A 57,671-nucleotide genomic window follows, 5' to 3' on the forward strand; every position below is an offset into this window, starting at 1 on the left:
AACAGTTGCAGCAAGCGCCTTCTTACAATCCATCATTCCTGCACCTGTCATCTCTCGTAACTCTTTTACCATTGCTGCTGTTACTGCTGCCATTGTAAAACCTCCTAAACTTTTTATGATATGACAAGTTGCAAAGCGGAAAACCCGGCTTTGCAACCTGCCTATAAGTTAATGTTTATATTAGAACTGTCTATCGTCCAAACTTTCCTTCTCAGGAGCGAACTCATTGCCCTCAAGTGAATCATCAGCTGCAGCCTCCGATACTGCAAGCAACTCACCCTGCTCACCCTGGTTTGCTTCGATAACCGCATCCGCCATCTTAGCTACGATAAGCTTTACTGCACGGATTGCATCATCGTTACCCGGGATAAGGTAATCAAGTTCATCAGGATCACAGTTTGTATCACAGATACCGATAAGCGGAATACCTAAAGTATGAGCCTCCTGAACACAGATTCTCTCCTTCTTAGGATCTACGATAAAGATTGCGTCAGGGATGTTCTTCATATCCTTGATACCGCCAAGGTTCTTCTCAAGCTTCTCCCATTCTTTCTTCAACTTTATAACTTCCTTCTTTGGAAGTAAATCAAATGTACCGTCTTCACTCATCTCTTCCAACTGGTGAAGTCTCTTGATTCTTGACTGGATTGTCTTGAAGTTTGTAAGCATTCCGCCAAGCCATCTCTCGTTAACATAGTACATTCCGCAACGCTCAGCTTCTTCCTTGATAGCATCCTGTGCCTGCTTCTTTGTACCTACGAAAAGAATCTTTCCGCCGTCCTTAGCTACGTCAGACATAGCATTGTACGCTGTATCTACCATACCTACGCTCTGCTGAAGATCGATGATATGGATACCGTTTCTCTCTGTGTAGATGTATGGAGCCATCTTAGGGTTCCATCTTCTTGTCTGATGTCCGAAGTGAACACCTGCCTCAAGTAATTGCTTCATTGAAATAACACTCATTGTTTTTCTCCTTTGGTTTTTCTTCCATCAGGCCTAAGAAAAGGACCTATGGCACCACCTTTCTCATTCACCTGATGTGCTTATTTAGCTATAAGATTTTATCATAATATTCGTCCGATTGCAACTCCGACTTTTTATTTTCTCTGTAAAGTATAAGGCCTATAAAGACACCGCTTACTGCGCCTCCCACATGTGCGATATTGTCAACACCTGTGGTCTTGAACCCGGCATACAGCATAAGCCCCAAAGATACCACTATCTGATACAAACTGAGATTCTTTATCTTGCCCCTACTTAAAACCAGTGATGCAAGCAAAGCTCCTACAACTCCGAATATCGCACCCGAGGCTCCCGCACTGACTGCAAAATCTCCCGTCATTGTCTGAGCCCAGTCCGATGCAAGATTTGCAAGTATGCCTGAAAGCATATATATAATAAAGAATTTAAAATGCCCCATTATATCTTCAAGCTTGCCGCCAAGTAACACCAATATAAGCATGTTGTTGGCGATATGCTCTATTCCGAAATGCATAAACATGGAAGTTATCAGTCTATAGTACTCTCCGTTTTTTATATTGTCGGGAAAGCACGCACCGTACCTTAACATGACCATGGTGTCATCCGAACCGCCATGTGTCTCAAGAAATAAAAAGTACACTATATTTATTATGATTATACCTATAACAACATAGTTTCTTTTACTTATTCCAAGTTCCATCATCTAAGACTCTCTGATATTTTCTTTGCGGTCTCCTTCTGCTCTTCTTTATCGACTGTTTTCGGAGCCCAGCTTACAATGCTTGACGCATCATCATATCTCGGAATCACATGGATATGGCAGTGAAAAACTGTCTGTCCGGCACTCTCACCTGTATTTGCAAGAGTGTTAAAACCTGTAGCACCGAGTCCTACCATTGCGGCTTTTCCAAGCTTACCCGCAAGGACAAGTGCCTTACCGGCCATATCTTCACTAAGCTCCGTTATATCTCCGGCGTGAACTTTCGGCAAAATAAGCATATGTCCCTTGCTTGCAGGTGACAAGTCAAGTATTACTCTAAAGTTATCATCCTCATAAACCGTATCCGATACAATCTCTCCGTTAGCTATCTTACAAAAAATACAATCCATATTTCACCTCTCAATCATTATTCGCCCAATCAGGTTCCTGCGGTGTTTCAAAACTTCCGCTTATATTTGTACTGCCGTCTATAGCAGTCAACACACCCGAAGAGTTCGTTTTGTATTCCACCTTGTCAGCATCCTTTACCTTACCGTTTGACACTATCTTACCTGAAGAGTTCACCACATAATTTGTAGTACCGCTTCCGTTTTCATTCGGCAGAGCAAATACCTGATATTTCATATATTCATTTGCTCTTACAAGCCTGCCCTTGTAGTAAAGCTTTGAATCCTTTGTTCCTGTAAGTCCCTTACCTGTAGATGTCTGGAAGAAATACTCTTCACTTTTACCTGAAGATTCTTTTATATTCTGCTTGCCCTTAATAAGATAACACTGTGAGCTCTCTCCGAAGTAATAGGCACTGTAGGTATTTCCTTGATAGACCTTTTGAATACCGTACACAGGTGTGCCGTTCTTATCAAAAAGGTAATGCTTATCCTTTATCTTTACAAGATCGCTTATATTAGGCTTATCTGTCTTTGAAGCATAAGGTTCTCCTGTAGATGAAAAATAGAACCACTCAACCAAATGGTTGTAATTGCCGAGCAAATCCTCAGGCGGCTCCAAAGAATACCATCCTGTTCTGACGGTACCGTCATCATTCATATATCTGAAATTTTTTATACCGGGATTTGAACCGCCGGATATTTGCATCCAACCTGACACAAGCTCGCCGTTTTCATCAAAAGCATACCTTACTCCGTCAATTTTTTTCTCACCGAACTTTGCATTGCCGTTAAGCACAGGTTTAAACTTTTTTCCTGTATTGGTAAAGTAATACCACTTCTCTTTATTGCCTGAGTTAGGTCCCGGCTTCTTTTCTTCACTGTCAGGCGGTAAAAGCTTATACCAGCCTGTCACCATGGTTCCGTCACTCTTTATATAGTAGTTATTGTCAAGTATCCAACCTGTAAGCATCTTTCCGTCATCGTCAAAATAGTAGTACTTATTGTCTATATTCTTCCAATTTCCCTTGACCGCCTTGCCGCCGTTTTGAAAGTATGCCCAGTAATATTCATTGCCGTCCCTTAATTTTCTCCAACCTTCCGCTACAAGTCCCTGATCGTCCACATAGTATTTGTCATTGTCAACCCAACTGTTCGTTGCCATAACTCCGTTATCATTCAGATAACGCCACTTGTCATCGGCACCCTTTCTCCACTTATTTGTAACTTTATCGTTATTTTTATCCAAGTAAATCCAATCAGATCCGGATCTTGACCAGCCTTCCGCATATATGACTGTAGGCGTTGCCAAAATAAGACCGAAAGCAAAAAGCGGTAACAGTATTTTCTTTTTCATATTTACTCCATTATGTTTTTTAATCCAAAGTTCCAATAATACTACTCACTCAATTTATATTACCATTATACACTACATAAAATATTTTTTACATTACAATTGCATTAAGTAATACAAAAAACCCGTCTCTGTCCTGGACAAAAACGGGTTTTGTTACATTTTAAATCTTATTCTACAACATAAGGCAGAAGAGCTATATGTCTAGCCTTCTTGATAGCTACTGTGATTTCTCTTTGATGCTTAGCACAGCTTCCTGAAATTCTTCTTGGAAGAATCTTTCCTCTCTCTGAAATATATTTTCTAAGAGTTGCTACATCTTTGTAATCAATAGCCTTTTCCTTATCACTACAGAATGCACAAACTTTCTTTCTCCTGCGTAATCCGTTAGCAGGTCTTCTTCTAGAGCCTTCCGCTCTGTCAGCTTTGTTAAATGCCATGATAAAGTCCCCTTTCTTTATTTTAACCTAGTTAAATGGTAGACCCTCGTCATCAACTCCGTCCGGAATATTCATAAATCCGTCTGTACTTGCTGATGCCGGTGACGGTCTTGTGGAAGCATGATAATTATTACCGCTATCGCTTGCTCCCTTACTGTCTGCAAATTCCTGAGTATCTATAATAACCTCAGTTGTATAAACCTTTTGACCTTCTTTGTTTGTATAGCTTCCTGTCTGTATACGACCTGAAATCAATACTCTCATTCCCTGTCTAAAATATCTCTCTGCAAACTCGCCGGCTTTATCAAATGCAACACATGGTATAAAGTCTGCGGTCTGTTCGGATGAATCTCCTCCACGCTTAAAACCTCTGTCAACTGCAAGCGTATATCTTGCTATAGCCATGGATCTTTCACCACTTGAATATCTTACTTCCGGGTCTCTTGTTAGTCTGCCCATCAATATGGCTCTGTTCATACAATCTCTCCTTTTTATTAAGCTTACTGCTTAACGACTAGGTATCTCACAACCTGTTCCATGATACGAACATTTGCCTCCAACTCGTTAGGGCAGTTGTTGTCATCTGACTGGAACTTGATGAAATAGTAGAATCCTTCTTTTTGCTTGTTGATGTCATAGGCGAATTTCTTCTTACCCCAGTCATCGACATTAAGAACGCTTCCACCAAATCTTGTGATGTAATTTTGAACTTTTTCCAGAGCTTCCGCTCTTGCATCATCTTCAAGCTTACCATTAAGCACTAATGCCAATTCATATGTACTTGTCATCTCTTACCTCCTCTTGGTCTCCGGCCTTTGATAACACTATCAAAAGCAAGGATTATGTGTCACAGTACTTAATCTTAGCATAGTCTATAACGGAATGCAAGAACAATTTTCTTACATTTTGGCATTTCTGTTTTGATATTCTGAGGGGCTGAGGGAAGTATATTTTTTAAATACCGTACAAAAATACTTATAATCACCGAATCCGACTTTACACGATATCTCGTATATCATTAAGTTCGACTTCTTAAGATATGAAATAGCCTTTTTTATTCTATATTGACTTAATAAATCCACAAAACTTGTATTAAGCTTTGCCTTTAACTTTCTGCTGATATAACTGTTGCTTACCTTAAGCTCCTCTGCAACATCATTTATACCAAGTTTTTCACTATACTTATTCTGTATGATTTCATAAACCGACCTTATAATAGAATCCGAACTTTCTCCCGCCTTTAAAAATATCTTCCAGTCTTCCTCATTTTCTATTATCTTGTCCTTTATACTTTCCTCTATTCTTTTTTGCCTTTTGTTTTTATTTATTTTATCCGTTATTGATTTTAACAGTTCTATAAGTTCGTCTTCATCTACAGGCTTTAGCAAATATCCGGATGCGCCGAATTCTATAGCACTTTTAGCATATTCAAACTCGGCATAACTTGTAAGTATTATACTGAAAAACTCTTTTCCCTGCATTCTTGCATTTTGTATCATTTCTATTCCTGTCATCTTAGGCATCTTGATATCGCTGAGCACTATATCAGGTTCAAGTTCCAGTATCATATCAAGCCCTTCTTTTCCGTTCTTTGCAAGTCCGACTATGCTGCATCCGTACTCCATCCACTCAAATGAAACGGCCAGTCCGTTTCTTATAATCTCCTCATCTTCAACTATAATAATTTTATTCATATCTCATTCTTCCTATTAAAAAATTTGTGGCAACACCAAAACAACTTCCGTACCTTTGCCTGTTTCGCTGTTGATTTCAAGTCCGTATTCAGTACCGTAGAGGAGTTCTATTCTCTTATGTACATTGTAAAGCCCTATATGATCCGAACTGTTATACTTTTCTTTTAAATTAAACACCAAATCTTTCAGTAAGTCTTCCTCTATTCCTACTCCGTCATCCTTAACTATAATATATAGTTTTTCATTCTCAATATATGCCGATATTTCAACTCTCAAGACTTCCACATCTTCTCCGAATCCATATTTAACGGCATTCTCCACAATAGGCTGAATTATCATCTTAGGTACGCTTACCCCTTTTACCTCATCTGAAATATTATCATTAAACTCAAGTCTTTCCCCGAACCTCACCTTCATGATCTCTATATATCTTTTAACAAAATCAAATTCTTCCTTGAATCTGACTGTATCAACAGTGTTTTGTATGCTGTATCTTAAAAGCTTTGACAAGTTTACTACCGTCTTATCTGCAACCTTCGGATTAAATTTCACCAGATATCTTATAGACTCAAGTGTATTGAATAAAAAATGCGGATTGAACTGCGACTCCATCATTTGAACTATCGCCATATTATTTTCCAGTGCCATTTTATCATGTCTTTCTATAAGATGCCTTATACTGCCAAGCATCATATTAAAAGAATGACCTATGGATTTAAACTCGTCATCAGATTCAATATTCAAATTTATATCAAGTTTTCCATCCTCCACCTGTTTTAAGGCGTCTATAAGCTGATATATTATGACGGTCTTTTTTGCGGAAAACTTACCCGCACTTGAAGAAATTGCAGCTGACATTATTATTGTCACGGCAATTATCAATAACAACATAATTATACTGATATTCAGATAAATACTGCAATCTGTGATTACATATATCCACGTATCCGCATGAGCCACTTTATTCTTTGATATATAGATTAACTCTCCATCTTCAAATGCAATCCCGCTTTTATCTCTGAAATTTTTTATAATCTTATTTCTGTCATCTACAAACCGCCTTGAATTGCTGAATAACACTCTATGAAATTTATTTACAAGTAACACCGTACTGTTTGTATTGTTAAAAACAGCATCAAGATTTTTAAGCTCCAGCTCATATGTACAAACCCCTGCAAATTTATCATCTCTTATAATCGGTTTTACTATAAGGTATGATGACATAGGTGTGTTATCCACCCCGTTCCCACCATAAATATATATTATATTTGAACTGTCTCCCATAAAATTTGATTTACTGCCGGTTACCTGATATTTTATGAAATTCTTTTTATCTTCACTTCTTTCAGTACTGTAGATTATATCAAGGTTATTATCAAAAATATAAAATTGTGCCTTCATACTCTTTTGATTCAGAAAATTATAAACTCCCTCTATTACATCAACTTTATACTGCTTATCACTTTGAAAATCCTCTATATTTATATCCTTTGCAATGTGGTTTGTATTTTCAATATAACTGTTTAATACACTTTCAAACTTTTCTCTTGAATTTAGAGAATATATATTATTATTTCTATATATATTTACAGATGCAATTAAAATAAATCCTAGTACACATATTATGCATAAAATAAAACAGGGTGTAAGCGCATGAACTATAAGACTCCTTTTTAACTCTTCTTTAAAACTTATCTTTTTATTCATAGCTTACACCCTTTATATCCTATATTATATTTTTATTACATTGTAACATCCTTGCTTCTGGATACCTTGAAGAATACCAGAAGTGATATTACTGTTGTCAATGTCAATATACTTGCAAGTGCCGCCGCCGGGCCGTAGCTTGCTCTTATAACTTCATTATAAATAGCTACAGACATTGTCTTAGTCTTTGAAGTATATAACATAACTGAAGAACTCAACTCATTTATTATTGTAATCCAGCTCAAAATAGCACCGGATGCCACTCCCGGAAGCATCATCTTTGCAGTAACCTTTATAAATGATTTAGCAGGAGTATCTCCCAAACTTACAGCAGCCTCCTCCATACTTGGGCTTATTTGATAAAGTATAGCAGAGCTTGACCTCAATGTATACGCCAATCTTCTTATTACCAATGATATAATTATTATAAATGCCGTACCTGCAAGCATCAAAGGCTGATGATTAAATGCTATCAAAAGAGTGATACCGAGAACCGATCCCGGTACAATATAAGGGAACATTGCAATACTGTCTATAGCTGAGGTGAGTACACTTCTTCTTCTGACTGTAAGATATGCTATCAACATTCCCAAAGTTATAATGATTACAATTGCAAAGAAGCAAAATACATATGTATTTGTTACCGCCGCCAATGCTTTATCGGCAACCTTTTTATAGCTTTCCAAAGAGAATCCGTCCACAAACACCTGCATCCTTGTCGCCTTAAATGATGTATATACCACCATGGCCTGCGGAATTATGGAAAAACCTGCAAGCAGATATATGTACACATAAATAAATACTTTAAAGATCCCCTTCAGTTCCTTCGGCTGTATAGGTCTTATCGAACTCATTGTAAATGATTTTGTATTTATATACCACTTTTGCAAGAAGAATACCAAGGCGGTTATAATTATCATTATAGTAGCCATACAGGCCGCAAAGTTTGCAGACCCTCCCGACTCACCTACAAACTCCGAATAGACAAGAGTAGGCATAACTCTGTATCCCTCACCTATAAGTGCCGGTGTTCCGAAATCCGCCATACAGTTCATAAATACCAAAAGTGCCGCCGCAACAAGTGTCGGGGTTATAAGAGGCATAATAACCGTAAATACCTTTTTAAGTCCACCACAACCTAAACTCTCTGCCGCCTCTGAAAGGGCAACGTCTATCTTTTTTAATGCCCCCGATACATAGATATAGATAAAAGGATAGAGCTTAAGAGAGAATACAAGTAACATTCCTGCAAATCCATATATTGAAGGCATATTTATGCCAAGTGCTTTTTCCAAAAACTTTGTAACGCTTCCGTTTCTTCCAAGCAAAAGTATCCATGAATAAGCACCGATAAAGTTAGGACTCATCATTGATATAATAAACAATACCTCTAAGATTCCCTTTCCTTTTATCTTATAAAAAGACATAAAATATGCTAAAGGAACTCCTATCAAAACAGCTATTACAGTTACACTTATTGTAAGTTTAAAAGAATTTATAAGTGCACTTGTATAATATTTCTTTGAAAAGAACTGAATGTAGTTCATCAAAGACCATACACCGCTTTTACTGTCTTTAAAACCGTCTAAAAAAAGGCTTAGTAAAGGATAAATAAGGAAAATCGCAAAAACTATAATTATTAATAACGTAACTATATTCCAGAAATCTAATTTAATCTTCTTATTCAGCATACTTTACCACATCCTTTATAAGACTCTTTTCCATATCCTTTGTAAATATATTGATTTTCTTCTTGTTCGGAAGCAGTTTTATCATCTCTCCCTCATCAAATATTCTGTCCGCCTGACCAAGGTCTTGAGAGTATTCAATACTTGGCTGATCATCAAGTACTATTCCGGGTGCAAACTCAAGGAAATAGTTGGTATATTTTCCTAGGAAAACTCTGCTTAGAATCTTACAATCAATTCCGGTTTCAGAAATGGAAAACTCCTCAGGTCTTACAGATATTACTACTTCTTCTCCGTCCTTAGCTTCACTTGATATATTATCCATAAATATACTGAAGCCGTTATTAAATACTACATTGTAACCGCCGTCTGCACTCTTTAGAGTTCCGTGGAAAAGATTTGAGTGTCCGATAAATGTGGAAACAAATGCATCATAAGGTCTTGCATAGATATCCTGCGGACTGCCTATCTGTCTGATAATACCGTCTTTCATTACAGCTATTCTGTCTGATATTGCAAGTGCCTCTTCCTGATCATGTGTTACATATACTGTAGTTATTCCTATCTGCTTTTGTACATCTCTTATGGCACTTCTCATTTCTATTCTAAGCTTTGCATCAAGGTTTGAGAGCGGCTCATCCATTAAAAGCACCTGCGGATGTATAACTATCGCTCTTGCAAGTGCAACTCTTTGTTGTTGTCCGCCCGACAATCTCTCAGGCAGTCTGTCCTGATACTCTTCTATCTTTACTATCTTTAATATCTCATCCACTCTTTGTTTCATCTCTGCCTTAGGTACTTTTCTTATCTTAAGTCCGTACTCTACATTCTGCCTTACTGTAAGATGCGGAAAGATTGCATAACTTTGAAAAACCATTCCTATGTTTCTGTTTTGTGCCGGCGTATCATTTATAACTTTATCGTCAAATGCTATTGTACCGCCCTCTATTGAGTTAAATCCGGCTATCATTCTAAGTAATGTTGTCTTTCCGCAGCCTGAAGGTCCAAGCAATGTGAAGAACTCTCCGTTTTTAATGGTGGTGGACAGATCCGGTATTATTGTTACATCACCATATTTTTTTACAACATCTTTTACATTTATACTAACGCTCATCTTTTTCTCCTGATATATAGTTATTCTTTCCGGTTAAAGAAAGAGCTGCCGCCAACACAACTCTTACAGGTTATATCTAAATCTCTTTAGCTTTTACTTGTATTGTTCTGTATTATGCGGCAGCTTTTTCATAATTTATTTTGTAAATATTTCTTTGAACTTATCCAACCATTCGGACTTATGCTCAGCTGTATTGGTCTCATCGTCAGTGATAACCTTGATTTCACTCATAGGCTTCATGGCATCACCTGCTTCAACGTCTTTTCTGATACTTCTACGATACTGTGTATTGTTCATAAATTCCTGTGTCTCTTTATTTGTCAACCAGTCAAGGAAGATCTGAGCACTTCTCTCATTGGCACAATTCTTTATTATATATGCACCGTCTCCTCTAAAGATAACACCTTCATTCATGTATACCACTTTTACAGGTGAACCTGCTCCTACATACTGTGCAGCACCCTGCTCAAATGTAAGTCCTACTGTATACTCACCGTCCGCTACTCCCTTATAAACGGCTGATGAACCTCCAAGAAGCTTTCCGTCCAACTGGTCTACAAGCTTTTCTACATAGTCCCAACCCTTATCAGGATCACCGTTACCCATAGCGTACAGCATATTGACAAGGTGCTCAAATGATGAAGATGATGCTGACGGTTCTGCAAAAGCTATCTTTCCTTTAAGCTCAGGATTTAACAAATCCTCATAGCCTTCAACCTTTATATCTCCTATCAAATCTGTGTTTACCATGATTACAGAAGGTATTGTGTCGAATCTTGTAAGATTACCCTCTTTATTCTTGTACTCATCATAAAATGCATCTTCATTTGCACATTTATAATCTGCAAAATACTCACTCTTATTCTTTACTGTACCGATTGTTCCCGACCACAGTACATCAGCCTGTGGGTTATCAGCCTCAGTCTCGATTCTTTTAAGAGCGTCTCCTGTTCCCATTGCAAGACACTCCGCCTCTATTCCGGTTTCCTCTTCAAACTTTGTGATCATCTCGTCGATCATAGACTCAGTCAAAGGACTGTATATAACAAGCTTTCCTGTTTCTTTAAGATCCCCGTCCTTTGTATCCTTGCTTTCAACCTTAGCATCGGAACTTGCCGTTGCCTCACTCTTTTGACCTGAACAAGCCATAAGACTAAAAGCAGTCATAGTTGCCAAAGATATTGCAATTACTTGCTTTTTCATAAATATTCCTCCATTACGTAAAACTTATATAGTGATTATATATTTATGAAAAAACAAAATAAACCTAATAATAAGTCGATATATCCAAAATTCTGAACAAGATAAAAAGAATAACATATTCAAGAAATTATCTTAAACTTGACTTATAATTATTTTATAATTATAATATAACTATAACAAGGAGAGCGATAAAGATGAGAGAAGAATATGATATAAAGAATTTAAACCCAAGAAAAAATCCATATGCCAAGCTTGTTAAGAAGCAGGTTACTATAAATCTTGATGAAAGTATAATCGCTTATTTCAAAGAAAAATCCGAGAGCACAGGCATACCATATCAAACACTTATAAATCTTTATTTGAAAGATTGTGTTACACATAACAGGAATCTTGAAATATCCTGGAATTAAGTCACATATAATATTAAATAGCTGCAAAGGGGTGATTTTGATTAAAAATAAGGAGAACTTTATGAATCAATACATTTGTAATTATCGGACTATCGGAGAAATATCTACTACAGATATCAGTTTTTTGCCGTCAGTCTATAATTTTTATAAAAATGATATTATTATGCCGAAGAAATCACTTGATGATATGATTTTACTGCTTTCCAAAGATTATGGTCTGACTAAAGTATTATATAGTGAACTTGACAGGATGACAGCAGAATCAGCAATATCATTGATTAATTATAATAAACCTAATAACACCCGAAACATTCCTACTTATAATATTTGGCAACTTCCACAAAATTTGTCGACTTCCCGCTTTTATAAGGATTTTTATGAGAGATTTGTAAAAATCGGAGATTCTCCTAAGATTATATTGATTTATATACCGGATAAAGATTACTTTATGTCCAATTCGTCTTTTTTTGAAACTGCAATTTATGTTTATAGAGGAATAAACGAAGATGATTTTAATAAAAAAGGGCCTGAATATAAGCATTATCTCAACAATATGTTTTTATTAAGTGAAGTTCTAAAAATGCAATATTAAAAAACCGACCGTAAAAACATTTTTTTACAGTCGGTCTATTTATTTCTTACTTATTCATCCCCTGCATTTCTTGCAGGGCAACCGAGGCTCTGCCATGTAAGGTATGCAATAATAAACTTGTCAATATCTCCATCCATTACCGCAGTTACATTTCCGCTTTCCGCTCCGGTTCTGTGATCCTTTACCATTGTATAGGGCTGCATTACATAGGAACGTATTTGATTTCCCCATCCTATATCCTTCACATCACCTCTGATATCTGAAAGCTTCTCGACATTTGCCTGCTGCTTTAATAAAAACAGCTTGGCTTTAAGCATCTGCATAGCTTTATCCTTGTTTTGGAACTGGCTTCTTTCGTTCTGACATTGTACCACCACGCCTGTCGGTATATGTGTGATTCTTATAGCAGAAGAAGTCTTATTGATATGTTGACCTCCTGCACCAGATGAACGATATGTGTCTATTCTTAAATCATCAGGATTGATATCTACATCCAGGTCCTCTTCTATATCCGGCATAATATCACAGGACACAAAGGATGTCTGACGTTTGCCTGCCGCATTAAAAGGTGAAATACGCACAAGTCTGTGTACACCATGCTCACTTCTAAGATAGCCGTAGGCATTCAAGCCGTTTATCTGTAATGTGACTGATTTTATGCCCGCCTCATCACCGTCAAGTATATCCAGCACATCGACACTGTAACCTTCTTTTGCCGCCCATCTTGTATACATTCTATAGAGCATCGAACACCAGTCACAGGACTCTGTACCTCCTGCACCTGCATTTAGCTTCATAATAGCATTCGATGAATCATATTCACCTGTAAGAAGGGTTGCTATCTTTAGATCATCTATCTCTTTTGTAAACTCTTCAAGCATAGCCTCTATCTCCGGTATAAGGCTCTCGTCATTCTCCTCATAGCCCATCTCTATAAGGACTCCGATATCTTCGTATTCAGACTTTAACTTATTGTATTTTTCGACAGTATCTTTAAGCTGCTTAGCCTCTCTTACTATCTTGGTACTTTCTTTCGGATCGTCCCAAAATGAAGGCTCTTCCATTGCACGGTCCAGCTCAATTATCTTTTTTTCCTTACTGTCCAAGTCAAAGTGAATCCCTCACTTCCAGCAATATTTTTTCGTAGGATTGTAGTGTGGTTTTAAAACCGTCCAATTCTACCATTTGCTCACCCACTTTCATATTATTCTAAATATCCAAATGAATATCAACGATATTATATTAAAGTTTTAAGATTATGTAAACAGCAAGCTTCCATATACTATGCCTCATAAGCTTATGGCTTATGCTATCTTCCAGCTTACCGCTCTTTCTCTTGCATTTATAAATGTTTTATAGATTCCTTCCTGCTTTATAAGTTCTTCATGCTTTCCTTCCTGAACTATTTTGCCCTCATCTATAACCACTATCTTGTCCGCATTTCTGACGGTTTTTAACCTGTGGGCTATCATAATTACAGTCTTTTTTCTGGTAAGTTCCTCTATAGCCTGCACAAGTTCTTTCTCATTCTCAGGATCCACATTTGCGGTGGCTTCATCAAGTATTATAACAGGTGCCGATTTCATCATAGCTCTGGCTATTGAAATTCTTTGCTTTTCTCCGCCTGAAAGAGAGGCTCCTCCCTCTCCTATCACAGTATCATAACCTTTATCAAGCTTCATTATAAAATCATGACAGCATGCTTTTTTTGCTGCCGCAATCACATCTTCCATACTTGCATCCGGATTTCCGAATCTGATATTATTTGCAACTGTGTCCTCAAACAGATAAACACTTTGAAAAACAAAGCTGAAGTTTTTCATCAGAGAGTCCATACTGTAACTGCGTACATCCTTTCCTCCAAGTTTTACACTGCCCTTATTGACATCCCAAAATCTTGCTATCAATCTGCAAAGTGTTGTCTTTCCGCTACCGCTGGGGCCTACTATCGCAGTGGTGGTTCCTTCTTTTATATGTAAAGATATATTATTTATAATCTTTCTCTTATCATATGAAAACTCAACATTTCTTAAATCTATATCATGATTTTTTACATCTATATTATCTCCGTTTATATCCATAGGCTCTATTTTCAGTATTGCATTCGCCTTTTCTATCGCTATATTGACACTTCTGATAAGGGCTGAAAAACTTCCCGCACTGTCAAGTGAAGAGTAAATCATAAAAGCACATATCATCATCATAATGCTGTCTGAAAGACTCAAACTGTTGTTTATATAAAAGTATATTGAAATTGCTACAATACATACACCTGTTGTCTTTGTAATTAAAGTCTGTAATGCCATAACCGGCAGCAAACGCTTTTCCATTTTAAAATTGATATCTGAAGCATTATCTATGGACTTAAGCAACTTTTTATTTTCACTTCCATATAACAGATATGACTTTATTTCAGACATCCCCTGTACATACTCCAAAACGGATGAAACCACAGCTCTGTCGGCACTGTCTTTACTCTCAGACACACTTAATGCCCTGTACTGAAGATATCTGTTTGCAATCAAAAATAATATCACTCCCGCCAATGCCATAAATGCAAGACGATAATCAAAGGTAAACATCATGCATATTATAAGCAAAGTGGTAAGAAGCCCCTGAGTAGTCATCATAACCACCTTGGTTGCAACATCCGCCAAAGCCTCCATAGTATTTGTAGTAACAGATGTGATATAACCTAAACTGTTTTCATTAAAATAACCCATAGGGATATATCTCATATGCTCTGCAATTTCTATTCGCTTATTTGCACAGGTACCGTAGCCTCCCTCTGTTTGCAACATGGTAGTCTTAGCTTTTACCATTACAGTTAATACAATACTTATAAGCAAAATGCCAAGACTTATATAAGCGGTGCTTGAACTTACAGTATTTTCTATTATAGCCTTTATCACCACATATGTGGCAGGAACACGCAAAGCCTCTAAAAAAGCCATAAGAACTCCAAGTACTATAGATATATAAAATTTCCTTTTATTTACACTTCCGCAAAAATCAAAAAACTTTTTTAATACTTCTACCATAAATATCTCCTATGCCCTGTCTTTTACTTCCATATGTGCTTCCCACATACTCTTGTAAAGTTCACATGTTTTAAGCAATTCATCATGGGTATTTGCAGCTTCCACCTTGCCGTCATTTATTACAAATATTTTATCCACATCTTTTATGGTACTTAATCTGTGTGCTATAACTATCATTGTCTTATTATATGCCAGCTTAGCCACTGCCGACTGTATCAATGCTTCATTTTCAGGATCGGTATATGCGGTCGCTTCATCTAAAATTATAAGCTTTGCATCTTTTAACATAGCTCTTGCTATTGAAATCCTCTGTTTTTCTCCACCTGAAAGGTGGCCTCCGGCACTGCCTACCATAGTATCATATCCGTTTTCAAGTGCCATTATAAAATCATGACAACCGCTCTTTTTGGCTATCTCTTCCACATCTTTATCACTTGCTTTCAGATTGCCGAGTCTTATATTTTCTCTTATACTCATATCAAACAGATAATTGTCCTGTGAGACATAGGCTATAAATTTATTTTGAGTATCCAAAGGTATATCTTTTGTATTCACTCCTCCTATAAAAACGTCTCCTTTACCTGCATCCCACAGTCCTGCTATAAGCTTTGCTATTGTGGACTTACCGCTTCCGCTTGGACCTACAAGTGCAACTACACTTCCGGCATCTATTTTCATATTTATACCATGCAAAACTTCCTTTTTATGGTAGGCAAAATGCACATTCTTAAGCTCTATATCGGTATCTTCCAACTCAAGATTTGAGCTTTCAGGTCTTTCCATATCCTTTTCTTCAAGTACACTGCTCACTTCAGACATAATAGTACCGACTTTAGCCAAATCCTCACCAAATGCGGAGCAGGCAATAAGCGGAGCTACAACTCCGAAAGAAAGTATTATAATCAGTATAAATACCGCACCGTTAAGACTCCCTTTATTATAAAGATATACACCTATGGGCAAAACACCTACCAAAGTTGACGGCAACAGTGACATTGCAACGGACGAATACCATATACATGAACGCATCCACTCAATAAAGCAGTCCGCTCCCTCTTTAGCGGCCGATACAAACTTCTCATAAGAACTTTGTGCCTTACCGAATACCTTAATCACCTCAATTCCGTTTATATATTCCACCGCAGTATCATTTAAAGCCTTGGTCTTTACTATAGTGTTATTATATCTTTCATCCATATTTTTAAACATTCCCATATAGGCAATCATACCTACAGGAATCGTTATCAAGGATGCAAGCGCCATTCTCCAATCCAGAAAAAATAAATAAATCACTATACATACCGGTCCTAAAAGATTGGCCGTCAATTCAGGTATCATATGTGCAAGAGAAATTTCCATGCTGTCCACTCTCTCCACTATTATATTTTTGAGTGAACCTGAAGGAGTATCTTTTACATAACCCAAAGGCAATCTGTATAATTTATCACAGATCTCTTTCCTGATATCTGCCAGCATTTCAAAAGTTATTTTATGTGAAATCAATGTAGACAGATTGTGAAAAGCTATTCTAAGAATCCAAAACAGCATTATCAATAAACATAAATTCAAATATATTGAATAATCCCTTACTCCGTCAAGAAGCTTAACCACTATATTACCGATTACAAAATACGGTGCCATTGCAAAAAATACGCCCAATATTGCAGCACCTACAGATATGATATACCAACCGGTTTTTTTCTTTATTATTCCTTTTAACCATGAAAAATCATACCTTTTCTTCATACTCAACTCTCCTTATCATACTTTAATCCAAGCAATCTGTCCCAACCTGCCGCAAAAAAATCCTGCAAACTGTTCACATACTCTATAGCATCATTCTTATCAAAATCATGCGCTACAGTTTCAAATATCCCGTTTAACAGAGAACTTGCCAGCATATGGCACAAATCCGCTCTTATAATTTTCAATTGATAACCCTGTGCCTTTAGTACATTCATAAATTTAATACTGCTTTCCACCTCCATATCTACAAGACTGTCTACATAATGCTCATAACTTGAACCGAAACCATGGCATACTATCAGTTTAAAACTCTCAAAATATTCATATATTATATCCACTATTTCCTCCATGCCCTGCTCTGAAAAGCTGTGCATAGAGGCTATCTGTTCTTTCGGGGTTGAATTGCCGAATATGTCAAGTTTATTCTTAAACCCGTTTAGAAGTTTATCCGCACCTTCTTTTACCAGACTTGAAAAAATCTTATCTTTATCTGCAAATCTGCTGTAGAGCATTCCGGTAGTGCAGCCTGATTTCTCAGCAATAACCCTCATAGAAGCATTCATATATCCCTGTTCCATAAACTCTTTTTTTGCAACTTCAAGTATTTTCAATTCTATATCAATATCTTTCATAGTCGTCTCCATTTCTTATAACACCGTTATTATAACACTGTTATAAATCTTTGTAAAGTAAAATAATTTTATATTCCAAGATTTTTATCGCATTATAAAAGAGGCATGATTGTCATGCCCCTTTTTATCATATTACCTGTTCAATATCTCCATAAACTCATCACCTGTAATGCTTTCTTTTTCATATAGGAAATGAGCTATCTCTTCAAGCTTTTCTCTGTTTTCTAAAAGTATTTGTGCGGCTTTTTCATGCTGGGATTTTACTAAAGCCACTACCTGTGTATCTATTAGCGCCGCTGTGGTCTCCGAAGCTGCCAATGAGGTATCTCCTCCAAGGTATTTGTTTGTAACGGTCTCAAGTGCCACCATATCAAAGTCCTTACTCATACCGTATCTGGTAATCATAGCTCTTGCAAGCTTGGTGGCCTGCTCTATATCATTTGACGCTCCGGTTGAAACATCACCGAATACCACTTCCTCAGCGGCTCTACCGCCTGTAAGTGTGGCAATCTTATTTTCAAGCTCGGTCTTTGTCATCAGATAGTGATTGCCCTCATCAACCTGCATTGTGTATCCTAATGCACCTGAGGTCCTTGGAATAATAGTTATCTTTGTGACAGGTGCCGAATTGGTCTGTTTTGCCGCTACAAGTGCATGACCTACCTCATGGTATGACACTCTCCACTTCTCTGCATCAGTCAAAATAGAATTCTTCTTCTGATATCCCGCAATAACAACTTCAATGCTTTCTTCAAGGTCGGACCGATTTACAAACTTTCTTTTATCTCTGACCGCCCTTAGTGCAGCCTCATTTATAATATTTGCAAGCTCGGCCCCTGACGCACCTGATGCCATCCTTGCAATAATCTTAAAGTCTACATCATCAGAAATTTTTATCTTCTTTGCATGTACCTTAAGTATTTCCTCTCTGCCCTTCAAATCAGGAAGTTCTACAGGTACTCTTCTGTCAAATCTTCCGGGTCTTGTAAGTGCAGGATCAAGTGCATCAGGTCTGTTTGTAGCCGCCAAAATCATAACACCGGAGTTACCTTCAAAGCCGTCCATCTCTGTGAGCAGCTGGTTTAGAGTCTGCTCTCTCTCATCATTTCCGCCTATTTGTCCGTCTCTTTTCTTGCCGATAGCATCTATCTCATCAATAAATACTATACATGGTGCTTTCTCCTTAGCCTGCTTAAAAAGATCTCTTACCTTTGAAGCACCCATACCTACAAACATCTCAACAAACTCGGAACCCGACATTGAAAAAAACGGTACATTGGCTTCACCTGCAACCGCCTTTGCAAGCATTGTCTTACCGGTTCCCGGAGGTCCTACAAGAAGGATACCCTTAGGCATTGATGCACCTATATCCTTATACTTACTCGGGTCATGCAGATAGTCAACTATCTCTGTAAGATTTTCTTTCGCCTCATCTTCACCTGCCACATCACTGAACTTAATGCCCTCAGACGACTTTACATATATCTTGGCACCTGACCTGCCCATACCTCCGAACATCAGAGAGTTTGCACTGTCTCTGTTAAACATCTTCTTTGAAATTCCGTTCCATAGAAAATAGAATATTACAAGAGGTAATACCCAGCTTAAAACGGCATCCAACAGCGGTGAATCTTTTCTTACAATATCACTTGAAAACTCCACTCCTGCATTATGAAGTCTGTCTGTAAGCTGCGGGTCATCCATCAGACCGGTCTTATATGTTACATTGTCATTTTTTCCTATAAATACTATCTGATTGGTCTGTATATCGACCTTTGAAATCTCACCTTTTTCAGTCATTGTCATAAAGGTTCCGTAATCAACCTGCTTTATCTGACCTTCTTTGATAAAAGGTACAACTAAAAAATTTAATGCCATCATTATTGCTAAAACAACAATATAGTAATAAATGAACGGCTTCCTGTTTTTGGGATCTTCTACCATATTTTCTCCATTCTTTCTTATATCTTAATGCTAAATACTGTACTACCTATAACGACCGAGTCGTTATTAGCACTATATCATAATGAGTGCTAATAATCAAGTAAAATATATGAGTGGGCCCTAAGGCTCACTCATATATATCAGACCGACTTAAATCTTATCTGTACCTTGAACAAATCTCCGTCTATGATTATCTCAAACTTTCCGCCCTGCAAAATCGTAAGAGACTTGGCTATTGAAAGTCCGAGTCCGCTGCCCTCGGTAGTCCTTGACACATCACCTCTTACAAACCTCTCTGTAAGTTCGTCAGGCTTTATATTTAGAGGGGTTTCTGAAATATTCTTTATAACAAATGTGGCAATATTATTCTCTGAAGTTATATCTATATAAATCCTTGAATTTTTAGCCGCATATTTGAAAGCGTTATTGTAAAGGTTTTCCAAAACTCTCCAAAGATGTCTGCCGTCAGCCTTTATCATAATACCTGTTGTTGGAAGTGTGGATATGATTTTCAGTCCTTTTTCAGCAAACTTCTCCTCAAATTCTCCGTTTGTCTGATTTATCATCTCTACAAGATCTATATCCCTAAGTTCTACTGAAATATTTCCGCTTGAAACCTTACTTGCCTCTACCAAATCCTCAGTCAGGTTCTTTAAATGCTGTGACTTTACGGACAATACATCAAGATATTCCTGTATCTTAGCATTCTCAGGCTTCTCTCTCTTTATAAGGTCTACATAGTTTATAATGGAAGTAAGAGGAGTTTTTATATCATGTGAGACATTTGTAATAAGATCGGCTTTTAATCTTTCACTCTTTACCTGCTCATTTATGGCACCCTGAAATCCCTTACTTATATTATTGAGATCCTTTACCACACTTATCTCTCTGCCGGTAAACTCGCTTTCGTCAAGCCTGTACCTTGTATCGCCGTTTGCTATTTCCTTTATTGCCTCCGCAATCTTGTCAAACGCTATTGCAGTCTTATAAACCTTGTTAAATATGACTATATTTATAATAAGGAAGATAATAAAGCATATAAATATGGTGAGTCGACCGAAGAGGCTTTTTACATTGATTGTGGTAAGTAAAAACAGTATAACCACTACAAAGTCCACCAAAATCATAACCAAAAAGTTTGAACCGAGCTTCTTTTTGAAGGTTCTCTTTAACATATAGACCGAAAAACTCTCTTTGATAACCTTTGTATATGAGTTTTTCCACAGAAGTCCCGCCTTGTACTCTCTAAGTATTGAGAATGCAATAGGCAATGTCACAAGATAAATTGAAACATAGTTTAACATCTGACCTGCAAAACTCCATCGTTTCTTTTCAACATATATGTGCATGACTTTATTTATTATGAAATTGTTGGTTGCAGCCAACAGCACAATAACAAAAATCAAGAGCAAAAGCTTCACCTCAAAAGGTATGGCGTCAAACAAGTTGTTCAGCCTTATTCCGTTTTCATTCTCATTATGACCGCAAAAAGCTATAAGATAACCCAAGCTTATTGCCATCAGTATAATACCTATAGTCACGGATACCAAACCTATGGCATAGAGTCTTCTCTGACTTAAATAGTTCACATTGTCAATAGCGTAGACATCCGTTGCCGTATAAAGAGTGTTAATTGCAATATATACTTTATAAGGTTTTTGAAGCTTATCGGTCATCTTTTCAGCCAAAAAGGACAGTTCATTCGGTACTTTGTCCATATTTGTCTCCACCTGCATACCCTGTGAAGATGTTATTGCAAACTTACCGTAGTCATATACCGTCTTTACATTCAACAACCTGTCGTTGGTGTACAAAACATCACTGTACTCAAGTCTGTATCTGAAATTGGAAGGCTGTACCACAAATCTTTCATACGCCTCATAGTACTTGGACAACAGACCTATACTCTCGGTTATAGCAGTCTTCATACTCATATATGCATCACCCGGCTCCAATATACTTGAATCGTTGGCGTAGGTTCTGTAGTTTACAAAGTATGATGTATCTTCTATTTGATTTACCAGATTTTGGTCTGTAACACTCAGTTTATAATGTTCATCAATATAGTATCCGTGTCTTTTTGCATACTCTATAATCGAGCCGACAGTAAAATCCACATCGTTGCTCGGACCCATATTCAAACCGAATATCTTCTTATTTATATCGAACTTCCCGTCGGTTTCAAATACATCCTTTAATTCGGCATACGAAAAAAGCAATGAAATATCCGAATCCACCTGCTTCATAAATGCCGGCGAATCATCATAATTCTCGGAATTCAGCCACAGCAGACCCTTATTAAAATTATCATTGCAATATATTATGGAAATACCTATCACAAACAGGGCAAAGGCCGTCAAATGCAATACCACTGCCCAAATTTTCAATCTGGCTTTTGAAAAAAATATATTTTTATCCATGCTTTTCAATCTTATATCCTACTCCCCATACCACTTTTAAGTATCTCGGTTCTTTAGGATTTATCTCAATCTTCTCTCTGATATGTCTTATATGTACAGCAACCGTATTGTCGGCACCTATAGCTTCTTCATTCCAAATCTGCTCATATATCTCATCTATTGAGTAGACCTTTCCTGCGTTTTTGGCAAGTAAAAGCAGTATATTGTACTCTATCGGTGTAAGCTTGATAAGCTCGCCCGCCACTACTACTTCCTTTGTCTCATCATCTATCTCAAGGTCACCCACAACCACCTTTTGCGGCTCAGGCATTGACATATTTCCAAGCTTTTTGTACCTGCGCAGCTGACTCTTTACTCTGGCAACCAACTCAAGCGGATTGAAAGGCTTTGTAAGATAGTCGTCGGCACCTATATTTAATCCAAGTATCTTGTCGGCATCTTCCGACTTTGCCGAAAGCATTATAATAGGTATTGTACTGTTTTCTCTTATCTGCATCGTTGCCCTTATTCCGTCAAGTACAGGCATCATTATATCTATTATCAAAAGGTCCACTTTGTGTTTTTCCATCAACTGTATAGCTTCTTCACCGTCATATGCGGTCAGCACTTCAAATCCTTCGCCTGAAAGATAGATTTTAATTGCGTCCACTATCTCTCTGTCGTCATCACATACCAATATCAATTCCATAGTTCCATCCTCTATATATATCTTGACATAATTTTCATTTTGTTTTAGTTTAAAATACAAATTATACGGATTGTTTTATCACAACCTCGGTATCAATTATACCATTTGTTTTCATATAAAAAAACAAAAACTTTGATACAGAGGCTATTATATGGTAAAACTGTTAAAATTTTGTGACTTAAAGGTATTAAAATGGATAGGGATAATTATTTTTTAAAAGAATCCATAAAGCAGGCAAAAAAAGCCATGGCAATAGGTGATGTTCCTATAGGCTGTGTTATCGTATTTGAAGATAAGATAATAGCAAGAGGTTATAACAGAAGAAACAAGGATAAAAGTACACTCTCACATGCTGAAATACTTGCAATGAAAAAGGCCTGCAAAAAAATCGGTGACTGGCGACTGGAAGACTGTACCATGTATATAACACTTGAGCCCTGTCCTATGTGTGCCGGCGCCATAGTTCAGTCAAGGATAAAAAAAGTGGTCTTAGGCGCTATGAATCCGAAAGCAGGATGCGCAGGTTCCGTGCTGAACATCCTGCAAACCGACGGATTCAACCATAAGACCGAAGTTGAACTTATATCATGTGAATCGCTTAGAAACGAATGTGCATCGCTTTTAAGTTCTTTTTTCAAATCACTGAGGCAGGCAAAAACAAAGTCTGAATAATATTACTGATTGACAAGTTTTACATCCTTTAATCTGCCGTAAGTATTTTGACCCTCTTCATATGTCTCAAATACACCTTCCACTGTGACCAAGGCTTCTTCATCAGGACAATTTTCATGCCTGTTCATGCTCTCATCCGCCCAAAGAAGTTCTAGGCCTTGTGCACAGCAGGCTGCGGCATCTTTTACCATGCAAAAATGATAGTACTGATCGTTTTCTTTACTGTAAGATGAATAATAATTTCCCGTTACCTTAAAACTCTTTCCTACATATGACTTCGGGTCTATCATCATCTGATATATTGTGGCATATACCATATCCGGTCCCATACTGCTTAAGTCATAATCTACCTGTCCGTCCGCTTTAGTCTCTTCACTTTTTATATCTGCACCGGCTGTCTGCGTGCTGCTTTCTATATTGCTTATATCTGTAGTACTTCCTACATCCGCTTTTTTGGCTCCGCCACATCCTACCAACAGGATACAAGATAATGTTACTATGATTTTTCTCATAAATCCCCCTTATATTTCTATTCCAAATCTTTACTATATATAATATAACTTAGTTATTATTTAACTATAAGTCGAGCTGCTTCCTTTCGCCTCGACTCAAACACTATTATAAATTTTTTTTTGAAAACTGTACATAAAAAAATATCTTATTTTTGTATAGTATATATATTAATTTTTAATAGTGCACAATATAAAAGCGCGTCATTTATTGTTCAATTCTTATTAAAATAAAGTATTCTTCTTTACTCTTATAATATTTTTGCTTACCTAAAAATTTTTTAGATACCTATTGATTTGCTTTGATTAAAGTGCTATAGTATACATACCTAAAAAAAATTTAGGCGTGTAAATTAGAAAGGAGTAGCGATAGTGTTATGAACAGAGATGACTTAACTTTGGAATCTTTAATAATGATTGCACACGGTATTGCAAGACATTTCGGCAATGACTGTGAAGTATGTATTCACGATTTACAAGCTAATGACCTTGAGCACACTATTTGCTACATCATAAACGGTCATGTATCGGGAAGAAAGATCGGTGACGGTGCTTCAAAGATAGTACTTGAGACTCTTGAGGCTTTAAAAAAGGGTGATAATGTAAGTGATCACCTCGGCTATCGAACACATACATCCGACGGCAGAATCTTAAAATCTTCCACTATCTTTCTAAAGGATGAAAGCGGTAAGTACAGATTCATACTCGGTATAAACCATGATATGACAGATTTCATAAATGCTCAATCAGCGCTATCCAATATAGTAGAAAATATCGAAGCTGCAGGCGAAGATATTTACGGTCAGATTCCTCTAAGTGTGAACGACCTGCTCGACAATCTGATTGAACAAAGCGTAAAGCTTGTTGGAAAGACTCCCGCTCTTATGACAAAGGATGAAAAGGTAAAGGCAATCAAATTTTTACAGGATGCCGGTGCCTTCCTTATTACAAGGTCCGGAGATAAGATTTCTCAATTTTTTGGAATTAGTAAGTTTACACTGTATAGCTACATTGATCAAGCAAAAGCAGTGGATGAATAAGCATTTTGCTTAACAATTTTAGGAGGTTTAAATTTCATGTCACAACTAAAATGGGTAATTAACAATATGCCCAAAACAGACGATGCTAATCTTCCGATAATGTCGGTTGAAGAGGTGACTAAGGCTAAAGCTTTTCATGAAAGCTTCCCTCAGTACAGCGAGACACCTTTAGCTGATTTGAAGGAGATGGCTAAGTTCCTCGGTTTAGGCGAGGTTAAGGTTAAGGATGAATCTTACAGATTCGGTTTGAATGCATTCAAGGTTCTTGGCGGTTCATATGCAATTGCTAAGTACATAGCTGATGAAATGAATGTAGATGTATCGGAATTACCTTATTCAGTTCTTACATCTGAGGAGTTTGCAAAGAAATTCAAACCTGCTACATTCTTCTCCGCTACAGACGGTAACCACGGTCGTGGAGTGGCTTGGGCAGCAAACAAGTTACATCAGAAATCAGTAATCATAATGCCTAAGGGTTCTACACAGACAAGACTTAACAATATCAAAGCTGAGGGTGCTGATGCATGGATTTCAGATGTAAACTATGACGAATGTGTTCGTGAGGCTGCAAAGCTTGCCGCTAAGGTTGAGCACGGTGTTGTAGTTCAGGATACAGCTTGGGAAGGTTATGAGAAGATACCTTCATGGATAATGCAGGGTTACGGTACTATGGCTCTTGAGGCTGACGCTCAGTTTGCAAAGAGACCTACTCATGTATTTGTTCAGGCAGGTGTAGGTTCACTTGCAGGTGCAATGGTAGGTTACTTTGCCAATAAGTACAAAGAGAACCCTCCAATCATGGTAGTTGTTGAAGCTGAAGCTGCAGCATGTCTTTATAAGGGTGCTAAAGCTGCAGACGGTAATATAAGAATCGTAGACGGAGATATGGATACAATCATGGCAGGTCTTGCTTGCGGTGAGCCTAATATCACATCTTGGGATATCTTAAAGAACCATGTAACATGCTTTATAGCTGCAGAAGATGAAGTAGCTGCCAGAGGTATGCGTATGTTAAACGCTCCGTTAAAGGGAGATCCTCAGGTACTTTCAGGTGAGTCCGGAGCCGCTCCGTTCGGTGCTCTCGCTACTATTATGATGGACGATGAATACAAGGAGCTTAGAGAGAAACTAAACTTAACTAAAGATTCAAAGGTATTACTTTTCTCAACCGAGGGCGACACAGATCCGCAGCGTTGGAGAAATATTATCTGGGAAGCTAAGGAAAGATAAGATATAGTTGTTATTTTTTAAAGGAGGAACAAAACAATGGGTAAATTATCAAAAGAAGAGTTGGAAAAGATTAAATCTTTAGCTGAAGGCTACAAGGCTGATATGACAGCTTTCCTTCGTGCTATAGTTGCAAATCCGGGCGAGTCATCTGACGAGGCTGCTCACGTTGCTACAATTAAGGCTGAGATGGAAAAGGTAGGATTTGACGAGGTTAAGGTGGATCCACAGGGTAACGTTATGGGATTCATGGGATCAGGCAAGACTCTTATCGCTTTTGACGGACATATTGATACAGTAGGTATCGGAAACAGAGACAACTGGAACTTCGATCCGTATGAGGGATTCGAGGATGATGAAGAAATCGGCGGTCGTGGTGTTTCAGATCAGCTTGGCGGTACAGTTTCTGCAGTATATGCTGCAAAGATCATGAAGGATCTCGGACTTCTTAACGACAAGTATCGTGTAATGGTTGTAGGTACAGTTCAGGAAGAGGACTGTGACGGTCTTTGCTGGGAGTATATCTACCATGAGGATAAGATCAGACCTGAGTTCGTTGTATCTTCAGAGCCTACAGATGGCGGTCTTTACAGAGGACAAAGAGGACGTATGGAGATCAGAATCGATGTTAAGGGTGTTTCTTGCCACGGTTCAGCTCCTGACAGAGGTGACAACGCTATCTACAAGATGGCAGATATCTTAAGAGATGTTCGTGCGCTTAACAACAACGGTGATGCAGAGTCTACAGAGATCAGAGGTCTTGTAAAGATGCTCAATCCTAAGTACAACGATCAGTGGAAGGAAGCAAGATTCCTTGGTAGAGGAACTGTTACAGCTTCTCAGATCTTCTTCACATCTCCTTCTCGTTGTGCAGTAGCCGATTCTTGTGCAGTATCTCTTGACAGAAGAATGACTGTAGGTGAGACTTGGGAGTCATGTCTTGAGGAAATCAGAGAACTTCCTGCAGTTAAGAAATACGGCGATGATGTAGTTGTAAGTATGTACAACTATGACAGACCTTCATTTACAGGTGTTGTATATCCTATCGAGTGCTACTTCCCTACTTGGGTACTTCCTGAGGATCACAAGGTTTGTACAAGTGCTGTTGCAGCTTACAAGGATCTCTTCGGTGATAAGAGAATCGGTAATGCTAAGACTACACCTGAGCGTGAGGTTAGACCGCTTCTTGACAAGTGGACATTCTCTACAAACGGTGTTTCAATCATGGGTAGAAACGGTATCCCTGTAATCGGATTCGGACCTGGAGCAGAAGCTCAGGCTCATGCTCCAAACGAGATCACATGGAAGAAAGACTTGGTAACTTGTGCGGCATTCTATGCAGCTCTTCCTGCTTACTACTGTGACTAATCTTTATAGATTGTATTTTGATAGATTATAATCCCCGATACACAGTTTATCCGGGAGTGTAACAGAATTGTATATTATAAAAACTAAAGCAATGCTTTTAAAATAAGGAGTTTAAAAAATGTCAAATTTCAAGAATTTAGTTGAAAAGTTAAAAGGCCTAAAGACACAGGATATGTTCATGAACGATTTCTTCCTTACATGGGAGAAGACAGACGACGAGCTTAACGCTGTATGGACAGTTGCAGATGCACTTCGTGATTTAAGACAGAGAAACATCTCTACAAAGGTATTTGATTCAGGCCTTGGAATTTCACTTTTCCGTGATAATTCTACAAGAACAAGATTCTCTTTCGCTTCAGCTTGTAACCTTTTAGGTCTTGAGGTTCAGGATCTTGACGAGGGTAAGTCACAGATCGCTCACGGTGAGACAGTTCGTGAGACAGCTAACATGATCTCTTTCATGGCTGACGTTATCGGTATCAGAGATGATATGTACATCGGTAAGGGTAACGCATATATGCACGAGGTTGCAGATTCTGTTGAGGCAGGATACAAGGACGGCGTTCTTGAGCAGAGACCTACTCTTGTAAACCTTCAGTGTGATATTGACCACCCTACACAGTGTATGGCTGATGCTCTTCATGTAATCCATGAGTTCGGCGGTATTGAGAACCTTAAGGGTAAGAAGATTGCTATGAGCTGGGCTTATTCACCATCTTACGGTAAGCCTCTTTCAGTTCCGCAGGGTGTTATCGGTCTTTTCACAAGACTCGGTATGGATGTTGTTTTAGCTCATCCGGAAGGTTATGAGGTAATGCCTGAGGTTGCTGAGGTTGCTAAGAAGCAGGCAGCTGAGTGTGGCGGTAAGTTCACTATCACAAACGATATGAAGGAAGCATTCAAGGATGCAGATATCGTTTATCCTAAGTCATGGGCACCGTTTGCAGCTATGGAGAAGAGAACAAACCTCTATGCAGAGGGCGATTCAGAAGGAATCAAGAAGCTTGAGAAAGAACTTCTTGCTCAGAATGCAGAGCACAAGGATTGGGCATGTACAGAAGAAATGATGAAGCTTACAAAGGACGGTAAGGCTCTTTATCTTCACTGCTTACCTGCTGATATCACAGGCGTTTCTTGCAAGGAAGGTGAAGTTGACGGTTCAGTATTTGACAGATACAGAGATCCTCTTTACAAAGAAGCAAGCTTCAAGCCATATGTTATCGCTGCTATGATCCTTCTTGAGAAGTTCAAAGATCCTGCTAAGGTTCTTGAGAAACTTGAGGCTCGTGGACAGGACAGAATCCTTTCAGAATAATATAAGTCAAAGGACTTATCCATGTGGCAGTAGTTAAATATAGACAATCATTTCACTGCTGCCTATAAACCAAAAGGCAGGTCACAAAAACCTGTCTTTTTTTTAACATTTCCTAGAAATTTTATTAAGGGGAGATTTTATGACAAAAAAATTCAAAAGCAAGATTGTAATCGCTCTTGGCGGTAATGCCCTCGGCAACAACCTGAAAGAACAGATGGTAGCTGTAAAGACAACCGCAAAGGCTATCGTGGATTTGATTGAAGAAGGCCATGAGGTATTGATTGTACATGGTAACGGTCCACAGGTCGGTGTAATCAACAATGCTATGACGGAGTATGCTCATTCTACAGACTCGGATCCTACTCCACTGTCAGTATGTGTTGCAATGAGTCAGGCATATATCGGTTATGATATTCAGAACGCTCTTCACGAGGAGTTCTTAAACAGAAATCTTGAAGTTCCGCCTATCGCTACAGTAGTAACTCAGATAAGAGTTGACGAAAATGATAAGGCATTTGAGAATCCTTCAAAGCCTATCGGTAAGTTCATGGGCAAGGACGAAGCTCTTGCGGCTGCAGGCAGCAGAGGTTGGATTGTTAAAGAGGATGCCGGCAGAGGTTACAGAAGAGTTGTTGCTTCTCCTGCTCCGAAGGAAATCATAGAGCTTTCAGCTATTAAGTCTATGGCTGATGACGGACAGGTTGTTATCTGCTGCGGCGGTGGCGGAATCCCGGTTATTTCAAACGGTAAGCATCTTGCAGGTGTACCTGCAGTAATAGATAAAGACGCTGCTGCTGCTCTTCTTGCAAAGAATGTAGGTGCAGATACTCTTATCATCCTTACAGCTGTAGAAAAAGTTGCTATAGGTTACGGTACGGAAAATGAAAAATGGCTTGATAATCTCAGCACAAAAGAAGCATTAAAGTATGCTGATGACGGTGAGTTCGCTCCGGGATCAATGCTCCCTAAGGTACTTGCTGCAGTAGACTTTGCTTCATCAGGCGAGAATAAGACTGCTGTGATAACATTGCTTGAGAAGGCTAAAGATGCCATCAACGGCAAAACCGGTACAAAAATTGTTGATTGATAAGGAGAAATATTATGAGCAATCAAACAACAAAGCAGTATGCTTCAATATTTGAAATGGATGGATTCCCAAAGCTTACAGAAGCTATTCCACTTGCACTTCAGCACGTCGTAGCTATGATTGTAGGCTGTATTACACCTGCTATTATCGTAGCAAATGTTGCTCAGGTTTCTGAGGCTGACAGAGTAATTATGATACAGGTTTCACTTGTGGTTTCAGCTCTGTCTACATTCTTACAGCTGTTCGGTATAGGTACCAAAACATTCAGAATAGGTGCAAAGCTTCCTATGATTATCGGTATAAGCTTTGCATATGTTCCAAGTATGACAGCTATTGCAGGTACTTCAGGTATCTCCGCAATACTTGGCGCACAGATAGTCGGCGGTATTATCGCTGTTATAGTAGGACTTTTTGTTAAGAGTATTCAAAAGTTCTTCCCGCCTCTTGTAACAGGTACTGTAGTATTTACTATCGGTCTTTCACTTTACTCTGTTGCTGTAAACTATATGGCAGGCGGTGTAGGTAAAGACAACTACGGTTCAATACAGAACTGGGCAATCGCTTTAATCACACTTATTATAGTTATAGGATTAAACAACTTCGGAAAGGGCCTTGTAAAGCTTGCATCAATCCTTATTGCGATGATTATAGGTTATATAATAGCTCTTTGTACAGGTATGATTAATTTCTCATCTGTTGCAAGTGCAGGTTTATTCTCACTTCCACAGCCTTTACATTTCGGAATAACATTCGATCCTGCAGCTTGTGTAGCAATCGGACTTCTGTTTGCTATCAACTCTATTCAGGCTATCGGTGACTTCACAGCTACCACAAGCGGTGCTATGGACAGACTTCCTACAGGTGATGAGCTTAGAAGCGGTATTATAGGTTACGGTGTTACAAATATAATCGGTGCCCTTCTTGGTGGACTTCCTTCAGCTACATACTCACAGAATGTAGGTATTGTAACTACAACAAAGGTTATCAACAGAGTTGTACTCGGACTTGCAGGTGTCGTAATACTTGTAGCGGGACTTATACCTAAGTTCTCAGCACTGCTTACCACTATTCCGTTGTGCGTACTCGGCGGTGCTACAATATCGGTATTTGCTTCAATAGCAATGACAGGTGTGAAGCTTATCTTCACAGAGAAGATGGACTTTAGAAACTCTTCTATCGTAGGTCTTGCAGTAGCTCTCGGTGTAGGACTTTCACAGGCACAGGAGTCACTTGCCGCATTCCCTCCGGCATTCACAACCGTATTCGGTAAGAGCCCTGTAGTTGTTGCAACTATAGTAGCTATCATATTGAATGTAGTACTTCCAAAGTCAAAGGATACAAAGTAATACATTAAAATATTCGAGCTGTCGCATGCGACATTACCCCAAAAAGTTGAAATTTTTTAGCGTAGCAGTTTATATAGCTGCCACGCTATTTTTGTGCAGCCAATAGCCTAAACTCGTATTGTACCGGACTTAGCCATTCTGGTTTTTCTTTAATTCTTTGTTCATTGTAATACTTTATGCATGTTCGATTTCTGACTTTAACTCATCATAGCTATAGTAAATAACACCATGATATATTTCTTGTTTTATTAATCCAAAGAAGTTCTCAATAACAAAGTTATAATGACAGTTTTCCTTACGAGACATGCTTTAGAAGATTCTTTCTTCCTTGAGAGGATTAGAGGGTGATTGTCAATTCCATAGCTTATAATTTCACCATTACACATATCCATAAATAGATCCGGATAAAGCTTATGCTTTGTCATGTTAACTTTAGCATTAATCTCCTAATACTTAAACTCTGTAGTATCTGTTGTAATCTTCTGACGTGGTACATATGTGCTAAATCGTCTCCTTTACTGTATATAAGGTACTTGGTACACTTAACAATTCATCTGATAGAATTGTGGAAGCTATATCAATAGACGAGTTTAAAGGTAAGGCCGGAACCGAAAAGTATCAAACTATTGTTGTGGACCCTATAAAACACAAGGTACTTGACATCCTCTACCCAAGGAAAAGTCTTTCATAGATATGGCTAAAACATACTTTCCAAACGCTAAAATAGTTGTTGACAGGTACCACTTTATAAGGCGGGTATATTGAGCTCCGGAGAATGTAAGAAAGAATGTAAAAAAAACATGTCAAAGACTCTTAGAAGGTACTATAAGTGAAGCAGACACATTATTACGGCGAGAAAATCAAATCTGTCTAAAGAAAATAAGGCGGCACTTAATCTAATGTTAGAGTATTCAGAATACTTAAGGAAAGCACAATTCATAAAAGAGTTTAATGCGGCAATCACAGCATTCAGAAATAATTACAAATACATCTTAAATTCACTTATGTATCGGTACATATAAAATAGACCTACAAAAGTATTTAATAACAAGACAAATGTACTTAAAAGAATATCTTATGGTATGCATAACTTTACCTATTTTAGTAATAAAATTTTAATGTCGACAGCCTAAAAAATGAATGTGGACGAGGTCTTTTTTTGCAAAAAATATTTATCAGGCTTTAAATATTATACTGCCCGGCAAAAGGGTAAGTTCAAAAAATTCCAAATATAAAAAAGTGGGCTGAAAAATCAACCCACCCCAACAATTGACATAGAACCTAAAAATTTGGGGCTGTCAAATGTGACAGCCCCATTTTGGAATATGAAGTTTTTATATAAAAATTAGTATTTGTATTTGGCTTATACAAAGCTAATTTTTAATCTCTGATAGCTTTACCTTTCTATCTTCATTAAGAGATAACGTTAGAGCATCTGCAGTTGCAATAGCGGCTCTTGCCGCTTTTCCTGTAAGTAACGGCATAAACTCGTCACTGACAGGTGTTCCATGTAATACATCATTAAAGAATTTCATTTCATTTTTCATAATGCTGTGGAGCCACATAGGCGGTTTTTTACCCGGCTTTCCATACATTATGGCTCCATCCATCTCAGTCCCATGATAAATTCGTGTACGATCATCATCCTCTTCTTTTGATTCATGTACTAAAAAATGTTCTATCTTGTCTCCAACCCTTAGAGTACCTCCACAATCATACATATCTATTCTTATAGCACCTTTAGTACCCTGAATTAATACATAATGTTCAGGCCAACGGAATGCCGACCCATACTCCAGTACTGCAAATTTTTTATTTGGAAACTCAAGACTTATAAACAGCATATCATCTTCATCACCAAACTCTTTTCCCTGATGTGCAACATTTCCACCAATCATCGTCACCTCTTCAGGTTCACCCATTATAAACTGAATGCAATCAAGTTCATGTATATGATGGTACAGATGACCACCGGACTTTTCACGTATTTTTTTCCAACTTATACTCTCCTGTGGTTCTTCCCATCCATTCCTTGCTGAATGGCAATATAGTACATCTCCAATAATACCTTCATTGATAAGCTTCTTAGCATGCCTTACACCGTTAAAAAAGTTCATGACATGACCTGCCATAAATCTTACACCATGCTCTTCACAAGCCTTAACCATTGCATCACAATCACTATATGACAATGCAATCGGCTTCTCACAAAATACATGAACACCATGCTTTGCCGCTTTTATAACAGGTTCTTTATGTAAATAATTTGGTGATGCTACAATAACCGCATCAACATCACTTCTACTATACAATTTATCCAAGTCTGTTTCAACATCACAATTCAACTCTTTTGCTATTTCTACAGCATTATTTGGGTCAAATACTGCAACAACTCTCGCATTTTCCTGCTCATTCATTATCCTACCAAGCTCAGCACCAAAATATCCGGTACCTACAAGTGCATACCCTATTCTTTTCATTATATTAATAATCCTCCAATTTTACTTTACTGAACCTTCCGTCATGCCACCTGCTATATACCTTTGTATGAATGTAAAGAATATTACAGATGGAATTACAACTATTGTAGATGCTGCCATCATACTTCCCCAATCAAGAATTTCAGCTCCCTGTAAAGACTTCAGTGCTACAGAAACTGTCATCAAATTCGTGCTGTTTATCAAGATCAAAGAATATAAAAATTCATTCCAAGCATTTATAAAAGTATATATTGCTGTCGCTACAATTCCCGGAGCTACAAGAGGCAATACTATTCTCACAAATGTAACAAGCTTATTTGCCCCATCAACTCTTGCCGCTTCTTCTATTCCTATAGGAACCGTTTTAAAAAATCCTACAAGCATCCAAACTGCATAGGGTACACTAAATGACAAATATACTATTATAAGTCCCACTCTTGTATTGGTAAGTCCAAGTTTTGCCATCACTAGGGAATAAGGGATTGCAAGGAGTATAGGTGGAAACATATATGTAGTAACCAAAACCCTCGACATAATATTCCCAAACTTCGGGAAAAATCTCACAATTCCATATGCAGCCATAGAAGATACAGTTATCGCAATAAACGTTGTTATCAAAGCTATTATCAAACTGTTTCCGATATTAACTGTAAATCCTAAATTATCTATTACATTCTTATAATTGACCAAAGTAAATTCTTTAGGTAAAAAAGCTGTAGGGTTAGAAGTCAACTCTCCGGATTCCTTTACTGAAGAAAGTAATACCCACACTAAAGGAAAAAAAGCTATAACAGATAAAATTACAAGATATATATGACAACACAAACTTCCAATTTTTTCTTTTAGTCTTCCCATTATTACTTATCCTCCTTTTCCCACCTATCTATAACTTTAAAATATAATGTACAAACAATCAGTAAGAATATAAGTAACAGCATCGTTACAGCTGATGATTTCCCTAAAAGCTTTGTACCCCAACCCATATTGTAAGCATATATCGGTACTGTAGTAGTTGCATTTGCAGGTCCACCACCTGTTATCAAATATATTAAATCAAAGTTGTTAAACACCCAAATAGTCCTCAAAACAACCAGCAGCCCAACAACAACTTTAATATGCGGCAATGTGATATGTTTAAATTGCTGCAATTTACTTGCTCCGTCAATTTGTGCCGCTTCGTACTGATCTGTAGGTATAGTTTGAAGTGCTGAAAGCACATTCACCATAATCATTGGTGCACCAAACCATATATTTATAAATATAAGTGTTCCAAAAACAAGGTTTCCATCACTTAAAAACTGTGGTAAATTTGATGCTAACCCTAGATTTACAAGTAAGTTTGGAATAAATCCCGATACACCGTTTAAAATCCACTTCCATGCAAGTGCTATAACGATAGACGGAAAAGCCCATGGAATGATAAGTAATATCCTATAGACACCTTTAAAACGCTTCACCTTATGTAATGCCAAAGCTGACGTGAAACCGATTATTATCTGACCTAAAAGTGAACATACTGTCCATAGTATTGAAATTAGAAAAGCCTTGTAAAAACCTACATCCGATAATATTGATATATAGTTCTTGAATCCGACAAATTTATAACTATGCTTTGTTAGATGTTTTGTTGTTAAGCTAAAATATGAACTTGAAAAAATAGGATAAATAAGCAAAGCTCCTACAATTATCAAAGCCGGGAGTACAAATAACCACCTTGAATAATTAGATTTTATTTTATCTCGCATCAGTTACCTCTCCTTTCTTAAAAAATGCCCCATCTCTTTCTAAATGGGGCATTCAAATTCACTATTGAACTGAGGCAAATATCTCATTTAGCTTATCTTCTGCGTTCTTAGCTGCTACTTTAACATCTGTTCCATTTGTTATAATATCCTGGAACATTCCCTCTATTATACCTTGCGATGTCAGAAGCCCTGCTTGTACACTAGGTCCATGTTCAAATCCAATTGCTGTACCTCTTTTTACTGCGTCCTCAATAACTTTCTCTTCATCCGCAAACTTTTGTATAGTTTCATTAGATTTATACTTTTCCGAATCTGAAATACCTGTTATAGCCGGAAGCATTCCAACCGGTGTTGCCGCTAAAAATTCAGTATAAGTATCTGTATCATATAGTGTTTTCATAAATGCCTTGCATATTTCCGGATGTTCTGATTTAGCCCACACTACCATAGGTATATTAGAAGTTTCAGCACCGTAATCCGGATCATCAGCCTTCATCTTAGGCAACGGAGCACATGAAATCTGATCTACTAATTCCGGAGAGTTGGTCTTTACACCTGAAATCTGAAATCCGCTATTAAAATCAAACGCCGTCTTTCCTTGATAATATAAGTTGGCTTGATCAAGCACTGCATAGTTTACAGAATCTTTCGGCGAGCAGTTCTTATAAATATCCAGCCAAAAATTAATTCCTGCTATAGCTTCGTCACTTGTAAGATTTGCCTTTAAATCATCTGTCAAAAGACTACCACCTGCACTACGAACATAGAAATTTAAAAACCTTGTTGCCATTAAATCATTAGAACCACATGGAAATGAACATCCATATACACCATCCTTTGTAAGAGCTTTTGCTGCTGTAGCAAACTCATCCCATGTCTTAGGAACATCAAGATTTGCAGCCTTAAGTAAATCTTTCCTATACCACATAACCTGTGCATGTGAATATAGAGGTATTGAATAGCATTTTCCATCCTTCTCCCCTTCAGAAAGTGCAGTTTTTGCAAATTTATCTCTTCCGATATCATCAATAAGATCATCTACCGGAATTACCGCCTCTGAATCCATCATCTCTACCACATGACTCGGTAACGCTGTACTCATATCCGGAACATTTCCTGACGCAAGTCCGGTTGTCCATTTTGTATAGAAATCTCCCCATGAAAAAGTCTCTATATTTATTTTAACCTTTGGATTATCCTGCATAAATTTATCTGCTGCTTTTTGTATAACCTCTAATCTAGGTCCCTGTGTAAAAGAATGCCAAAAAGTAATCTCACCATCTAACTCTTTGGCTTCTTGACTACTTGTATCCGTTCCGGTTGATTTAGTACTTTGCTGACCACCACAACCGACTAATGTTGATGCAACTAATACTGCTGTTAACAATCCGTTTAAAAATCTTTTCTTCATTATTCCCTCCATATAAACTATATTATTATCACAACTAAAAATATTTTTACGCTCATTTGTGATAATTGTTCTTGATGATGATATTATATTATATTTTTTATACTAATTCTATAAAATCTAGACTTAAAAATAGCATAATACGCTTATGTTATAATCTTATCAATATATTTTAGCACAAAAATAAAACAGATATTCTAGATAAAATAATTCTAAAAATATCTGTTTTTATACTTTAAAATATGTTTTTTTCACTTATAAATAGCATAATAGTCTTATAATCTTATTCTTTTGCAGCTAATCTATACTGCCTTGGCGTATACCCAAATGCTGCCTTAAATTCTCTAATAAAGTAATTAGGATCATTATATCCTATGCTGTATGCAATATCACTTATGGAGACATTACTGACTAACAACTTCCTTGCTGCTGTAGTTAATTTTAAGTCCTTTATATATTCCATTGGTGATTTACCTACCTGTTCTTTAAACAAGGCACTAAATCTTTGTTTACTAAGTTCTGCCATATCTGCGAGTCTCTGTGGACTATATTCTTCCGACGGATGTAGAATCACATAGTCTAATACAACCTGTATTCTGCTGTCCATCTTTGTAGTAGCTTTTTTTATTCTATTTACCAAACTTTCAAATGAATACTCATCTGATTTCATCAGCTTCAATGCATGATCCGGATACATTATATTCGACTTTTCTATCAAATGTCCTATTAATAGTTCCATATATCCTCTTACAAAAAACATTCTTGCCGGATCCTCTTCTTTTATATAATGGTATATCTTCTCAAAGAAAATTTTCTCGTCCGCCCCATCTATAACATTCGGTATACCATAGTAGTCCTTCAAAAAATCTCCACCTTCAAAATACACCGAGTTTGTAAACCGTATACTTGTAAACGAAAAATTTTCACTTGTAGTATAACATGAAAGCCTACTTCCTTTTGGAATGTACACTATTTGAGATTTACTAACAACAAATTCTTCATCATCTATAAAAAAAGTTCCACTACCAAATTCTATATATCTAAGCATATTATAAGGTACTATACTTTCAGGATAAACCCAATTTTTTCCAAAAGAATATGTATCAATATACAAGAAGTTAAACCTTATATTGTCAAACATTCACTATCACCTTCGTTCACTACTCTTTAATTGTATTATATAAAATATCATTCTTTCATTCAATAAAAATATATGATACTGAAATACTGAATAAACCAAACTTACTATAATATTTGTAAGTATCTTCTAATACCTTTACATACTTAATATCGCAATAACTTTTATACCCGATATACAAACTTTATGAAATCTTATTCATTCCCTACTGGACTTAAATACTATATCAATGTATACTTTACTAAATAATATTTGCCGGCGGCAAGTATTTAGCTGAAAGGAGAGAGTGTATGGAGATACCTTACAAGATTTATTTGGAAGAAAGCGAGATGCCGAAGTATTGGTACAATATGAGAGCCGATATGAAGAACAAGCCGGCTCCGCTTTTAAATCCGGGAACACATAAGCCTGTTACTGCCGACGAGTTGTCACATGTATTTTGTAACGAGCTTGTAAAACAGGAGCTTGACGATACTACAGCATTTTTTGAGATACCTGAAGAAATCAGAACATTTTACAGAATGTACAGACCTGCTCCGCTTGTCAGAGCATACTGCCTTGAGAAAAAACTCGGCACACCTGCAAAGATATACTACAAATTTGAAGGAAACAATACCAGCGGAAGCCATAAGTTAAACTCTGCTATAGCTCAAGCCTACTATGCTAAGGAGCAGGGACTTAAAGGAGTTACTACAGAAACAGGTGCAGGACAGTGGGGTACGGCACTTTCTATGGCATGTGCATACTTTGACCTTGACTGCAAGGTATACATGGTTAAGGTATCTTATGAGCAAAAGCCTTTTAGACGTGAGGTAATGAGAACCTACGGCGCTTCAGTAACACCTTCACCTTCTATGGAGACAGAAGTAGGAAGAAGAATCCTCGAAAAGCATCCGGGAACTACAGGAAGCCTCGGCTGTGCCATCTCAGAGGCCGTAGAAAAGGCTACTACAAGTGAAGGCTACAGATATGTACTTGGAAGTGTATTAAACCAGGTACTTTTACACCAGTCAATTATCGGACTTGAGACTAAGGCCGCACTTGATAAGTACAATATCAAGCCTGATATCATTATAGGCTGTGCAGGCGGAGGTTCAAACCTTGGCGGACTTATCTCTCCGTTTATGGGTGATAAGCTCAGAGGAGAAAGCGATGTAAGAATACTCGCTGTAGAGCCTGCATCATGTCCAAGCTTTACAAGAGGAACATTTGCATATGACTTCTGTGATACAGGTATGATGACACCTCTTGCAAGGATGTATACACTTGGCAGTGATTTCATTCCTTCCCCAAGCCATGCAGGCGGTCTAAGATACCACGGTATGAGTTCTACACTCTCACAGCTTTATCACGACGGATATATGGAAGCAATTTCCGTAAACCAGACCGATGTATTTAAGGCTGCAGAGTACTTTGCAAGAACAGAGGGTATACTCCCTGCTCCTGAGAGCTCACATGCTATCTATGCCGCTATTGAAGAAGCAAAGAAATGTAAAGAGAGCGGTGAAGAAAAGATTATTGTATTCGGACTTACAGGTACAGGTTACTTTGATATGGTAGCTTATGAAAAATTCCATGACGGAAAGATGGATGACAGTGTACCGACTGATGAAGAACTCAAAAAATATGCAGCTATGCTGCCTAAAGTAGACTAAAAAATACTAGCTTTATTTCATAATTTTGTATTATGAAATAAAGCTCATTTACATTCATGTCTCTATTTTATTTATTCTCTATCAAATAATATATGGCACCGATAAGTCCTGCGTCATTTCCAAGTTTTGCAGATACTATTTCAAGACCTTCCGAAAATCTAGGCATTACCTTTTCATGTACCTTTTTACTTAAAGCTTCTATAAACTCTTTTCTGGTGCTTACTCCGCCGCCTATAATAACCTGCTCAGGGTTAAAGATATGGACAAGTGAAATGATTCCAAGTGATATATCATCCACCCACTTATCGACCGCCTGCCTTAAAAGGCTATTTTCATTTAAGGCATCAAATATATTTCTTCCGTTGATATTTTCTTCAAAGTCTTTCGGGAAAGCTGTCGGATTTTCTTTTTGCAGTTTTGAAACACTCCTTACAAGCGCCGTTGTGGAAGCGTATCTTTCAAGACAACCTACATTTCCACACGAACAGCTCTCTCCGTCTCCATGTATCACTATATGTCCTATCTCTCCTGCAAGTCCTCTTTTACCAAGTAAGATTTTATCATCAACTATGATGCCCCCTCCAACTCCGGTACCGATAGTTATAGCCACAATATTTTTATGGCCTCTTCCCGCTCCGATCCATTTTTCACCCAGAGCCGCACTGTTCGCATCATTTATGACTATAGTTTTGGCTGAATATTTCTTTTCAAAGCTTTCCTTTATCTTTGAGCCTACCCAGTTCTTTATATGTCCGGCGCTGCCGATTACCTCGCCTTTTTCAGAATCTATCTGACCTGTAGCAGATACACCTATTCCCGATATTTCTCCAAAGTCAAGTCCGCTTGAAGCCACAAAATACTCCGTTTTTTCCAAAACAGTCTTAAGTATCGGTGTTTCATAACCGTCAAATGAAACCGAGAACTCATCCCTTTGAAGTATATTGCCGTCCTCATCAACAAGCCCGAACTTTGCGGCGGTTCCGCCTATATCAATTCCTAAATATACTTTATTCATCATAAAAATTTCTTCTTGGCATCAACTATCATCTTTGCTGCCGCTTTTGCAATCTCTTTATCGGCATCTGTCAATTCAACAAGCGGCTTTCTTACGCTGCCGATATCAAGTCCCTCGTTGATTCTAAGGACTTCCTTTATCATTGCATACATATTTCCATGACCTGATGTAAGCTTTTCAATGATGTCGTTTACATCGTACTGAATATCTCTTGCTCTCTTAATATCACCGCTCTCTATGCTCTCATTCATTGCAAGGAAAAGCTCAGGCATTGCACCATATGTTCCGCCTATTCCGGCTCCGGCACCTATTACTCTACCTGAAACAAACTGCTCGTCAGGACCGTTAAATACAATGTAGTCGTCTCCGCCGTCTCTTACAAATCCTTGAATATCATATGTAGGCATTGATGAGTTCTTTACACCGATAACATTCTTATTCTCTCTCATCTTCGCATAGAGGCCTCTGCTTAAAGCCACTCCTGCAAGCTGCGGAATATTGTAGATGATGAAATCAGTATTCGGTGCCGCACTGCTGTAATCATTCCAGTACTGCGCAATAGCGTACTCGGGAAGCTTAAAATAAATCGGCGGAATTGCGGCTATAGCATCTACTTTGAGACTTTCGGCATGAGCGGCAAGCTCCATACCGTCTTTTGTATTATTACATGCTATGTGATTTATTACAGTAAGGTCTCCCCTAACCTTCATTACATTTTCAAGAACAACTTTTCTGTCCTCTACACTTTGATATATACACTCACCTGAAGAACCGTTTACATAAACGCCTCTCACCTTTTTATCCACAAAGTACTCTGTAAGCGCTCTTACTCTCTCAGGACTTATCTCTCCCTTTTCATCATAGCAGGCATAAAATGCCGGTATAACACCCTTATATTTATCTAAGTTTCTCATAGTTCCTCCTTATACCAGAGATAATATCAAAAGGGCCAAAATAAATTTGACCCCCTATCAAATATTTATAAGCTTAGAATATCACTCATTGAATAGTTTTTCAATAAATAAAATAATTTTGAAAGTACTTTCAATACTTTCTATGCTTTATCATCTTTATAAACTCAATCCGAAGCCTTTACTGCCATCTATTCCCCCACTCACTTTCTTTAAAACCTACCAAGGCGAAGTCATCTCCTAAGACAATAGGTCTTTTTATAAGCATTCCGTTTTCTGAAAGGAGTTTGAGCTTTTCACCATCACTCATAGTGTCCATTTTTTCTTTGATATTCAGCTCCCTATAGAGCATACCGCTTGTATTAAAAAGCTTCTTTATAGGAAGGCCTGAATACTCCAAAACCTTTTTTAACTCTTCCACACTTGGAGTCTCCTCCACAATATTCTTTTCTGTAAACTCCACATTTCTATCCCTTAACCACTTTCTTGCCTTCACACAAGTTGAACATTTCGGATAATGAAATACTAACATAAAAATCTCCTTTATTATTTTGCAGAAAGCAGCTCTATTACAGCTCCCTTTACAAATTCATTTTCACAGACACTGTAAATTTCACCCATTACTTCAGCTGCATTTTTGGAGTTATACTTTCGTATCACCTCCATTACCTTTGTCTTTAAATCATATTCTATCTGCGCCTTATTTAGAATGTCAAATACTTTGTTTTGTATGCTCTTATGCAAAATATATCCCAAGTTCTTAACTTCAACCTCCAAGGTGGATGTTGTGGAAATTTCGGGCAATCTTATAATCAAAGCATTTTTATTTTCATCATATTCCGTACACAGTGGTATTACAGAACTTTTATCCGATAAAATATTGATCTCGCTTTCACTTCCTACACCGTAGAAATGCAAATTGTATTTTCTTTTTTCTCTTGTTGCATTTTTGTTTCCGGAAACCGGGTGAATCTTAAATATCTGCTTATCGTTTTCATCAATCAGCTCGTACTTTGTATAAGCCCAGTCGGACTCTACATAAGTCTTATACTCCTTTTCGTCCTCCGCAAGGATAAACTCTCCCGACTTACCTGTAAAAATATTCAAATCAAGCTCTAAAGGGCTTTTAATATCATTTGTACTGATATTTGCATCAAGAGGCAAGATACTTCCTGCTCTTGCAAATACGGCGATATCTTCAAGATCCCTATATATTTCAAGCTCACGATTTCCGCTGTATCTTACTCCGCTAAATATATCAAACCATTCACCATCAGGGAGCCATATCTTTGTCTTAGCCAAACCGCTTTCACTGTCAATCTTTTTTGTCACAGGGCAGACTATCAAATCATTTCCGAAGTAATACTCATTTTTATAATTATATACCTTGTCATTTTCAGGTTCATAGTAATACAGCGGCAGTATTAAAGGAAGTTTATCCACATTTGCTCTTTTGTTCATAGTATAAAGATATGGTATAAGTCTGTGACGAAGCCTTAAATATTTCTTTGTTATTCTTTCCGCAATCTGATTGTACTTCCAAGGTTCTTTTCCTGAAAACTCATTGCAGGTACTGTGCAATCTCATTATAGGTGAGAATACTCCAAACTGTACCCATCTTACAAACATCTCGTCGTCTCTTATCCCGTTCATATGTCCGCCGATATCATGGCTCCACCATGCATATCCAATATTTGATGCTGTGGCTGTAAAATACGGCTGAAAATCAAGACTATCCCATGTAATAATAGTATCTCCGGAAAATCCTATAGGATATTTGTGACTTCCCACTCCTGCATATCTTGAAAGTATAAGGCCTCTTCCCTCATCTCTTCTTTCAGAATCCTTATAGTGGAAATAGTTTAAAAGCCATAGCGGATCAAGCCCCTTATGCCCTGAGTTTTCTCCCTGTTGCCAGTCTATCCACCAGTAATCGACTCCCTGCTTTTCAAGCGGATGATGAACATGTTTAAAATATCCTTCTCTGAATTTATCATCGGCAATATCAAAAAGTACAGGTTCTTCCTTTTTAATATCTACACCCGTAAATTCTCCCATATCCTTATAGCAATCTTCATATGCCCTTATACCGTCTGCCGGATGTACATTCAGTAAGACCTTATATCCTCTTGTATGCAGTTCACTTAGAAAATCTTTTGGACTTGGGAAAAGTTCCTTATTCCATGTATAACCTGTCCATCCTGTACCGAATCTTCCTTCCACGTCAGTAATGTGCCAGTCCATATCGATAACCGCCACACTGAACGGAATATCCTCACTGTCAAATCTGTCCATCAACTCCAGATATGACTTTTGAGTGTATTTATAATATCTGCTCCACCAGTTACCAAGTGTAAATCTCGGCAGTAGAGGTAATTCTCCGCTGAGAGTATAGAAATCCTTCAATGCTGTCAAGAAATCAAGTCCATATCCGAAGAAATATAAATCTGTTGCTTCAGGATCTTTTCTTAATTCAAACCCGTCCTTTGTTATAAGCATTGAATTGCTGTCATCCACCACAGACCACATCTGCCTTGACACAATTCCCTCACCAAGCTCTGTTGCTCCGTCTATGGCATCAAGAGTTCTGGTTGTTCCTTTTAAACTCTCATTCTTATCTCCATAATGCCATACACTTGAAGTTGTTCCGTAATTTCCGCTTACATTTATCCTTAAGCCTTCACCTGTGAATTCTTTTTTATCATATATTACTCTTAGATAATCCGTAACTATAACCAGTTTGTCTTCACTGTCTAAAACATCAAATTTTGCTTTCGGGAACATTCTGTTTGTAACAGCCGCCGTCTCTTCATCGACAAATATATTTTTTTTACTGTATTCAAACCTTATAAGTCTGTCGGTAAGAATACTTATTCTATAATTATTCCCTTTAATTATTGAAGCCTCTGCCGCCTTTGTATTTACCATTTTTCTCTCTTTCTATATACAATACTTTTGCAAATCTTCAAAGCTTTCCAAACTGTAACTCACATCACTGAGTTTTTTTGCATCCCCTATTCCTGCAACCTGCATTCCGGCTCTTATTGCCCCCTCTACTCCCGAAGCTGCATCTTCAACAACCAGACATTCATTTGGTAAAAGTTTCAGTCCCATTCCCGCTTTTTCAAACACTTCCTTATCAGGCTTTGAATATTTTATATCATTTCCGTCTATTATAATATCAAAAAAATCAATAAGATTTAACTTTGATAAAATAAGCTTTGCATTTTTACTTGATGAAGCTATTGCCGTCTTATATCCCCTTTGTTTTAAAATATCTAAAGTGTCTTTAACTTTTTTATCAAGGTCTTTCTCACTCATCTCATTTAAAAGTTCTTTATACAGCTCATTTTTTTTATTTGCAAGCTCTTCTTTTTCCTTATCGCTGTACTTTTTATCAGACCTTTCAAGTATTATTTCCAGGCTCTCCATACGGCTTACCCCTCTAAGTCTGTTATTTATTTCTTCATCAAAATATATACCCAAACCGTCTGCCATGTTTTTCCAAGCCATATAGTGATACCTGTCTGTATGGCATATTACTCCGTCAAGGTCAAATATTATACCTTTATATTTTATATCCATTACTTTTATTCAAAAAACCGCTTACTTACGAGCTGTCTTCTCCTTTTATATAAATTTTCGCGCTATTTCCTATGTACTTTTATACCGGCAAAACTCTAAAATAAAAGAGTAAATAACTTAAACTTACTCTGTTATTGTATGTATTTTTCTCAATCCTTCGCTACCGGATACTCATTACAAAGCAGTCTGTACGGCTCTTCGTCCTCTTCTATCTCAGGGAATCTGCCTATACCTTCATAGAATCTGTTATCTATATTGTCATCATTACATTGTGAAACTTCACCTATAAGCACACTTCCGCTTCCCGGCTCCACATGGAACTCATGGTATTGATGCGGCCAGATGGTGATACTCTCTCCCGGCAAAAGTTTTACAAGGCTTCCCGCCTTTACATAGTATGATCTTCCGTCTGAGTTTATAAGTACATCGGAGTCGGCAAGTCCGCCCTTACCGTCATCATTATATACTTTTATAAGAAGTGTACCGCCGCCTCTGTTTATAATATCCTCCGATTTAAACCAGTGAAAATGCATAGGTGCCATCATATCGTCTCTTAAGAATAAAAGCTTCTCCGCATATACCTTTTTATACTTCTCATTATTTCTGTTTCCGTTTCTGAGTGTAATAAGTCCGAAACCTATCTTATCAAAATCTCCAAGTCCGAAGTCGGTGATATCCCATCCGAGCATATTATCTCTTATTTCATCATATTCATGCCCCTTGTTATCCCAATCCTTTGGAGTCCAGTTGCAAAACGGCGGCAGATTAAAGCCGTTCTCCCTTATAAGTTCCTCCATCTCTCTTATGATGCTGTTAATTTGTGATCTTTTCATTCCTTTCCCCTTTCTTGTAACAAATATTTGCTCATTTGTCTTTGCAATATTCTAAGTGCATTTTCTATATCATCTCCCTGATTTAAATTTGAAATCTTGGAGTCCGCCAATGCTATAGCGTCTTCATACCCGCTAAATCTCGGCTTAGCACTACCGTTTTCCAATATTTGACAAATAAGCTTAGAATCGATAATATCTTCATTTTCCTTAAATATATTCTCAGATTCTCTACTCTCCATAACTTCCTTAAGCACAGATGCTACCGGCATATCATTATACAATTTCTGCTGTATCTGTATATCGTAGCTTAAAGTTTTCAAAAATTCCCATGCCTGCTTTTTCTTTTTCGATTTTGCACTTATTGCAACATTCAAGCTGTCAACCATACTTACATTATTCCCTGTCTTTCCTGCCGGCATCGGTATACAGTCCCATGCAAAACCGGTATACTTTTTTATTTTATACGGATAAGATTTATACGTTCTGTATTCTGCAAGTGACATCTGACTGAATGCCACTTTTCCGCTGTCAAACTCCTCCTTTGTTACATTTTGATTGCCGTTCAAATCCTCCAAACTTTTTACAAATCTGATTGCATCCGCTAAGCTTTCTTGATTAAAATATGAATTCTTTCCATCTTCTGTAAACAATGTAACACCGTTTGATAATGCGGCATTTATCCAATCATATCTGTATATTCCGAAATAATCAGGATTCCCATCCAAGTCTCTGTCCAAAGTTACCATCCTGCATACTTTATAAAAGTCCTCAAATGTGTAGTTATTCTCAGGTATATTCAAATGCAAATTTTCGAGTAATGTTCTGTTCACAAACATCAATGTCGGCATCGCTTCATATGGCAGGGCATACCTGTGTCTCTCAAAGACTCCCGAATTTGCAATCTCACTATAGTACTTATTTATATCAAAACTTTTATCACCGTCCACATATCCGTCAAGTTTTTCTATGAGCCCCAGATTTATATAATTTTCAAAATCGTCATCAAGTACCATAAAAACATCCGGCATCTCATCCTTTAGAACTCTTTTTGCCATCCACTCACTGTAATCCTCTTTCGGAATACCGCTCTCATACTTTATCTTTATACCCTTATGCTCTTTTTCAAATTTTTCTATTGCACTGTCAATGACGGAATAACTTTCCTTTACCGCAACTCCCCAGTTACTGCCGTTAAACATGGCAAACTCTACCACTGTTTCTTTAGGTCTGAATTTATAAAAAACTGTACCTAAAACAATAATCAAAAAGGCTATGCCTGTATATATAAATATACCAACTTTTTTTACTTTCACAGCTCACCTCTGCTGATGGACCAAATAGCTAACTGAGTTCTGTCTCTAAGTTCCAATTTATCCAATATATTCGACAAATAATTTCTTACAGTTCCCTCCGAGAAACTTAAGTCCTTGGCAATTTCCTTATTACTTTTACCTTTTGAAACCTCCTTTATTATAGTCCATTCATTTTTTGTAATCATTTTTATATTTTCTACAGGTACATGTATAGTTTCATTATTTACAGCCAATTTTGAGAAAAACTTTAAAACCTTTGAAGCAATATCAGGATTTATCATTGCTTGTCCCTGATATACCGTATTTATCGCCTCAACCAGACTGTCCATACTTATTCCTTTAAGCAGATAACCGCTTGCACCATACTTCAGTGCATTGAATACATATTCATCATCATCAAATGTGGTAAGTATGATTATCTTTATATCGGGGTAACCTTCCTTTATAATCTTTGTACATGACACGCCGTCAAGTCTCGGCATTCTGATATCAAGAAGTATTATATCCGGTCTTTTTTCTCTAACACTTCTTATTACCTCAAGCCCGTCAGACACCGCATCAGTCACTTCTATATCAGGTTTACTGTCAAGGATTATCTTTAAGCTTTCTCTTATCAGTTCCTGATCATCCGCAATTAAAACTTTAACCATATTCCTCTCCCCATCTTATCGGTATCATCGCCTCCACAATAAAGCCGTTCTCACTTCTAAAATTCACCTGTCCTTTTAACATATTTACTCTTTCTCTTATATGTCTAAGGCCAAACCCCGACTCAATCTTTTCACAACCTATTCCGTCATCATGAATAATAAGTCCGATACTCCCGAAGTTTTTCTTTACCATGACTTCTATGTTTTCAGCATTTCCATGCCTTATAGAATTTGTCAAACTCTCCTGTACAATTCTATATATAGCCATCTCCTCATCCTCATCGAACTTTAAATTTATATCCTCACAATTAAATATTATATTTACGCCTGCCACCCTCTTTGTATTCTCAACAAGTTCTTTTATCGCACTTTCCAGATTCAGCCTGTCAGGTGCATCCGGTCTCAGTGAACTGACGCTCATCCTGATATCTTTTATACCGTTTCTGCTTACCTTAGATAACAAATCCAACTGATTTCTAAGCGGAGTCTTCTCATCTCCTGCAAGTGCTATACAGGCATCTATTCCGGCTGCAAGTCCTGTAAGTGTGTGTCCCAAAGTATCATGTATCTCTCTGGCTATACGATTTCTCTCTCTAATCTCTGCAAGTCTTGCATTATCCATTAAGGATCTTTCCAACTCTATATTGGCTTTTTGTAAATCAAAGTTTGCTATTTCAAGTTGTTTATTAAGCTCAATATTTTTCTCTATAATTTCTTCTTTGTTCACTATTATACTGATGCAACAAAGTATAAAACTTACTACCGTCATCAAATTAAGTGCATTGTATATAAAAAATATAACTGTCTGTAAACTTGTACTACAAACCCTTATATATGCTGAAATATCATATATATTTATAAACAGCTTGACTAAATCATGTGTTGTAAACAAATAACTTACGGTTGCAGCTACTATAACTATTGATATATATTTATTTTTCTTCAAATAAATCAGGGCATTTGCAAATGTCCAAAGCAATATTCCGTTGTAATTAAAATTCAACAATATAATACATATCAACTCTAAAATAAACTCAATAATAAATGCTACAAATATTATGTATGTACCATTTAATCTGTTGCTGCTCCTTACACTAAAAGTCAATATAAAACATATAGACGAAATAACTGTAAATATAAATATATGCATTGTATTGCCGGGTATGCTCACAGATCTTGATATAAACAGCTTTGCTTCATGCATATCTATTATTCTTGCCGTGATTATCCATACAAATCCTGAAATCAAAATCATCGTTGTAACGGATATAATAAGCATAAGCTCAAGTATTTTGTTTATTTTTAAGTTTCCTATACTTTTCATATTATTGCCACTTTGATATATCAAATTTAGTTATATTTCCTGCATTTATAAGGTCAACACCTATATAAATATCACTCTCTATATCTTTTTTATTCAAGTAATCATATGCAGTTCTTGCCGCCTCTTTGCCCATAGATATAGGATGCTGTGCTACGGTAGCGGTAAATAACCCCTGCTTTATCAGCTTTTTAGCGTCCGGTGAACCGTCCACCCCGTAAATCAAAAGATCTGTCCCGCTTTTTTCTTTTAATGCCGCCAATGCGCCTATTGCTGTAGGATCATTCATCCCGAAAATTACATCTATTTCCTTGTTGTTTGTCCTCAAATACTCATTCATAGCCTCATTTACAGTTTCTATTTCACTAACGCCGTCTATCTCGTCTACAATTTCATATTCAGGTCTGTTTTTTATAGTATCTATAAATCCCTGTCTTCTTTGAACCATAGATGATGCAATAAGGTTTGCTACAATAAGAATTTTTGCTCCTTCGGGCCTTCTTCTCATCAAATCATTTGCCAACAATACGCCGGCCTGATAATTATCAGACTGAATAGTACTTATCACACCAACTCTGTCATCCACATCCGTATCCAGCAAAATAACCGGAACACCCCTTTTCTTGCATTCATATAATGCACTTTCTATTCCACTCCTGTCCACCGCATTTGCAAACAAAATATCAATACCTTCATTAAGCATATCTATAATTTGTGCATTTTGTCTACTCTGGCTCTGTGCCGGATCCTTTGTTATAAGTATATCACCATTTGCTTCAATGGTATCCCTTAAATTTTCGTTAAGTACGTTAAAATATGGATTATTCATTGTCATATACGTTGATCCGAATATAATTTTCTTATTCCTACTTCTAAACTTTACAAAAAATATCAACAAACACAATAAAAAAACATATGCTAAGAGCATCAAAAATACTCTTAGCTTAGTTTTATCAGTTATTTTCATTATTTACTCTTTTTCAAATTTCTAATATAGTCAATGAACACTGCAAGTAATATAACAACTCCCTTTACAACTGTCTGCCAGAAAGAATTTACATTCATAAGATTAAGTCCGTTGCTGAGTATTCCTATAATCAATGCACCTACCAATGTTCCGCCAAGTTTTCCATATCCGCCCGACATGGAAGTACCGCCTACTACAACCGCCGCTATCGCATCCATTTCGGCACCGTCACCTGCTGTAGGTTGTCCTGAATACATACGAGAAGCCAAAATCACTCCGGCAAGTCCGGCCATAAGTCCTGAATATGTATAAACTAAAAACTTTACCTTTGATACGCTTATTCCTGAAAATCTTGCTGCCAATGTATTTCCGCCAACCGCATATATATATCTTCCTATCTTTGTTCTGTTAATAATAAGTACAGATATAATAAATACAACTATCATTATTAAAACAGGTACCGGTATAATTCCAATATATCCCGCACCGATCCACTGCCACTGTTTTGAAACAACTCGTACAGGGGATCCTCCTGTATATACTCCTGCAAGACCTCTCGCAATATTCATAGTAGCCAATGTCACTATAAACGGAGGTATAGTGGTTCTTGAAATAACAAAACCGTTGAATGCACCTATTATAAGTCCTATAAGTATTCCTATAATCATTGCCGTGGGTATACTCATTCCATATCTTGATACGCAACCTGCCGCAAGTACTCCTGAAAGTGCTATTACGGAACCTACAGACAAATCAATACCGCCAAGTATTATTACCATTGTCATTCCACAGGCAAGAAGCATATTTGTAGATATCTGCCTTAATACATTAAAAACATTTTTTGTTGTAGGAAATGAACTGCTTGTTGCAGGAAACACTGTAAGGAATACTGCAAGCACCAGCAATGCAATTATTATTCCCATATTCTCTTTAAAAAAATTTAACGCCTTTTTCATACAACCTCCTATATAGCGGCCAGTGCCATAATACTTTCTTGTGATATTTCTTCATGTTCTATACAACCTCTTATCATACCTGCCGCCATAACATATACTCTGTCACTCATGTTTATTATCTCAGGTAACTCTGACGATATCATTATGATTGATACACCGCTTTTCACAAGCTCATTCATTATCTTATATATCTCCGACTTTGCCCCGACATCTATTCCTCTTGTGGGCTCATCCAGTATAAGAATCTTCGGATTTGTAGCCAGCCACCTTCCAATCATTACCTTTTGCTGATTACCTCCGGACAGATTTCCTATTATCTGCTCTTGTGACGGCGTCTTAGTATCCATCATATCTATGTACTTCTTAGTTATTTCCGTTTCCTTTTTAACATTCACATTTAAATTTTTTATGAACTCGTCCAATACTTCAATAGTAGTATTATATTTTATATCCTGTATCAGATAAAGTCCTTGCTCTTTTCTGCTCTCAGGCACTAAAGCAAGTCCGTTTTTTATGGCATCTCTCGGATCTTTTATATCAACTTTCTTTCCGTCAATATAAATTGTCCCTGTAACATCCTTTGAAAGTCCGAATATAGCTTCCATTGTCTCACTTCTGCCTGCACCTACAAGCCCTGCAAAACCGATTATCTCACCTTTCTTTAACTCAAAGCTGACGTCTTTTACCTTATTATTATCATTTAAATTTTCTACTTTAAGTACAATATCTTTGGACGGCATAAAGTCTCTAACATAGTAATTGGTCAAAGTTCTTCCAACCATCATAGCTATAAGTTCTTCTTTATTGGTATCCTTTACAACCTTTGTACCTACATATTCACCGTCTCTCATTACGGTTACTCTGTCACATATCTCCTCAAGTTCACTCATCTTGTGTGATATATAGATAATACCAACCCCTTTTTTAGTCAAATCTCTTATAATGTTAAATAGATTTTCTACTTCTCTATCACTTATCGAGGAAGTCGGCTCATCCATGACCAAAATCTTGGCATTTACAGATACCGCTTTTGTTATCTCAACCATTTGCTGCTTTGCTATAGGTAGATCCTTTATAAGTTCTCTTGAATCTATATCCATACCCAAATCATCCAGTATTTTCTGAGCATCCTTTTCCATCTTTGAAATATTTACAGTGAACCCTCTACCGCTTTCTCTGCCCAAATATATATTCTCTGCAACACTCATATATGGTACCAACACAAGTTCCTGATGTATTATTGCTATATTATTATTTGAAGCATCATGTACTGAATCTATAGATACTTTCTTTCCTTCTATCTCTATTTCTCCCTCATCAAGGCTGTATATTCCACCAAGTACTTTTATAAGTGTTGATTTTCCTGCACCGTTTTCTCCAAGAAGTGCATGTACCTCACCTGCCTTCAGATCAAAGTTTACCTTATCTAATGCCTTAACTCCCGGAAAACTTTTTGATATATTTTTCATTCTCAATAAAATATTATCTGCCACTGTTTCACCTGCTTTATTTTCAAAATAAGGCACCCGAAAGGATGCCCAAAATTATAATTGATATTTTTTTCAGCTCATACTTTGATGAGAATATCATTGCCAGCCGTCTGTTCCGTACTGTGCTACATTATCTGATGTAATAAGGAATGTTTCCACAGGATATCTTGCCTCAACCTGTTTTCCTTCCACATAGTCATACATTATCTGAACCGCCTTCTCAGCTATTGAAACCGGAGACTGTGCACCGGTTCCCTCTATCAAGGAATTACCTGATGCAAGCTCTGATTTGATATCCGGTGAACCGTCAACTCCGTAAATCATACATTTTTTGATTCCTGCCGCATTTGCCGCCGCCAAAGCGCCTAAAGCTGTGGGGTCATTTCCGCCAAATATAGCAACTACATCAGGATTTGACTGTAATAAGTCCTCTGCAATACCCATTGCAACTTGTAGATTTCCCTTAGCATCCTGCTGTGCTACGACCTCAAATCCATGGTCCTTGATAGCATCCATAAATCCGTTTGTTCTGTCCACAACCGATTGCATAGTCGGGGAGTCGAGAACTATGATTTTTCCACCGTTAGGAGCTTTCTTTACCAAATCTTCTCCTACCACTTTTCCTGCATTATAATTATCTGAACCTGTATATGAAACTAAATATGACATATCGCCAACTTCAGTATCAAATCCAACCATCGGTACTCCTGCTTCCTTAGCCATATCAAGTGCAGGTATAATACCCTGTGCATCAACCGGATTCATAAACAGACCGTCAAGCTTTTGTGAAAGCATATCTTCAACCTGTGAAATCTGCTTTGTAACATCATTTCCCGGATCCGTTACAATAAGCTCATCACCCTTTGCCTCTACCAACTCCTTGATTTTGTCCTGAATTGTAACAAAGAACGGATTAGTTCCATCCATACATGTATAGCCGAATTTGTAGTGCTTTCCACTGCTCTCACCGGTGCTTTGAGCCTCGCTCTTTTCTGCTGTAACAGCCTCTTTGCTGTCTCCCTCAGAAGCTGCCTTCTTTTCTCCGCCACATGCAACCAAACTTGCTACCATTGTCAGCGCCAATGCACCTGCCATTAACTTTCTTCTCATAAATCCTCCTTTTCATACCCTTTTGGGCTTATAGCTATAATAGCATAATGATACTTAATAAAAACTGTTTTATGTAATATATTTGTATTGACATTTGTCATATCTTTATATATTTATAATATTTTAAGTTTATATGTGAAAGTATATAATCTATTTTTGTATATTTTTGAACACTCTTATTGTCTCCTTATATGTCTTCACCATATTTTTCCTTATCTCAACCAGTATATCATGTGAATATATATTTCCGTTTTTATCTTTAATCATATCTCTTATTGCATCACCGGCATACTTCGCCGCATATGTATAGTAGTTTATTTTTCTCACTCCGCAATCTATACATTTTTTAAAATCCGAATCGCTTATTCCTGAGCCGCCATGCATTACTACCGGAATACCGCAAAGTTTTCTTATTCCGCTGATTATATCAAAGTCCAGATTCGGCCTGCTCTTATATATTCCATGCACTGTTCCGAATGATGCTGCAAGTGCATCTATTCCTGTCTCATTTACAAATACTCTTGCTACTTCGGGGTCTGTATATGCTCCTAAAATGTTCTCATTCTCACCTTCTGTTCCCATAGATCCAAGTTCCGCCTCTATACTTGCTCCATACTCATCTGCCAATATCTTCGCATATTTTGTATTTGCTATATTCTGTTTTAACGAAAGTTCGGATCCGTCATACATTATACTTGTAAATCCTAAATCCAACGCTCTCTTTATTTCATCAAAGTTGTTGCCATGGTCTAAATGTACGCATACAGGTACTTTGCTCGTATCTGCAAATGCCACCATCACTCTTCCTATATCTTCAAGTGAAATATATTTACTATGTGCCGCATTGGCAAATTGTAATATTACCGGTGTATCCTCATCCTCCGCCGCTTCTATCACCGCCAATACACCTTCAAGTGATGTAACATTAAATGCAGCTATTGCCATATCTTTACTTTCTGCCATTTTTAAAATATTCTTCAACGTTATTAACATAATCTCCCCTACTCACAGATAAAATCTTGAGTTTCCCAATTATTTTTTATTTTTTCTTCCAGTTTATCTATACTTAGCAATCCGCTAAATGTATCATATTCCGTAATACACATTGCACCTGTAGCCGCCGCTATTTCCATTGCTTTCTTAGGACTGTAATTATTGGTTATTCCATAAAGAAATGCCGCTATCGCCGTATCTCCCGCTCCTATTGCCGACTTTATCCTGTCAGGCTTAAAACTCTTTTGAAAATATTTAAAATCATTCCAAGAACTGTCCAAATTCAGCTTTTGTGATATGTCACTTGCTGTACACAGATACATACCTGCCACACCGCATTTTATAAGTAAAATTGATGCTCCTAAAGACATAACTTTCTTAGCAAGCGGTACTATATCCTTTTCTAAACTGAGGCATGCGCATATATCATTGTCCGAAACCCTTTCTAAAAGTCTTTCATATCCTTCTCTGTCAACCATACATAGTAATTCTTCAAAACTTGGTTCAAATACATCCACATATGGCAATACTTGTCTTAATATTTCTTTCCAGTCAAGCTTTCCCGACTCACTGTCAGGGTCTATTGCCGCCACATCAAGGCTCGTAACCAACCCTAATTCCTTTATATTCTTATACATTTGTATAAGATCTTTTGCATTATCTTTATAGAACCCTTTCATCAATGTCGGATAACCGAAATGAAACAAATATCCGCCTTCTATTTTTGACATATCCAAATCCAAGAAACTGAAAGTGTCATTGGTTCCTGTAAAATGTAAAAAACTTCTGTCAAATCCCGGCGGTGCTATCACTATTGTATATGAGGTATCCTCACTGTCTGATATTATGAAACTTGTCTTTGCACCCTCTTTTTTACATTTTTCCATTATCTGTCTGCCGAACTCATCATTACCGATTTTGGCAATAAGCTCAACATCCGCACCGAACTTATGCAATGCCATACCTGTATTATTCACACTTCCGCCGTTTGCAACTGTAGCCTTACCGATATTGATAAGTTTTCCGGGCTTTATAAGTTTACCGAAGTCTTTGCCTTTTGTGCTGTATATTACAGGTGTAATATCATAGGATATATGTCCTGCAACTATTATCTTTTTATTCATATTTCCCCCTTTCAAAAAATAATTTACCTAAAACAGCAAAAAAATAATAGTTACATTAGTCATTAAATAACCAATGTAACTATTATTACTACCACAATTTTTTCCATATAAATTTCCACATTATCCACAGTAATACCGCTGTGATAAGTGTTATAAGTATCCATCCGCCTTTCATTGTGGTGAAGGGCAAATCCACATTCATGCCGAAAAAGCCTGAGATGATTGTCGGTATTGTCATAAGCAATGACCATACGGTCATGATACGCATTGTTTCATTCAGTCTTATATTTATAAGGTTGTTGTACATTCCGCTCATCTGCTCCACTATGCTTGACGCCATATCCGCCATCTCACTTGCCTGCTTAGCCTCTATATAGGCATCCTCAAGCTGCTCTTTTTCCGCATTTGAACATTTCTTTATTGCCGTAGTTATCCTCATCTGTCTGATTGCCACAACATTCTGCCTTGTTGCGGCTCCAAGGTAAATAAGACCTACCTCAAGGTCCGACAAATCCCAAATACCCTGATTGTTTGTGTTGTTTCTAAGCCTTCTGTTCAAATGCAGTCTCTCTTCATTAAGCTTATCAAGTATCGGCAAAAAGGAGTCGGATATTACAAAAAGGCACAAAAATAACAGCATCATCGGGCTGCTTGCCTCTTCAACATCTATCAGCCTTTCAATCTGTGGAACGATATAGTTTGTATCATATGTAACGAACATAAAGATGCTGTCTGCATTTACAAAAAACTTTATAGATCTTGTTTCATAGTGTCCGTCATTTTGTGTAAATGCCGGCACATGTATTACAACAAACAAATTTTTACCGTCATAGTCCACTCTTGCCCTCTCGTTTGAGTCAAGAACATATTCGGACATCTCCTCAGTCAAGTCAAATTTGTTTTCCAATGTCTCTACATCTGTTATATTGCTGACATCCACTACTCTCCAACAATATTTTTTCCCCTCTTCTCCTAAATACATCTGCATTTACAAATCCTCAAAGTTAAAACTCTTTTCTATCTATATTCTCCATACCACTTATTACTCACTGTGATATATTTTATTTTTTCCAAAAATAATTTTTCTATATTTGCATTAGACTCTTCTATAAGCTTCTTTTGCAGTCTTTCACTTTTATCTTTTTTAAATATCAGGCTTACTGTGACCATATCGTCAAATACGGTATCCTCTATTACCACACTCTCACTTTCAGCTATATATTTTATCTTTCCGTAAAAATCATATCCGAATCTGTATTTTGCTCTGAAACCCTCGTGAATCTCTCCGCTGACGCTTGCATTTAAACCTTCTATAACGGCACCTTGATATGCTCTTATAAGTCCACCTACTCCAAGCAATGTTCCTCCGAAATACCTTGTAACAACTGCCACTATATCAAAGTAGCCTTGGCTTTCAAGTACTTCCATCATAGGCATCCCTGCACTTCTTTGAGGTTCCCCGTCATCAGAACATTTTTTCTTATTGCCGTCTTCACCTATGATATATGCATAGCAGTTGTGCCTTGCATCATAGTATTTTTTCTTTATATTTTCTATAAACTTGGTTGCCTCTTCCTCTGAAGTTGCTGCCGCTATATTTGCTATAAACCTTGATTTTTTTTCTACAATCTCGGCTTCTTTACTTTCCA

At 37.3% G+C, this 57,671-nt stretch carries 53 protein-coding genes and 1 pseudogene (1 of these 54 only partly in view); 11 read left to right on the top strand and 43 right to left on the bottom strand.

Annotated features, from left to right (window positions below; genetic code table 11):
• Nucleotides 1–180: 180 nt before the first annotated feature.
• The 12 genes from rpsB to ACO6FI_RS03600 form a co-directional block, all read right to left on the bottom strand.
• Nucleotides 181–966, bottom strand: coding sequence for a 30S ribosomal protein S2 (gene rpsB / locus ACO6FI_RS03545; protein WP_485456134.1), 786 nt, complete (start codon nucleotides 964–966; stop codon nucleotides 181–183).
• Between the two features lie 88 nt (nucleotides 967–1,054).
• Entirely contained in the window at nucleotides 1,055–1,687 is a 633-nt protein-coding gene (locus tag ACO6FI_RS03550; protein ID WP_485456135.1) for a rhomboid family intramembrane serine protease, read from the bottom strand.
• A complete protein-coding gene (locus ACO6FI_RS03555) occupies nucleotides 1,684–2,094 on the bottom strand; it encodes an HIT family protein (RefSeq protein WP_485456136.1) in 411 nt (136 codons plus the stop codon). The genes ACO6FI_RS03550 and ACO6FI_RS03555 overlap by 4 nt, the downstream gene beginning before the upstream one ends.
• A gap of 10 nt (nucleotides 2,095–2,104) precedes the next feature.
• Nucleotides 2,105–3,448, bottom strand: a complete 1,344-nt coding sequence (locus tag ACO6FI_RS03560; RefSeq protein WP_485456137.1) for an N-acetylmuramoyl-L-alanine amidase family protein — start codon at nucleotides 3,446–3,448, stop codon at nucleotides 2,105–2,107.
• 167 nt (nucleotides 3,449–3,615) lie between these two features.
• Complete coding sequence (gene rpsR / locus ACO6FI_RS03565) at nucleotides 3,616–3,885, bottom strand: 30S ribosomal protein S18 (protein ID WP_007595675.1); 270 nt, start codon at nucleotides 3,883–3,885, stop codon at nucleotides 3,616–3,618.
• A 27-nt stretch (nucleotides 3,886–3,912) separates the two neighbouring features.
• On the bottom strand, nucleotides 3,913–4,362 hold the full coding sequence (locus tag ACO6FI_RS03570; RefSeq protein WP_009447254.1) for a single-stranded DNA-binding protein: 450 nt from the start codon (nucleotides 4,360–4,362) through the stop codon (nucleotides 3,913–3,915).
• 23 nt (nucleotides 4,363–4,385) lie between these two features.
• Entirely contained in the window at nucleotides 4,386–4,673 is a 288-nt protein-coding gene (gene rpsF, locus ACO6FI_RS03575) for a 30S ribosomal protein S6 (protein WP_288913571.1), read from the bottom strand.
• A 111-nt stretch (nucleotides 4,674–4,784) separates the two neighbouring features.
• Nucleotides 4,785–5,579: a response regulator transcription factor gene (locus ACO6FI_RS03580; protein WP_485456138.1), complete on the bottom strand. Its 795-nt coding sequence runs from the start codon at nucleotides 5,577–5,579 to the stop codon at nucleotides 4,785–4,787.
• A 15-nt stretch (nucleotides 5,580–5,594) separates the two neighbouring features.
• Nucleotides 5,595–7,286, bottom strand: coding sequence for a sensor histidine kinase (locus ACO6FI_RS03585; RefSeq protein ID WP_485456139.1), 1,692 nt, complete (start codon nucleotides 7,284–7,286; stop codon nucleotides 5,595–5,597).
• A gap of 35 nt (nucleotides 7,287–7,321) precedes the next feature.
• A complete protein-coding gene (locus tag ACO6FI_RS03590) occupies nucleotides 7,322–8,977 on the bottom strand; it encodes an ABC transporter permease (protein ID WP_485456140.1) in 1,656 nt (551 codons plus the stop codon).
• Nucleotides 8,967–10,088: an ABC transporter ATP-binding protein gene (locus ACO6FI_RS03595; RefSeq protein WP_485456141.1), complete on the bottom strand. Its 1,122-nt coding sequence runs from the start codon at nucleotides 10,086–10,088 to the stop codon at nucleotides 8,967–8,969. The genes ACO6FI_RS03590 and ACO6FI_RS03595 overlap by 11 nt, the downstream gene beginning before the upstream one ends.
• 135 nt (nucleotides 10,089–10,223) lie before the next feature.
• Nucleotides 10,224–11,291, bottom strand: coding sequence for an extracellular solute-binding protein (locus ACO6FI_RS03600; protein ID WP_485456142.1), 1,068 nt, complete (start codon nucleotides 11,289–11,291; stop codon nucleotides 10,224–10,226).
• Nucleotides 11,292–11,485: 194 nt separating this feature from the next.
• Here ACO6FI_RS03600 and ACO6FI_RS03605 point away from each other — a divergent pair, with 194 nt between their 5' ends.
• Nucleotides 11,486–11,701 carry a BrnA antitoxin family protein gene (locus ACO6FI_RS03605; protein ID WP_060932363.1) on the top strand — a complete coding sequence of 72 codons (216 nt, stop codon included), beginning with the start codon at nucleotides 11,486–11,488 and terminating at the stop codon, nucleotides 11,699–11,701.
• Between the two features lie 61 nt (nucleotides 11,702–11,762).
• On the top strand, nucleotides 11,763–12,293 hold the full coding sequence (locus ACO6FI_RS03610) for a hypothetical protein (RefSeq protein WP_485456143.1): 531 nt from the start codon (nucleotides 11,763–11,765) through the stop codon (nucleotides 12,291–12,293).
• A gap of 50 nt (nucleotides 12,294–12,343) precedes the next feature.
• Here the strand turns inward: ACO6FI_RS03610 and prfB are convergent.
• The 7 genes from prfB to ACO6FI_RS03645 all read right to left on the bottom strand — a co-directional run bounded on the left by prfB (nucleotide 12,344) and on the right by ACO6FI_RS03645 (nucleotide 22,764).
• Nucleotides 12,344–13,478 (bottom strand): peptide chain release factor 2 gene (prfB, locus tag ACO6FI_RS03615; protein WP_485456144.1). Its coding sequence is split into 2 segments (ribosomal slippage): nucleotides 12,344–13,402 and nucleotides 13,404–13,478, totalling 1,134 coding nucleotides; the frame shifts between segments, so codons are not numbered across the junction.
• 119 nt (nucleotides 13,479–13,597) lie between these two features.
• Nucleotides 13,598–15,334, bottom strand: coding sequence for an ABC transporter ATP-binding protein (locus ACO6FI_RS03620; protein ID WP_485456145.1), 1,737 nt, complete (start codon nucleotides 15,332–15,334; stop codon nucleotides 13,598–13,600).
• Between the two features lie 9 nt (nucleotides 15,335–15,343).
• Nucleotides 15,344–17,080, bottom strand: a complete 1,737-nt coding sequence (locus ACO6FI_RS03625; RefSeq protein ID WP_485456146.1) for an ABC transporter ATP-binding protein — start codon at nucleotides 17,078–17,080, stop codon at nucleotides 15,344–15,346.
• Between the two features lie 2 nt (nucleotides 17,081–17,082).
• Nucleotides 17,083–17,712: a TetR/AcrR family transcriptional regulator gene (locus ACO6FI_RS03630; protein WP_485456147.1), complete on the bottom strand. Its 630-nt coding sequence runs from the start codon at nucleotides 17,710–17,712 to the stop codon at nucleotides 17,083–17,085.
• 132 nt (nucleotides 17,713–17,844) lie between these two features.
• Nucleotides 17,845–19,656 (bottom strand): ATP-dependent zinc metalloprotease FtsH, encoded by a 1,812-nt coding sequence (ftsH, locus tag ACO6FI_RS03635; protein ID WP_485456148.1) that lies wholly within the window; start codon nucleotides 19,654–19,656, stop codon nucleotides 17,845–17,847.
• Between the two features lie 140 nt (nucleotides 19,657–19,796).
• A complete protein-coding gene (locus ACO6FI_RS03640; RefSeq protein ID WP_485456149.1) occupies nucleotides 19,797–22,076 on the bottom strand; it encodes a sensor histidine kinase in 2,280 nt (759 codons plus the stop codon).
• Complete coding sequence (locus ACO6FI_RS03645; RefSeq protein WP_040458430.1) at nucleotides 22,069–22,764, bottom strand: response regulator transcription factor; 696 nt, start codon at nucleotides 22,762–22,764, stop codon at nucleotides 22,069–22,071. Before ACO6FI_RS03645 ends, ACO6FI_RS03640 begins: the two co-directional genes overlap by 8 nt.
• Before the next feature lie 192 nt (nucleotides 22,765–22,956).
• Here ACO6FI_RS03645 and tadA point away from each other — a divergent pair, with 192 nt between their 5' ends.
• Nucleotides 22,957–23,436, top strand: a complete 480-nt coding sequence (tadA, locus tag ACO6FI_RS03650) for a tRNA adenosine(34) deaminase TadA (RefSeq protein WP_485456150.1) — start codon at nucleotides 22,957–22,959, stop codon at nucleotides 23,434–23,436.
• 2 nt (nucleotides 23,437–23,438) lie between these two features.
• Here the strand turns inward: tadA and ACO6FI_RS03655 are convergent, their stop codons facing one another.
• Nucleotides 23,439–23,948, bottom strand: a complete 510-nt coding sequence (locus ACO6FI_RS03655) for a hypothetical protein (RefSeq protein WP_485456151.1) — start codon at nucleotides 23,946–23,948, stop codon at nucleotides 23,439–23,441.
• Between the two features lie 374 nt (nucleotides 23,949–24,322).
• On the opposite strand from ACO6FI_RS03655, the gene ACO6FI_RS03660 reads away from it, so the two are divergent.
• From ACO6FI_RS03660 to ACO6FI_RS03685, 6 genes are all read left to right on the top strand, one after another.
• Nucleotides 24,323–24,985, top strand: coding sequence for a helix-turn-helix transcriptional regulator (locus tag ACO6FI_RS03660; protein WP_448946615.1), 663 nt, complete (start codon nucleotides 24,323–24,325; stop codon nucleotides 24,983–24,985).
• Between the two features lie 36 nt (nucleotides 24,986–25,021).
• Complete coding sequence (gene dpaL / locus ACO6FI_RS03665; protein ID WP_009447235.1) at nucleotides 25,022–26,215, top strand: diaminopropionate ammonia-lyase; 1,194 nt, start codon at nucleotides 25,022–25,024, stop codon at nucleotides 26,213–26,215.
• Nucleotides 26,216–26,251: 36 nt separating this feature from the next.
• Nucleotides 26,252–27,580 (top strand): YgeY family selenium metabolism-linked hydrolase, encoded by a 1,329-nt coding sequence (locus ACO6FI_RS03670; protein WP_124950773.1) that lies wholly within the window; start codon nucleotides 26,252–26,254, stop codon nucleotides 27,578–27,580.
• 118 nt (nucleotides 27,581–27,698) lie between these two features.
• Nucleotides 27,699–28,895, top strand: a complete 1,197-nt coding sequence (ygeW, locus tag ACO6FI_RS03675; protein WP_314449159.1) for a knotted carbamoyltransferase YgeW — start codon at nucleotides 27,699–27,701, stop codon at nucleotides 28,893–28,895.
• A 139-nt stretch (nucleotides 28,896–29,034) separates the two neighbouring features.
• On the top strand, nucleotides 29,035–29,982 hold the full coding sequence (gene arcC / locus ACO6FI_RS03680) for a carbamate kinase (protein WP_485456152.1): 948 nt from the start codon (nucleotides 29,035–29,037) through the stop codon (nucleotides 29,980–29,982).
• A gap of 14 nt (nucleotides 29,983–29,996) precedes the next feature.
• Nucleotides 29,997–31,328, top strand: coding sequence for a uracil-xanthine permease family protein (locus tag ACO6FI_RS03685; protein ID WP_485456153.1), 1,332 nt, complete (start codon nucleotides 29,997–29,999; stop codon nucleotides 31,326–31,328).
• A gap of 85 nt (nucleotides 31,329–31,413) precedes the next feature.
• Here the strand turns inward: ACO6FI_RS03685 and ACO6FI_RS03690 are convergent.
• Nucleotides 31,414–31,661, bottom strand: a pseudogene (locus tag ACO6FI_RS03690) (IS3 family transposase); the annotation flags it as partial.
• Nucleotides 31,662–32,015: 354 nt separating this feature from the next.
• On the opposite strand from ACO6FI_RS03690, the gene ACO6FI_RS03695 reads away from it, so the two are divergent.
• Entirely contained in the window at nucleotides 32,016–32,093 is a 78-nt protein-coding gene (locus ACO6FI_RS03695; protein WP_485456187.1) for a transposase, read from the top strand.
• Nucleotides 32,094–32,701: 608 nt separating this feature from the next.
• Here ACO6FI_RS03695 and ACO6FI_RS03700 read toward each other — a convergent pair.
• The 5 genes from ACO6FI_RS03700 to ACO6FI_RS03720 all read right to left on the bottom strand — a co-directional run bounded on the left by ACO6FI_RS03700 (nucleotide 32,702) and on the right by ACO6FI_RS03720 (nucleotide 38,102).
• Entirely contained in the window at nucleotides 32,702–33,808 is a 1,107-nt protein-coding gene (locus tag ACO6FI_RS03700) for a Gfo/Idh/MocA family protein (RefSeq protein WP_485456154.1), read from the bottom strand.
• 21 nt (nucleotides 33,809–33,829) lie between these two features.
• Nucleotides 33,830–34,663 carry a carbohydrate ABC transporter permease gene (locus tag ACO6FI_RS03705; protein WP_485456155.1) on the bottom strand — a complete coding sequence of 278 codons (834 nt, stop codon included), beginning with the start codon at nucleotides 34,661–34,663 and terminating at the stop codon, nucleotides 33,830–33,832.
• A gap of 2 nt (nucleotides 34,664–34,665) precedes the next feature.
• Complete coding sequence (locus ACO6FI_RS03710; RefSeq protein ID WP_298056557.1) at nucleotides 34,666–35,553, bottom strand: carbohydrate ABC transporter permease; 888 nt, start codon at nucleotides 35,551–35,553, stop codon at nucleotides 34,666–34,668.
• A 61-nt stretch (nucleotides 35,554–35,614) separates the two neighbouring features.
• A complete protein-coding gene (locus ACO6FI_RS03715) occupies nucleotides 35,615–36,964 on the bottom strand; it encodes an ABC transporter substrate-binding protein (protein WP_298056555.1) in 1,350 nt (449 codons plus the stop codon).
• Nucleotides 36,965–37,244: 280 nt separating this feature from the next.
• The gene (locus ACO6FI_RS03720; protein ID WP_485456156.1) at nucleotides 37,245–38,102 is read right to left on the bottom strand and encodes an AraC family transcriptional regulator; all 858 of its coding nucleotides are present in this window, start codon (nucleotides 38,100–38,102) and stop codon (nucleotides 37,245–37,247) included.
• Between the two features lie 287 nt (nucleotides 38,103–38,389).
• Between ACO6FI_RS03720 and ACO6FI_RS03725 the strand changes: the two genes are divergently transcribed.
• Nucleotides 38,390–39,754: a TrpB-like pyridoxal phosphate-dependent enzyme gene (locus ACO6FI_RS03725; protein WP_485456157.1), complete on the top strand. Its 1,365-nt coding sequence runs from the start codon at nucleotides 38,390–38,392 to the stop codon at nucleotides 39,752–39,754.
• A gap of 67 nt (nucleotides 39,755–39,821) precedes the next feature.
• Here the strand turns inward: ACO6FI_RS03725 and ACO6FI_RS03730 are convergent, their stop codons facing one another.
• The 17 genes from ACO6FI_RS03730 to ACO6FI_RS03810 all read right to left on the bottom strand — a co-directional run.
• Nucleotides 39,822–40,772, bottom strand: coding sequence for an ROK family protein (locus tag ACO6FI_RS03730; protein WP_485456158.1), 951 nt, complete (start codon nucleotides 40,770–40,772; stop codon nucleotides 39,822–39,824).
• On the bottom strand, nucleotides 40,769–41,683 hold the full coding sequence (locus tag ACO6FI_RS03735; RefSeq protein ID WP_314766680.1) for a dihydrodipicolinate synthase family protein: 915 nt from the start codon (nucleotides 41,681–41,683) through the stop codon (nucleotides 40,769–40,771). Before ACO6FI_RS03735 ends, ACO6FI_RS03730 begins: the two co-directional genes overlap by 4 nt.
• 178 nt (nucleotides 41,684–41,861) lie before the next feature.
• Complete coding sequence (locus ACO6FI_RS03740) at nucleotides 41,862–42,212, bottom strand: arsenate reductase family protein (RefSeq protein ID WP_485456159.1); 351 nt, start codon at nucleotides 42,210–42,212, stop codon at nucleotides 41,862–41,864.
• 14 nt (nucleotides 42,213–42,226) lie between these two features.
• A complete protein-coding gene (locus ACO6FI_RS03745; RefSeq protein ID WP_485456160.1) occupies nucleotides 42,227–44,608 on the bottom strand; it encodes a glycoside hydrolase family 31 protein in 2,382 nt (793 codons plus the stop codon).
• A gap of 12 nt (nucleotides 44,609–44,620) precedes the next feature.
• On the bottom strand, nucleotides 44,621–45,265 hold the full coding sequence (gene pgmB / locus ACO6FI_RS03750; protein WP_485456161.1) for a beta-phosphoglucomutase: 645 nt from the start codon (nucleotides 45,263–45,265) through the stop codon (nucleotides 44,621–44,623).
• 149 nt (nucleotides 45,266–45,414) lie between these two features.
• Entirely contained in the window at nucleotides 45,415–46,098 is a 684-nt protein-coding gene (locus ACO6FI_RS03755) for a D-lyxose/D-mannose family sugar isomerase (protein WP_485456162.1), read from the bottom strand.
• Nucleotides 46,095–47,411: an ABC transporter substrate-binding protein gene (locus ACO6FI_RS03760; protein ID WP_485456163.1), complete on the bottom strand. Its 1,317-nt coding sequence runs from the start codon at nucleotides 47,409–47,411 to the stop codon at nucleotides 46,095–46,097. Before ACO6FI_RS03760 ends, ACO6FI_RS03755 begins: the two co-directional genes overlap by 4 nt.
• On the bottom strand, nucleotides 47,408–48,061 hold the full coding sequence (locus ACO6FI_RS03765; RefSeq protein ID WP_314766687.1) for a response regulator: 654 nt from the start codon (nucleotides 48,059–48,061) through the stop codon (nucleotides 47,408–47,410). Before ACO6FI_RS03765 ends, ACO6FI_RS03760 begins: the two co-directional genes overlap by 4 nt.
• Nucleotides 48,054–49,385: a sensor histidine kinase gene (locus ACO6FI_RS03770; protein WP_485456164.1), complete on the bottom strand. Its 1,332-nt coding sequence runs from the start codon at nucleotides 49,383–49,385 to the stop codon at nucleotides 48,054–48,056. The genes ACO6FI_RS03765 and ACO6FI_RS03770 overlap by 8 nt, the downstream gene beginning before the upstream one ends.
• A 1-nt stretch (nucleotide 49,386) precedes the next feature.
• Nucleotides 49,387–50,217, bottom strand: a complete 831-nt coding sequence (locus tag ACO6FI_RS03775; RefSeq protein ID WP_485456165.1) for a substrate-binding domain-containing protein — start codon at nucleotides 50,215–50,217, stop codon at nucleotides 49,387–49,389.
• 131 nt (nucleotides 50,218–50,348) lie between these two features.
• Complete coding sequence (locus ACO6FI_RS03780; RefSeq protein WP_485456166.1) at nucleotides 50,349–51,305, bottom strand: ABC transporter permease; 957 nt, start codon at nucleotides 51,303–51,305, stop codon at nucleotides 50,349–50,351.
• A gap of 8 nt (nucleotides 51,306–51,313) precedes the next feature.
• Complete coding sequence (locus tag ACO6FI_RS03785; RefSeq protein WP_485456167.1) at nucleotides 51,314–52,798, bottom strand: sugar ABC transporter ATP-binding protein; 1,485 nt, start codon at nucleotides 52,796–52,798, stop codon at nucleotides 51,314–51,316.
• 93 nt (nucleotides 52,799–52,891) lie between these two features.
• Entirely contained in the window at nucleotides 52,892–53,905 is a 1,014-nt protein-coding gene (locus ACO6FI_RS03790; protein ID WP_485456168.1) for a substrate-binding domain-containing protein, read from the bottom strand.
• A 150-nt stretch (nucleotides 53,906–54,055) separates the two neighbouring features.
• Nucleotides 54,056–54,898 carry a class II fructose-bisphosphate aldolase gene (locus ACO6FI_RS03795; RefSeq protein ID WP_485456169.1) on the bottom strand — a complete coding sequence of 281 codons (843 nt, stop codon included), beginning with the start codon at nucleotides 54,896–54,898 and terminating at the stop codon, nucleotides 54,056–54,058.
• A gap of 8 nt (nucleotides 54,899–54,906) precedes the next feature.
• A complete protein-coding gene (locus tag ACO6FI_RS03800; protein ID WP_485456170.1) occupies nucleotides 54,907–56,022 on the bottom strand; it encodes a carbohydrate kinase family protein in 1,116 nt (371 codons plus the stop codon).
• Between the two features lie 88 nt (nucleotides 56,023–56,110).
• The gene (locus ACO6FI_RS03805) at nucleotides 56,111–57,010 is read right to left on the bottom strand and encodes a magnesium transporter CorA family protein (protein ID WP_485456171.1); all 900 of its coding nucleotides are present in this window, start codon (nucleotides 57,008–57,010) and stop codon (nucleotides 56,111–56,113) included.
• A 29-nt stretch (nucleotides 57,011–57,039) separates the two neighbouring features.
• On the bottom strand, nucleotides 57,040–57,671 hold the 3' portion of the coding sequence (locus ACO6FI_RS03810; RefSeq protein WP_485456172.1) for an IMPACT family protein. It continues 13 nt past the right edge of the window; 632 of the gene's 645 nt are visible here — the last part of the coding sequence; its start codon lies beyond the right edge, outside the window — the gene reads right to left on this strand; its stop codon occupies nucleotides 57,040–57,042.

The sequence above is a fragment of the Lachnoanaerobaculum sp. genome (genome assembly GCF_057250505.1).

Coding starts and splice junctions, on each gene's coding strand:
- ACO6FI_RS03570 (WP_009447254.1), bottom strand. CDS start 4,362: ATGAACAGAGCCATATTGATGGGCAGACTAACAAGAGACCCGGAAGTA.
- ACO6FI_RS03550 (WP_485456135.1), bottom strand. CDS start 1,687: ATGATGGAACTTGGAATAAGTAAAAGAAACTATGTTGTTATAGGTATA.
- ACO6FI_RS03775 (WP_485456165.1), bottom strand. CDS start 50,217: ATGACAATGAATAATCCATATTTTAACGTACTTAACGAAAATTTAAGG.
- arcC (WP_485456152.1), top strand. CDS start 29,035: ATGACAAAAAAATTCAAAAGCAAGATTGTAATCGCTCTTGGCGGTAAT.
- ACO6FI_RS03735 (WP_314766680.1), bottom strand. CDS start 41,683: ATGAGAAACTTAGATAAATATAAGGGTGTTATACCGGCATTTTATGCC.
- ACO6FI_RS03805 (WP_485456171.1), bottom strand. CDS start 57,010: ATGCAGATGTATTTAGGAGAAGAGGGGAAAAAATATTGTTGGAGAGTA.
- ACO6FI_RS03645 (WP_040458430.1), bottom strand. CDS start 22,764: ATGGAATTGATATTGGTATGTGATGACGACAGAGAGATAGTGGACGCA.
- ACO6FI_RS03560 (WP_485456137.1), bottom strand. CDS start 3,448: ATGAAAAAGAAAATACTGTTACCGCTTTTTGCTTTCGGTCTTATTTTG.
- ACO6FI_RS03630 (WP_485456147.1), bottom strand. CDS start 17,712: ATGAAAGATATTGATATAGAATTGAAAATACTTGAAGTTGCAAAAAAA.
- ACO6FI_RS03605 (WP_060932363.1), top strand. CDS start 11,486: ATGAGAGAAGAATATGATATAAAGAATTTAAACCCAAGAAAAAATCCA.
- ACO6FI_RS03795 (WP_485456169.1), bottom strand. CDS start 54,898: ATGTTAATAACGTTGAAGAATATTTTAAAAATGGCAGAAAGTAAAGAT.
- ACO6FI_RS03555 (WP_485456136.1), bottom strand. CDS start 2,094: ATGGATTGTATTTTTTGTAAGATAGCTAACGGAGAGATTGTATCGGAT.
- ACO6FI_RS03610 (WP_485456143.1), top strand. CDS start 11,763: ATGAATCAATACATTTGTAATTATCGGACTATCGGAGAAATATCTACT.
- rpsR (WP_007595675.1), bottom strand. CDS start 3,885: ATGGCATTTAACAAAGCTGACAGAGCGGAAGGCTCTAGAAGAAGACCT.
- ACO6FI_RS03620 (WP_485456145.1), bottom strand. CDS start 15,334: ATGGTAGAAGTATTAAAAAAGTTTTTTGATTTTTGCGGAAGTGTAAAT.
- ACO6FI_RS03770 (WP_485456164.1), bottom strand. CDS start 49,385: ATGAAAAGTATAGGAAACTTAAAAATAAACAAAATACTTGAGCTTATG.
- ACO6FI_RS03710 (WP_298056557.1), bottom strand. CDS start 35,553: ATGCGAGATAAAATAAAATCTAATTATTCAAGGTGGTTATTTGTACTC.
- ACO6FI_RS03740 (WP_485456159.1), bottom strand. CDS start 42,212: ATGTTAGTATTTCATTATCCGAAATGTTCAACTTGTGTGAAGGCAAGA.
- ACO6FI_RS03780 (WP_485456166.1), bottom strand. CDS start 51,305: ATGAAAAAGGCGTTAAATTTTTTTAAAGAGAATATGGGAATAATAATT.
- ACO6FI_RS03585 (WP_485456139.1), bottom strand. CDS start 7,286: ATGAATAAAAAGATAAGTTTTAAAGAAGAGTTAAAAAGGAGTCTTATA.
- ACO6FI_RS03660 (WP_448946615.1), top strand. CDS start 24,323: ATGAACAGAGATGACTTAACTTTGGAATCTTTAATAATGATTGCACAC.
- tadA (WP_485456150.1), top strand. CDS start 22,957: ATGGATAGGGATAATTATTTTTTAAAAGAATCCATAAAGCAGGCAAAA.
- ACO6FI_RS03600 (WP_485456142.1), bottom strand. CDS start 11,291: ATGAAAAAGCAAGTAATTGCAATATCTTTGGCAACTATGACTGCTTTT.
- ygeW (WP_314449159.1), top strand. CDS start 27,699: ATGTCAAATTTCAAGAATTTAGTTGAAAAGTTAAAAGGCCTAAAGACA.
- ACO6FI_RS03670 (WP_124950773.1), top strand. CDS start 26,252: ATGGGTAAATTATCAAAAGAAGAGTTGGAAAAGATTAAATCTTTAGCT.
- dpaL (WP_009447235.1), top strand. CDS start 25,022: ATGTCACAACTAAAATGGGTAATTAACAATATGCCCAAAACAGACGAT.
- pgmB (WP_485456161.1), bottom strand. CDS start 45,265: ATGGATATAAAATATAAAGGTATAATATTTGACCTTGACGGAGTAATA.
- ACO6FI_RS03685 (WP_485456153.1), top strand. CDS start 29,997: ATGAGCAATCAAACAACAAAGCAGTATGCTTCAATATTTGAAATGGAT.
- ACO6FI_RS03745 (WP_485456160.1), bottom strand. CDS start 44,608: ATGGTAAATACAAAGGCGGCAGAGGCTTCAATAATTAAAGGGAATAAT.
- rpsB (WP_485456134.1), bottom strand. CDS start 966: ATGAGTGTTATTTCAATGAAGCAATTACTTGAGGCAGGTGTTCACTTC.
- ACO6FI_RS03730 (WP_485456158.1), bottom strand. CDS start 40,772: ATGATGAATAAAGTATATTTAGGAATTGATATAGGCGGAACCGCCGCA.
- ACO6FI_RS03765 (WP_314766687.1), bottom strand. CDS start 48,061: ATGGTTAAAGTTTTAATTGCGGATGATCAGGAACTGATAAGAGAAAGC.
- ACO6FI_RS03655 (WP_485456151.1), bottom strand. CDS start 23,948: ATGAGAAAAATCATAGTAACATTATCTTGTATCCTGTTGGTAGGATGT.
- ACO6FI_RS03715 (WP_298056555.1), bottom strand. CDS start 36,964: ATGAAGAAAAGATTTTTAAACGGATTGTTAACAGCAGTATTAGTTGCA.
- ACO6FI_RS03755 (WP_485456162.1), bottom strand. CDS start 46,098: ATGAAAAGATCACAAATTAACAGCATCATAAGAGAGATGGAGGAACTT.
- ACO6FI_RS03725 (WP_485456157.1), top strand. CDS start 38,390: ATGGAGATACCTTACAAGATTTATTTGGAAGAAAGCGAGATGCCGAAG.
- ACO6FI_RS03790 (WP_485456168.1), bottom strand. CDS start 53,905: ATGAGAAGAAAGTTAATGGCAGGTGCATTGGCGCTGACAATGGTAGCA.
- ACO6FI_RS03720 (WP_485456156.1), bottom strand. CDS start 38,102: ATGTTTGACAATATAAGGTTTAACTTCTTGTATATTGATACATATTCT.
- ACO6FI_RS03640 (WP_485456149.1), bottom strand. CDS start 22,076: ATGGATAAAAATATATTTTTTTCAAAAGCCAGATTGAAAATTTGGGCA.
- ACO6FI_RS03625 (WP_485456146.1), bottom strand. CDS start 17,080: ATGAAGAAAAGGTATGATTTTTCATGGTTAAAAGGAATAATAAAGAAA.
- ACO6FI_RS03700 (WP_485456154.1), bottom strand. CDS start 33,808: ATGAAAAGAATAGGGTATGCACTTGTAGGTACCGGATATTTTGGTGCT.
- ACO6FI_RS03595 (WP_485456141.1), bottom strand. CDS start 10,088: ATGAGCGTTAGTATAAATGTAAAAGATGTTGTAAAAAAATATGGTGAT.
- ACO6FI_RS03800 (WP_485456170.1), bottom strand. CDS start 56,022: ATGAATAAAAAGATAATAGTTGCAGGACATATATCCTATGATATTACA.
- ACO6FI_RS03590 (WP_485456140.1), bottom strand. CDS start 8,977: ATGCTGAATAAGAAGATTAAATTAGATTTCTGGAATATAGTTACGTTA.
- rpsF (WP_288913571.1), bottom strand. CDS start 4,673: ATGACAAGTACATATGAATTGGCATTAGTGCTTAATGGTAAGCTTGAA.
- ftsH (WP_485456148.1), bottom strand. CDS start 19,656: ATGGTAGAAGATCCCAAAAACAGGAAGCCGTTCATTTATTACTATATT.
- ACO6FI_RS03705 (WP_485456155.1), bottom strand. CDS start 34,663: ATGGGAAGACTAAAAGAAAAAATTGGAAGTTTGTGTTGTCATATATAT.
- ACO6FI_RS03580 (WP_485456138.1), bottom strand. CDS start 5,579: ATGAATAAAATTATTATAGTTGAAGATGAGGAGATTATAAGAAACGGA.